This window comes from Leuconostoc carnosum (assembly GCF_007954525.1).
GTDB lineage: Bacteria > Bacillota > Bacilli > Lactobacillales > Lactobacillaceae > Leuconostoc > Leuconostoc carnosum.
In genome coordinates this window covers 230686-288356 of sequence record NZ_CP042374.1, presented here as the reverse complement: position 1 = coordinate 288356, position 57671 = coordinate 230686, and the positions used below count along the sequence as shown (strand labels likewise).

General features: G+C 37.8%; 58 protein-coding genes (2 of these 58 only partly in view). 54 read left to right on the top strand and 4 right to left on the bottom strand.

Annotated elements, in window-relative coordinates; translation table 11 throughout:
• The 18 genes from FGL89_RS01345 to pyrE all read left to right on the top strand — a co-directional run.
• Nucleotides 1-430, top strand: partial view of a non-canonical purine NTP pyrophosphatase gene (locus FGL89_RS01345; protein ID WP_147000280.1) — the 3' portion only. The gene continues 158 nt to the left of window position 1, outside the view; only the last 430 of its 588 coding nucleotides appear in the window; the start codon falls outside the window, past its left edge; it ends in the stop codon at nucleotides 428-430.
• A 44-nt stretch (nucleotides 431-474) separates the two neighbouring features.
• Nucleotides 475-1593: a tRNA dihydrouridine synthase gene (locus tag FGL89_RS01340; RefSeq protein WP_147000484.1), complete on the top strand. Its 1119-nt coding sequence runs from the start codon at nucleotides 475-477 to the stop codon at nucleotides 1591-1593.
• 72 nt (nucleotides 1594-1665) lie between these two features.
• Nucleotides 1666-3141, top strand: coding sequence for a UDP-N-acetylmuramyl-tripeptide synthetase (murE, locus tag FGL89_RS01335; RefSeq protein WP_147000279.1), 1476 nt, complete (start codon nucleotides 1666-1668; stop codon nucleotides 3139-3141).
• Nucleotides 3142-3240: 99 nt separating this feature from the next.
• Nucleotides 3241-3585, top strand: a complete 345-nt coding sequence (locus tag FGL89_RS01330; protein ID WP_014974206.1) for a toxin-antitoxin system HicB family antitoxin — start codon at nucleotides 3241-3243, stop codon at nucleotides 3583-3585.
• A gap of 14 nt (nucleotides 3586-3599) precedes the next feature.
• Nucleotides 3600-4412 (top strand): SPFH domain-containing protein, encoded by an 813-nt coding sequence (locus FGL89_RS01325; protein WP_014974207.1) that lies wholly within the window; start codon nucleotides 3600-3602, stop codon nucleotides 4410-4412.
• 71 nt (nucleotides 4413-4483) lie between these two features.
• Nucleotides 4484-5677, top strand: coding sequence for a bifunctional phosphopantothenoylcysteine decarboxylase/phosphopantothenate--cysteine ligase CoaBC (coaBC, locus tag FGL89_RS01320; RefSeq protein WP_147000278.1), 1194 nt, complete (start codon nucleotides 4484-4486; stop codon nucleotides 5675-5677).
• 124 nt (nucleotides 5678-5801) lie between these two features.
• Nucleotides 5802-6071, top strand: coding sequence for a hypothetical protein (locus FGL89_RS01315; RefSeq protein WP_041773198.1), 270 nt, complete (start codon nucleotides 5802-5804; stop codon nucleotides 6069-6071).
• Nucleotides 6072-6303: 232 nt separating this feature from the next.
• A complete protein-coding gene (gene argS, locus FGL89_RS01310; protein ID WP_014974210.1) occupies nucleotides 6304-7995 on the top strand; it encodes an arginine--tRNA ligase in 1692 nt (563 codons plus the stop codon).
• A gap of 49 nt (nucleotides 7996-8044) precedes the next feature.
• The gene (locus tag FGL89_RS01305; protein ID WP_014974211.1) at nucleotides 8045-8515 is read left to right on the top strand and encodes an arginine repressor; all 471 of its coding nucleotides are present in this window, start codon (nucleotides 8045-8047) and stop codon (nucleotides 8513-8515) included.
• 3 nt (nucleotides 8516-8518) lie between these two features.
• Entirely contained in the window at nucleotides 8519-10585 is a 2067-nt protein-coding gene (locus FGL89_RS01300) for a PBP1A family penicillin-binding protein (RefSeq protein WP_147000277.1), read from the top strand.
• A gap of 71 nt (nucleotides 10586-10656) precedes the next feature.
• A complete protein-coding gene (locus FGL89_RS01295; protein ID WP_135197362.1) occupies nucleotides 10657-11010 on the top strand; it encodes a YlbF family regulator in 354 nt (117 codons plus the stop codon).
• A gap of 54 nt (nucleotides 11011-11064) precedes the next feature.
• Nucleotides 11065-11697 (top strand): signal peptidase I, encoded by a 633-nt coding sequence (gene lepB / locus FGL89_RS01290; RefSeq protein WP_019040456.1) that lies wholly within the window; start codon nucleotides 11065-11067, stop codon nucleotides 11695-11697.
• Between the two features lie 178 nt (nucleotides 11698-11875).
• A complete protein-coding gene (locus tag FGL89_RS01285; RefSeq protein WP_147000276.1) occupies nucleotides 11876-12787 on the top strand; it encodes an aspartate carbamoyltransferase catalytic subunit in 912 nt (303 codons plus the stop codon).
• A complete protein-coding gene (locus FGL89_RS01280) occupies nucleotides 12774-14054 on the top strand; it encodes a dihydroorotase (protein WP_147000275.1) in 1281 nt (426 codons plus the stop codon). The genes FGL89_RS01285 and FGL89_RS01280 overlap by 14 nt, the downstream gene beginning before the upstream one ends.
• A gap of 48 nt (nucleotides 14055-14102) precedes the next feature.
• Complete coding sequence (locus FGL89_RS01275) at nucleotides 14103-15191, top strand: carbamoyl phosphate synthase small subunit (protein WP_147000274.1); 1089 nt, start codon at nucleotides 14103-14105, stop codon at nucleotides 15189-15191.
• Entirely contained in the window at nucleotides 15184-18363 is a 3180-nt protein-coding gene (gene carB / locus FGL89_RS01270) for a carbamoyl-phosphate synthase large subunit (protein ID WP_147000273.1), read from the top strand. The genes FGL89_RS01275 and carB overlap by 8 nt, the downstream gene beginning before the upstream one ends.
• A gap of 90 nt (nucleotides 18364-18453) precedes the next feature.
• A complete protein-coding gene (pyrF, locus tag FGL89_RS01265; RefSeq protein WP_147000272.1) occupies nucleotides 18454-19146 on the top strand; it encodes an orotidine-5'-phosphate decarboxylase in 693 nt (230 codons plus the stop codon).
• The gene (pyrE, locus tag FGL89_RS01260; protein ID WP_147000271.1) at nucleotides 19147-19782 is read left to right on the top strand and encodes an orotate phosphoribosyltransferase; all 636 of its coding nucleotides are present in this window, start codon (nucleotides 19147-19149) and stop codon (nucleotides 19780-19782) included. It begins immediately after the preceding gene.
• Nucleotides 19783-19830: 48 nt separating this feature from the next.
• Here the strand turns inward: pyrE and lexA are convergent, their stop codons facing one another.
• The gene (gene lexA / locus FGL89_RS01255; RefSeq protein WP_014974221.1) at nucleotides 19831-20472 is read right to left on the bottom strand and encodes a transcriptional repressor LexA; all 642 of its coding nucleotides are present in this window, start codon (nucleotides 20470-20472) and stop codon (nucleotides 19831-19833) included.
• Between the two features lie 298 nt (nucleotides 20473-20770).
• On the opposite strand from lexA, the gene FGL89_RS01250 reads away from it, so the two are divergent.
• Complete coding sequence (locus FGL89_RS01250; protein ID WP_172600968.1) at nucleotides 20771-21004, top strand: YneF family protein; 234 nt, start codon at nucleotides 20771-20773, stop codon at nucleotides 21002-21004.
• A gap of 10 nt (nucleotides 21005-21014) precedes the next feature.
• On the opposite strand, the gene FGL89_RS01245 is transcribed toward FGL89_RS01250, so the two are convergent.
• Nucleotides 21015-21662: a lysophospholipid acyltransferase family protein gene (locus FGL89_RS01245; protein WP_014974223.1), complete on the bottom strand. Its 648-nt coding sequence runs from the start codon at nucleotides 21660-21662 to the stop codon at nucleotides 21015-21017.
• Between the two features lie 62 nt (nucleotides 21663-21724).
• On the opposite strand from FGL89_RS01245, the gene FGL89_RS01240 reads away from it, so the two are divergent.
• From FGL89_RS01240 to FGL89_RS01150, 19 genes are all read left to right on the top strand, one after another.
• Complete coding sequence (locus FGL89_RS01240; RefSeq protein ID WP_014974224.1) at nucleotides 21725-22489, top strand: tRNA1(Val) (adenine(37)-N6)-methyltransferase; 765 nt, start codon at nucleotides 21725-21727, stop codon at nucleotides 22487-22489.
• On the top strand, nucleotides 22486-22770 hold the full coding sequence (locus FGL89_RS01235; protein WP_147000270.1) for a GIY-YIG nuclease family protein: 285 nt from the start codon (nucleotides 22486-22488) through the stop codon (nucleotides 22768-22770). The genes FGL89_RS01240 and FGL89_RS01235 overlap by 4 nt, the downstream gene beginning before the upstream one ends.
• Nucleotides 22771-22929: 159 nt before the next feature.
• Nucleotides 22930-23706, top strand: coding sequence for a 30S ribosomal protein S2 (rpsB, locus tag FGL89_RS01230; RefSeq protein ID WP_014974226.1), 777 nt, complete (start codon nucleotides 22930-22932; stop codon nucleotides 23704-23706).
• 113 nt (nucleotides 23707-23819) lie between these two features.
• Nucleotides 23820-24695 carry a translation elongation factor Ts gene (gene tsf / locus FGL89_RS01225; protein WP_147000269.1) on the top strand — a complete coding sequence of 292 codons (876 nt, stop codon included), beginning with the start codon at nucleotides 23820-23822 and terminating at the stop codon, nucleotides 24693-24695.
• A 155-nt stretch (nucleotides 24696-24850) separates the two neighbouring features.
• The gene (pyrH, locus tag FGL89_RS01220) at nucleotides 24851-25576 is read left to right on the top strand and encodes a UMP kinase (protein ID WP_014974228.1); all 726 of its coding nucleotides are present in this window, start codon (nucleotides 24851-24853) and stop codon (nucleotides 25574-25576) included.
• Nucleotides 25576-26121 carry a ribosome recycling factor gene (gene frr / locus FGL89_RS01215; RefSeq protein ID WP_014974229.1) on the top strand — a complete coding sequence of 182 codons (546 nt, stop codon included), beginning with the start codon at nucleotides 25576-25578 and terminating at the stop codon, nucleotides 26119-26121. The genes pyrH and frr overlap by 1 nt, the downstream gene beginning before the upstream one ends.
• 314 nt (nucleotides 26122-26435) lie before the next feature.
• Entirely contained in the window at nucleotides 26436-27380 is a 945-nt protein-coding gene (glyQ, locus tag FGL89_RS01210; RefSeq protein ID WP_041773199.1) for a glycine--tRNA ligase subunit alpha, read from the top strand.
• A gap of 1 nt (nucleotide 27381) precedes the next feature.
• On the top strand, nucleotides 27382-29439 hold the full coding sequence (glyS, locus tag FGL89_RS01205) for a glycine--tRNA ligase subunit beta (RefSeq protein WP_147000268.1): 2058 nt from the start codon (nucleotides 27382-27384) through the stop codon (nucleotides 29437-29439).
• A 60-nt stretch (nucleotides 29440-29499) separates the two neighbouring features.
• Nucleotides 29500-30552, top strand: a complete 1053-nt coding sequence (locus FGL89_RS01200) for a Gfo/Idh/MocA family oxidoreductase (protein ID WP_135197374.1) — start codon at nucleotides 29500-29502, stop codon at nucleotides 30550-30552.
• 142 nt (nucleotides 30553-30694) lie between these two features.
• A complete protein-coding gene (lepA, locus tag FGL89_RS01195; protein ID WP_014974233.1) occupies nucleotides 30695-32548 on the top strand; it encodes a translation elongation factor 4 in 1854 nt (617 codons plus the stop codon).
• Nucleotides 32532-33326: a hypothetical protein gene (locus FGL89_RS01190; RefSeq protein WP_014974234.1), complete on the top strand. Its 795-nt coding sequence runs from the start codon at nucleotides 32532-32534 to the stop codon at nucleotides 33324-33326. The genes lepA and FGL89_RS01190 overlap by 17 nt, the downstream gene beginning before the upstream one ends.
• A gap of 10 nt (nucleotides 33327-33336) precedes the next feature.
• The gene (locus tag FGL89_RS01185) at nucleotides 33337-34410 is read left to right on the top strand and encodes a zinc-binding alcohol dehydrogenase family protein (protein ID WP_014974235.1); all 1074 of its coding nucleotides are present in this window, start codon (nucleotides 33337-33339) and stop codon (nucleotides 34408-34410) included.
• Entirely contained in the window at nucleotides 34407-35282 is an 876-nt protein-coding gene (prmA, locus tag FGL89_RS01180) for a 50S ribosomal protein L11 methyltransferase (protein ID WP_014974236.1), read from the top strand. The genes FGL89_RS01185 and prmA overlap by 4 nt, the downstream gene beginning before the upstream one ends.
• A gap of 2 nt (nucleotides 35283-35284) precedes the next feature.
• Nucleotides 35285-36022: an RsmE family RNA methyltransferase gene (locus FGL89_RS01175; protein WP_014974237.1), complete on the top strand. Its 738-nt coding sequence runs from the start codon at nucleotides 35285-35287 to the stop codon at nucleotides 36020-36022.
• 91 nt (nucleotides 36023-36113) lie between these two features.
• Complete coding sequence (locus tag FGL89_RS01170; protein ID WP_014974238.1) at nucleotides 36114-36551, top strand: hypothetical protein; 438 nt, start codon at nucleotides 36114-36116, stop codon at nucleotides 36549-36551.
• A gap of 144 nt (nucleotides 36552-36695) precedes the next feature.
• Nucleotides 36696-38318: an ABC-F family ATP-binding cassette domain-containing protein gene (locus tag FGL89_RS01165; RefSeq protein ID WP_014974239.1), complete on the top strand. Its 1623-nt coding sequence runs from the start codon at nucleotides 36696-36698 to the stop codon at nucleotides 38316-38318.
• 76 nt (nucleotides 38319-38394) lie between these two features.
• Nucleotides 38395-39555: a hydroxymethylglutaryl-CoA synthase gene (locus FGL89_RS01160; RefSeq protein WP_014974240.1), complete on the top strand. Its 1161-nt coding sequence runs from the start codon at nucleotides 38395-38397 to the stop codon at nucleotides 39553-39555.
• 100 nt (nucleotides 39556-39655) lie between these two features.
• On the top strand, nucleotides 39656-39928 hold the full coding sequence (locus FGL89_RS01155; protein WP_014974241.1) for an ACT domain-containing protein: 273 nt from the start codon (nucleotides 39656-39658) through the stop codon (nucleotides 39926-39928).
• A 55-nt stretch (nucleotides 39929-39983) separates the two neighbouring features.
• Nucleotides 39984-41327, top strand: coding sequence for a PFL family protein (locus FGL89_RS01150; RefSeq protein WP_147000267.1), 1344 nt, complete (start codon nucleotides 39984-39986; stop codon nucleotides 41325-41327).
• A gap of 39 nt (nucleotides 41328-41366) precedes the next feature.
• Here the strand turns inward: FGL89_RS01150 and FGL89_RS01145 are convergent, their stop codons facing one another.
• Nucleotides 41367-41807: a hypothetical protein gene (locus FGL89_RS01145; RefSeq protein ID WP_014974243.1), complete on the bottom strand. Its 441-nt coding sequence runs from the start codon at nucleotides 41805-41807 to the stop codon at nucleotides 41367-41369.
• Nucleotides 41808-41971: 164 nt separating this feature from the next.
• Between FGL89_RS01145 and xerC the strand changes: the two genes are divergently transcribed.
• The 12 genes from xerC to FGL89_RS01085 all read left to right on the top strand — a co-directional run bounded on the left by xerC (nucleotide 41972) and on the right by FGL89_RS01085 (nucleotide 54576).
• The gene (gene xerC / locus FGL89_RS01140) at nucleotides 41972-42874 is read left to right on the top strand and encodes a tyrosine recombinase XerC (protein ID WP_014974244.1); all 903 of its coding nucleotides are present in this window, start codon (nucleotides 41972-41974) and stop codon (nucleotides 42872-42874) included.
• A gap of 58 nt (nucleotides 42875-42932) precedes the next feature.
• Complete coding sequence (locus FGL89_RS01135) at nucleotides 42933-43811, top strand: aldose 1-epimerase family protein (protein WP_014974245.1); 879 nt, start codon at nucleotides 42933-42935, stop codon at nucleotides 43809-43811.
• Nucleotides 43812-44258: 447 nt separating this feature from the next.
• The gene (gene trpB, locus FGL89_RS01130; RefSeq protein ID WP_014974246.1) at nucleotides 44259-45467 is read left to right on the top strand and encodes a tryptophan synthase subunit beta; all 1209 of its coding nucleotides are present in this window, start codon (nucleotides 44259-44261) and stop codon (nucleotides 45465-45467) included.
• Nucleotides 45460-46485 (top strand): anthranilate phosphoribosyltransferase, encoded by a 1026-nt coding sequence (gene trpD / locus FGL89_RS01125; RefSeq protein ID WP_014974247.1) that lies wholly within the window; start codon nucleotides 45460-45462, stop codon nucleotides 46483-46485. Before trpB ends, trpD begins: the two co-directional genes overlap by 8 nt.
• Entirely contained in the window at nucleotides 46482-47267 is a 786-nt protein-coding gene (trpC, locus tag FGL89_RS01120) for an indole-3-glycerol phosphate synthase TrpC (protein WP_014974248.1), read from the top strand. The genes trpD and trpC overlap by 4 nt, the downstream gene beginning before the upstream one ends.
• A gap of 14 nt (nucleotides 47268-47281) precedes the next feature.
• Nucleotides 47282-47875 (top strand): phosphoribosylanthranilate isomerase, encoded by a 594-nt coding sequence (locus tag FGL89_RS01115; RefSeq protein WP_014974249.1) that lies wholly within the window; start codon nucleotides 47282-47284, stop codon nucleotides 47873-47875.
• Nucleotides 47876-47937: 62 nt separating this feature from the next.
• The gene (gene trpA, locus FGL89_RS01110) at nucleotides 47938-48705 is read left to right on the top strand and encodes a tryptophan synthase subunit alpha (RefSeq protein WP_014974250.1); all 768 of its coding nucleotides are present in this window, start codon (nucleotides 47938-47940) and stop codon (nucleotides 48703-48705) included.
• 106 nt (nucleotides 48706-48811) lie between these two features.
• Nucleotides 48812-50179 (top strand): anthranilate synthase component I, encoded by a 1368-nt coding sequence (trpE, locus tag FGL89_RS01105; RefSeq protein ID WP_041773200.1) that lies wholly within the window; start codon nucleotides 48812-48814, stop codon nucleotides 50177-50179.
• Nucleotides 50179-50742: an anthranilate synthase component II gene (locus FGL89_RS01100; RefSeq protein ID WP_014974252.1), complete on the top strand. Its 564-nt coding sequence runs from the start codon at nucleotides 50179-50181 to the stop codon at nucleotides 50740-50742. The genes trpE and FGL89_RS01100 overlap by 1 nt, the downstream gene beginning before the upstream one ends.
• 174 nt (nucleotides 50743-50916) lie before the next feature.
• Nucleotides 50917-51627, top strand: coding sequence for a nicotinamide mononucleotide transporter family protein (locus tag FGL89_RS01095; protein WP_014974253.1), 711 nt, complete (start codon nucleotides 50917-50919; stop codon nucleotides 51625-51627).
• A 187-nt stretch (nucleotides 51628-51814) separates the two neighbouring features.
• On the top strand, nucleotides 51815-54007 hold the full coding sequence (locus FGL89_RS01090) for a Tex family protein (RefSeq protein WP_014974254.1): 2193 nt from the start codon (nucleotides 51815-51817) through the stop codon (nucleotides 54005-54007).
• Entirely contained in the window at nucleotides 54007-54576 is a 570-nt protein-coding gene (locus FGL89_RS01085; protein ID WP_014974255.1) for a GNAT family N-acetyltransferase, read from the top strand. The genes FGL89_RS01090 and FGL89_RS01085 overlap by 1 nt, the downstream gene beginning before the upstream one ends.
• A 30-nt stretch (nucleotides 54577-54606) precedes the next feature.
• On the opposite strand, the gene FGL89_RS01080 is transcribed toward FGL89_RS01085, so the two are convergent.
• The gene (locus tag FGL89_RS01080) at nucleotides 54607-55497 is read right to left on the bottom strand and encodes a YitT family protein (protein WP_014974256.1); all 891 of its coding nucleotides are present in this window, start codon (nucleotides 55495-55497) and stop codon (nucleotides 54607-54609) included.
• A gap of 101 nt (nucleotides 55498-55598) precedes the next feature.
• Between FGL89_RS01080 and FGL89_RS01075 the strand changes: the two genes are divergently transcribed.
• The 4 genes in view from FGL89_RS01075 to FGL89_RS01060 are tightly spaced (at most 57 nt apart) and all read left to right on the top strand, a layout consistent with a single transcriptional unit that may run on beyond the window.
• The gene (locus FGL89_RS01075; protein ID WP_014974257.1) at nucleotides 55599-56078 is read left to right on the top strand and encodes a hypothetical protein; all 480 of its coding nucleotides are present in this window, start codon (nucleotides 55599-55601) and stop codon (nucleotides 56076-56078) included.
• Between the two features lie 25 nt (nucleotides 56079-56103).
• Nucleotides 56104-56904: a bifunctional hydroxymethylpyrimidine kinase/phosphomethylpyrimidine kinase gene (locus FGL89_RS01070; protein ID WP_014974258.1), complete on the top strand. Its 801-nt coding sequence runs from the start codon at nucleotides 56104-56106 to the stop codon at nucleotides 56902-56904.
• Complete coding sequence (locus FGL89_RS01065; protein ID WP_014974259.1) at nucleotides 56904-57407, top strand: ECF transporter S component; 504 nt, start codon at nucleotides 56904-56906, stop codon at nucleotides 57405-57407. Before FGL89_RS01070 ends, FGL89_RS01065 begins: the two co-directional genes overlap by 1 nt.
• A 57-nt stretch (nucleotides 57408-57464) precedes the next feature.
• A protein-coding gene (locus tag FGL89_RS01060; RefSeq protein ID WP_014974260.1) for an isochorismate synthase crosses the window boundary here: on the top strand, nucleotides 57465-57671 show its start. Its footprint extends 981 nt past the window's final position; 207 of the gene's 1188 nt are visible here — the first part of the coding sequence; it begins with the start codon at nucleotides 57465-57467; the stop codon falls past the right edge of the window.

The window sequence follows — 57671 nt, the reverse complement described above, 5'->3', positions numbered from 1 at the left end:
AACAAAAGCAGCATTTATCCATGAATTTTTGCCTAATGAGCTGATTTTGGCTGATGATACAGCGCTCTATTTAAAAGCTTTTCCGCAAAGATTTGGTGTAGTAACCGCACGTGAATTTGTAGAGAAAGGTATTATTGGTACTGAAGCAGAGCAACAATATATTCTGAATCTTTATCAAAATAATGTGGATCGTGCAGGATATTTATTGGCAGTTATGGCACTTGTCACACCAGATGGGCAAACATTTTTAGCTAAAGGTCAAGGCGGCATACGTGTTGCTGATAATATTCGCCGTGGACAATGGTTAGATGGGTTAGATAATATTATGGAAGCTGAAAATGGTAAAACACTATCAGAAATGACTTTGGCTGAAGTCATCCAATATCATGACCGTTCACGTGCGCTACAAACATTAATTAACAAAATATGATATGATATACATTATTCACTTACATTAAATAAGGAGAAAATATGATGACTTTACAGTCTCCTCAACACAATTTTTGGTCTAAAGTAGTGGAAAAGGCACAACTCGGCAGTGACAGTGCTGAGAAAGTACCTTTTTTTAGTCTAGCACCAATGGAAGCAGTAACAGATACTATTTTTAGACGAGTAGTTGCTCAGGCTGGCGCACCCGATGTTTATTTTACCGAGTTCACTAATGCTAGTTCAATGGTTCATCCAAAAGCAAAGTTCTCTGTTCAAGGGCGTTTAGCTGTAGCTGAAGGTGAACAACAGCCAGTTGCTCAAATATGGGGATCGCGTCCTGAAACTATTGCTGGTGCAGCAAAGATTTTACCAACGATGGGATTTCAAGCAGTAGATATTAACATGGGATGTCCAGATAATACCGTGATAAAAAATAGTGCCGGGTCAGATTTAATTAGGCATCCAGAACTTGCAGTATCAGTCATAGCTGCTGCTAAGCAATCTGGCCTAGCTGTTTCCGTTAAAACCCGTTTGGGATTTTCACAGGCTGAGGAATTTCGTGAATGGTTACCTATTATTTTTAAACAAGATGTCGCTCTCCTGACAATTCATTTGCGCTCACGAAAAGAAATGTCAAAAGTACCTGCCCATCTGGAGTATATTGATGAAATTTTAGCAATGAGAGATAGTATTGCGCCAAAGACACTTATTCAGCTTAACGGTGATATTAAAACGCGTGCCGAAGGGTTAGCATTGGCACAGGCACATCCTGGAGTTGATGGTATTATGATTGGACGTGGCATTTTTGAAAATCCTTACGCTTTTGAAAAGACACCAACGCCACATACTTTAGAAGAATCGATTGCACTATTAAATTTACAACTTGATTTATTTGATGATGTCAACGAAAATGTCACGTCTAAGCATTTTGAAGCACTGAAACGTTATTTCAAAATTTATTTGCGTGGCTTTGCACATGCATCAGCTTTACGTCAAATGTTAATGGAGACACATGCAACAAATGAAGTTCGTGATATTTTAAAACGTGAACTAGATCGCGTCTATGCTGCAGTGGCTTCTGATCAACATATTTATCGTGATAATGCTGCAGCTAGTGCCGATATGACTGCCACCACATTAGAAAAAAATAGCCAATCGGTCTAGTTTTATAGTTTTTAATTGATTGATTCAAAGTTGTGTCTATATTTGACACAACTTTTTTTGTATAATAAGAATATGCAAATTACAAGTGAAACAATTGAGCAACTTTTAAACGAACATGATCTTTTAGTGTCAAAACCAAACAGTAGGATGACTTTTGATTTTTTACACTATGATACACGGCAGGTTAAAGACAATACACTTTTTGTCGTCAAAGGTGCATTTAAAATTGAGTATTTAAATGACGTCAACGGTGTCACAGGTCTGATTACAGAAAAAATCTTGAATTTACCACAACCACAATGGTTAGTGACAAATGTTCAAAAAGCGCTATCAATTTTATCCATGGCATTCTTTGATTATCCACAAAACCAGTTATGGATTGGTGCGTTTACTGGAACAAAAGGTAAGACAACGGCAGCCTATATGGCATATAACATCTTAAAGCATGCCACAAATAATCATACTGCGCTTTTTTCAACTGTTGATCGCATTACTGGGGTGACCAATGCCGATAAGAAAAAATCAGATTTGACGACCCCTGAATCATATGAGTTATTTAAAGATATGCGGCAAGCGGTAGATAATGGCATGACGCATTTAATTATGGAAGTCAGTTCACAGGCTTATCTAAAGCAACGGGTTTATGGCTTGCGATATCAGGTTGGTGCATTTTTAAATATATCTCCCGACCATATCGGTCCAAATGAGCATCCAACATTTGAAGATTATTTAGCGCACAAAATGATGTTATTTGATCATTCAGATGAGGTCATAATTAACGCGGAAAGTGATCATCTAAATGACATCTTAAAGCATGCCAAAAAAACACATGACAAAATATATACGTACAGTTTGTTTGAAAACGGTGGTGACTACACCTATACATCTCAAGAAAGTGCTATCCACGAAAGCCGTTTTACGGTTCAAGAAAGTGATATTATTGAGATTTCAGGTCGCTATCGATTAAATTTACCTGGAGATTTTAATGAATCAAATGCTATGGCGGCATTAATTATGACGTCACTAGCTGGGGTGAATCATCAAGATATGCTTTACGGCCTGGATGAAGTCTTTATTCCTGGGCGTATGCTGAGTCTTCCTATTGCAGGTCATGGTGTGGCTTTCGTAGATTATGCGCATAATTATGCGTCGATGCGTGCCTTGCTTAGTTTTGCACAAAACCAATATCCTGAAGGACAGGTTTTGGTGGTTGTTGGTTCACCTGGCAATAAAGGCGTATCTCGTCGAGCAGATTTTGGCCGTGTTGTTTCAGAGCTCGCTGATGTGGTTTATTTGACAGCTGATGACCCACAGTATGAAAATCCACTAGATATTGCGCATCAAATAGCCAATTATATTGAAAATGACAGTCTTGAAGTTCATTTTGAAATGGATCGCATTCAAGCTATTCATGACGCAATAGCACAAGCAGGTGATAAAGATATTGTTATTGTTGCTGGTAAAGGGGAAGACCCTTACCAAAAGATTAACGGCGTGGACGAACCATATATTGGTGATTATGCAGTAGTGCGCCAATATCACGATTAATAAAGTAAATAAAAAAGATTTGGGGTTTCCTAAGTCTTTTTTTGTGAAAAAAATAACGCAAAAGATGTTAATCTAGTCTGAATATGATATCATATAGATATGGTTGACAAAAACAATTCACAAAAATCAGGGAAAATTCCACTGCGAATTGATCCAAAATTGCATGAGGCTTTAGCTAAAAGAGCTAATCAAGAAGGGCGTTCGTTAAACAACTTTTTAACGAAACTATTAGAGGAGGGGTTACACCCAGAAACATTTGAAGATCGCCAATTTGTTGGGCAGGTAATTTCAGGTGAAAATTTTGATTTAGCAAGTCAATTAGTAAATGTTTCAGGTATTTATTATCGTTATTTGATTGATAATTCATCGCGTGTGCATCAAGATGCTGATTACGCTATTATTGAAGCTAATGGTAATATTTTGACGTTGAGAGAATTGAAGTAAAAAGAGGGAGAAATATGTTATTTTTTAAAATTGTGCCACAGAATAATGCTGGTTTAGTTGAAACATTAGGCAAATATAGTCGTCGTAAGGAAGCGGGGTTGCATTTTTATATCCCATTTCTTCAAGCAATACGTAAAGTAAGCTTGGCAATGCGCCCCTTACGTCTGCCTGACTATTCGGTGATTACGGCTGATAACGCTGATATAAAAGCAAGTGTTACCTTAAATTATCATGTGACTGATGCTGTTAAGTATCGCTATGAAAATACTGACTCAGTAGAATCGATGGCACAATTAGTTCGTGGTCATCTTCGTGATATCATCGGGCGTATGGAATTAAATGAAGCATTAGGGTCAACTACCAAGATTAATGTGCAATTAGCAACGGCAATTGGTGACTTGACAAATACATACGGGATTAATGTTGACCGGATTAATATTGATGAATTACGTCCTTCAGCTTCTATTCAAGAAGCCATGGACAAACAACTAACAGCCGATCGTGAACGTGTGGCTACAATCGCTAAAGCTGAAGGTGAAGCACGTTCAATTGAATTAACTACTAAAGCAAAAAATGATGCATTAATGGCGACAGCTATTGCTGAAGCTGACGCAACAAAGACACGAGCTAATGCTGAACGCTATCGTATTGATACAGTGCAAGCTGGTTTAGCTGGTGCTGATGATAAATATTTCCAGAATCAATCAATCAATGCTTTCACATCATTAGCCCAATCACCTGCTAATTTGGTAGTCGTCGATGGTCAAAAGGTAGATCAATTAGGCCAATTGCCAGTTGCTGGGAAACTGCTTGAAAAAGGTTTTTAAATGAAAGTGATATTTGACAAGAAAATGTCATGAAAAGCGATCTCTAACATGTATTAGTAGTTGAGGAAAGTATGTTCACTAATAAAAATGTATTAGTAATTGTAACAGGTAGCATTGCAGCCTATAAGGCAACAACTCTTGTACGTTTACTCGTTAAAAATGATGCTCAAGTACGCGTGGGAATGACAAAATCGGCACAAGAATTTATTACAAGCCGTACTTTAGCGATTTTATCAGGGCACGAAGTATTAACTGATTTATTTAATGCTCCAGAGTCAGCTGTTGTACACATTGATTGGGCAAAATGGGCAGATATTATTTTGGTGGTACCAGCTACTGCTAATATTATTGGTAAAATAGCAAATGGCATTGCTGATGATGCGGTAACTGCAACGATAATGGCATCGGCTGCAGATAAAGTTATCGCACCAGCTATGAATGATCACATGCTTAATAATTTAGCTGTTTCCCGCAATATTAAGCAATTACAGACAGATGGCTGGCTTGTGATTGAACCCGAAACTGGTTTTTTGGCAGAAGGTTATGATGCTAAAGGTAGACTACCTGAACCCGAAACTATTTTGAGTCAAATTGATGTTCGATTACGCAGCCGGTCTGGTAAGTTACAAGGCAAAAAAGTTGTGATTACAGCAGGCGGTACACGTGAAGCGATTGATCCAGTGCGATATTTAACTAACCGATCAAGCGGTAAAATGGGATATGCTTTGGCGCGTGCAGCAGCAGAACATGGCGCTCATGTGACCTTGATTACGACGATCAATCGCGAAACAATTTTCGGTGTCCGTCAAATTATGGTGAAATCTGCACAAGAAATGTACGATATGTCGATGAGCGAATTCGAAGATGCTGACTACTTTATTGCTGCTGCTGCGGTAGCTGATTTCAAACCAACGGCAGAATTAGTGCATAAAATTAAAAAGCAAGCCGATAGTACGTTGACATTGAATTTAGTACAAAATCCTGATATTTTAAAAGCGATTGGGCAAAGTAAAAAAGCGGGGCAACGTGTTGTCGGTTTTGCTGCTGAAACACAGCATATTATCCAGTCCGGACAAGAAAAGTTAGTATCCAAAAATGCTGATATGTTAGTTGCAAATGACGTTAGCCGGCAAGACGCAGGTTTTTCATCAGATAATAACGCAGTAACAATTTTGACTCGTGATGAGCGTGCGCAAACATTGGCAAAAGCGTCTAAAATTGCTATTGCACGTGAAATTATAGAACGAATGATTACGTTGAATTAATGCGGATTTTATGATAGAATATGGTGTTACACATCGATTATAGGAGGAATTGTGTACAAGGTAGCGGACAAAAATTGATATGAATCATGATTTTTTGTTACGCGATTGTGCACTAACAAATAATATGGTAGACGAAGAAGAAACTAAAGCCTCAAAATATAATGTTGGCGATGTTTTACTTGCACCAGCATACGGTAATTTAGAAAAGCCATTCACGGGCCAAGTTGAAAAAATATATGAAAATGCATTATTAGTCGAAATTACAGAAAATGATCCTTCAGACCAGCCAGCAGTGAATGAAATGAATCATCGTGCTGTGGTTCGTATGGATGAAATAGAAGTGATTAAACACGCGCCAGCACCTCAGCAAGCTGATGCAGACGAAGAAGAGTAAATATGTTTCAAATATTCGAGTTTAGCGAACCTGTGGCGATGAAAGTCAGGTCTTGAATAGAAACGGTCGCATACTCAGAGTCTTTAATAGAATAATGAGTGGTGAATATTGAAGCTATTAGAGTGGTACCGCGGGTTAAAACTCGTCTCTTGTTAATGTTAAACAGGGGATGAGTTTTTTTATATCGTAATTAAAAAATACGGTATAATAACAAATAAAGGAATAAGAGCAAATGACAGGAAATAAAAAGGTTGTTGCGGCACTTTTGGATGTGTTGACTGACCTAACAGCAGAACAAATTTCAGAAAAATTAGAATCGCCAAAGTCTTCGGATCTCGGTGATGTAGCATTTCCAACTTTTACGTTGGCTAAAGTACTTCATAAAGCACCACAGCAAATTGCAACTGATATTGTGGCACAAATTAATCAGGATGAGTTTGAAAAAGTTGTAGCAACTGGGCCATATGTTAACTTTTTTTTGGATAAAGTGGCAACGTCAGCTAAAACCTTGCAGACAATTATTGATTTAAAGTCTCATTTTGGTCATAATGATGATGGTGAAGGCAATAATGTGACTATTGACATGTCTTCGCCAAACATCGCTAAGCCTATGTCTATGGGGCATTTGCGATCAACAGTGATTGGTAATGCATTGGCAAATATTACTGCTAAAAACGGTTACGTGCCAGTTAAGATTAATCATTTAGGTGATTGGGGCACGCAGTTTGGTAAATTAATTTATGCTTATAAGACATGGGGATCTGCTGAAGAAGTGAAAGCCGATCCAATTGCGACATTATTGCGCTACTATGTTGAGTTTCATGCAAAAGCTAAGGTCGATGATACGCTAAATGATGAAGGCCGTGCGTGGTTTAAAAAGCTAGAGGATGGCGATCAAGAAGCACATAACTTATGGCAATGGTTCCGTGAGGAATCATTGAAGGAATTTACTGAAATTTACGATCGCTTAGGGATTAGTTTTGATTCATTCAATGGTGAAGCATTTTACAATGATAAAATGGACAAAGTGATTGATTTATTGGAAGATAAAGCGCTTCTTGTTCGCTCACAGGGTGCACAAATTGTCGATTTATCAGGAATTAATCCTAACCTAACACCAGCTATGATTAAACGGTCAGATGGTGCAACGTTGTATATGACACGTGATTTGGCAGCAGCTATCTATCGTAAAGATACTTATCATTTTACTAAGTCACTTTACGTTGTTGGTGGCGAACAACGTGAACATTTTACGCAAATGAAGGCCGTTCTATCCCTGATGGGATTTGATTGGGCTGATGATATTGAACATATTTCTTTTGGATTGATTACTTTTAATGGCAAAAAAATGTCAACACGTAAGGGTGATGTGGTCCTATTGAAAGATGTTTTGGATGATGCACATGACTTGGCATTGAAGCAAATTGAAGAAAAGAACCCAACACTAAATAATAAAGACATGGTTGCTGAGCAAGTTGGCGCTGGCGCGGTTGTTTTTCATGATTTAATGAATGATCGTACAAATAACTTTGACTTTAATTTGGATGAAGTTGTACGTTTCGAAGGCGATACCGGTCCATATGTACAGTATACAAATGCGCGTGCCAAATCTATTTTGCGTAAGGCAGGTCAGATGATAACAACTGGCGACCTGAGTTTGACAGATTCATCAACTTGGGATATCATTACCATACTAAATAATTTTCCAGCTACTGTTAGACGTGCATGGGATCAACGTGAAGCAAGCATTATCGCAAAATATGCTTTGACACTATCTCGTGCATTTAACAAATATTATGCTAATTCCAAAATTTTAACGGATGATTCGCAATTAAATGCACGTTTGGCATTGGTACAATCGGTGACGATTGTTTTGTCAGAAAGTTTGCGTCTGTTAGGTGTTCAGGCACCAGAAGAGATGTAACTCGAATTGTGTCAACATAATTTGGGGTATGTCTAATTAGGAGACAGTAATGATTTCAAAGCAACAACGTCAAGAACTAATTCTTGAAATTATTAGAAATAAGCCAATTGCTAGTCAGGATGTATTGTTAGGTCAATTACTAGAACAAGGTGTCGAAACGACACAGACAACTATTTCTCGTGATATCCGTTCACTTGGTATTGTACGTATTAAAGATGAGAATGGTGAATTAAGATACCAACAGTTATCTGATTCTGATCCAATTGTGGATCCAGTAGTGACACAAAATGCGGTTGATAGCGCGTTATCTGAGTATGCTATTTTTGTTCAACAAGTTCAATTTATGACAATTGTTAAAACAACGGATTCTAGCGGTAATACTGTTGCTGGTATTATTGATGATGCCAATTTACCCGAAGTTGTTGCCACTTTAGCTGGTTTTGATACAATATACGTGACTAGCCCAGATGAAGAAAGTGCCTCAAAATTAACTGCACATTGGTCAACATTAATAGGCTAATCTATGGTTTGGTTTAAAAATACAATGAAGTCTATATATGCAAAATTTAAACCCATTTCAAAAAGATGGCAGTTTGGTCGTTTATTAATTGTGCTCTTTTTGACATCCTTTTTAGCGATGAGTGTTTATTTAGTTGTTGTCGCTAAAACAGCACAGGTGAAAAATTTACAAGCAACGTTATCAAACACTGCAGTAGTTATTGATGATTCTGGTGCTAAGGCAGGTGAGTTATATTCACAAAAAGGGTCATATGTTCAATATGATCATATTTCACAAAATATGCGTGATGCGGTTATATCGAGTGAGGATCGTAATTTTTATCGAGAGTATGGTTTCTCTTTCAAAGGTATTGTGCGTGCAGCTTTATTGAATTTGAGAAATAAGTTAACTGGATCGCGTGTGATTGCAGGTGGCGGTTCAACATTAACTCAGCAACTGGTTAAAAATGCTTACTTGACGCAAGAACAAACGATTAGTCGTAAAGCAAAAGAAATATTTCTGTCTATGCAGGTTGAACAGGATTATACAAAAAAACAAATTATTACAATGTATTTGAATAATGCTTGGTTTGGTCATGGTGTTTGGGGTGTTGAAGATGCCTCTCAAAAATATTTTGGGGTCCATGCCAGTGAGTTAACAACATCTCAAGCTGCTACTTTAACGGCAATGTTGCCGAGCCCAGCACTCTATAATCCAATTGAACATCCAGAAAATGCTAAAAATCGTCGTAATGTTGTGTTGAATACGATGGTTGAAAACAAAAAATTAACAGCGTCACAAGCGCGTGAAGCCAAAGCAACAGATATTATATTGAATGATACCTACGATGATTCAGGTAATTACAAATATCCATGGTTCTTTGATTCAGTTATTCATGAAGCGATTAATACGTATGGTCTAACTGAAAGTGATGTTATGAATCGTGGATATAAGATATATACAACACTGAATCAGCAAGATCAAACAAATTTGCAGGAAGATTTTAAGAATAACGCATTATTTAATTATGATACGGATGCGCAAGCTGCCAGTGTTGTGCTTAATGCAAAAACTGGTGGTGTACGTGCGGTAGTTGGTGGTCGTGAAGCAACCCATACTTTCCGTGGTTTCAACTACGCCACGCAATCAAAACTATCTCCAGGTTCTGCAATTAAACCGATTGTTGTATATGCGCCAGCTTTGGAACGAGGGTATAGTATTGATACTTCGTTACCAAATACCACGCGTACGTTTGGAACAGATAACTGGGAAGTGCATAACGCCTTAAATGTAGAGACAGGTAATGTACCGATGTATTCGGCACTGGCACACTCTTATAATGTACCAACAGTTTACTTACTCAATAAAATTGGTGTTAATGCTGGTTTTGCTAGCGCCAAAAAATTTGGTTTGACTTTATCTGAAAAAGATAAGAGTTTGGCTTTGTCATTGGGTGGGTTAACGACAGGTGTTTCGCCAATGCAAATGGCTCAAGCATACACAGCATTTGCTAATGATGGTGTTATGAGTCAAACACACTTTATTACCAAAATTGTTGATGCAACAGGGAAGGTAATTGTTAAGGAACCAAAGGCTAAGCAAAAGCGGGTAATTAGTTCACGCGTAGCTGATAACATGACACGAATGATGCTTGGTACTTATACAAACGGTACAGGTGCAGGAACTTCGCCAGCTGGATTCACTATTGCTGGTAAGACAGGGACGACTGAAAATCCTAATGATACAGATAATTCACAATCGTCTAAAGATTCGTGGGCGCTTGCGTACACGAAAGATGTTGTCACGTCAACGTGGATGGGACTAGATTCGAAGAGTGAGAATAAAAGCTTACCGTTAGGTTTAACAGCGACCATGGGACCACTTGTGAAAACTTCTTTAGAGCAAATCTTACCTAATACACCAGGTACAAACTTTACCGTTACTAATCCAAATAATACAAGTGATGGTTCATCGTCAACAGGCGGAATGGATTGGTCAAAGATTGGTTCAGACTTTTCAAATGGTGTTGGTAAAGCTGTTGATGGTGCCGGCAAAGTATGGGATACTGTAAAGGGATTATTTGGACAGTAAACGTCGTCTGTTTAATTCTCTAGATAACGCGATGAATGGTTATCAACTATAAAACAAAGGAACTGATATACATGACAGTTAATATTTATGACAACGCTAATGAAATGGCGATAGTTTTGAAAGAAACACAGCAGTATGTGGCTTGGCAATCAGCTTTTGATGCCATTCAAAACGATAATGAAGCAAAAACATTATTTACTGAGTTTCAAAGTATTCAAATGGCTGTACAACAAATGATGCAGTCTCAGCAACAACCTAATCCAGAACAAGAAAAAGCATGGGATGAAGTGGCTGCCAGAGTTCAAAAAAATGATTTAATTACAGTATTACTATCTGCCGAACAGGCATTAAATACATTGCTCACAGAATTAAATGATATTGTTACAAAACCAGTTGCTGATGCCTATGCAACTTTACGTCCTTAATTTTAAGCGATCAGTTAATGATCGCTTTTTGTACATATAAGAGAAAGAAGTATTATGACAAAGCAAATCGTGCAATTTCTAAAAGAGTGGGTTTTGCCCATTGTCACTGCTATTATTATAGTCAGTTTGATTAGATCATTTGTTTTTACATTTGTTCGTGTTAGTGGTGATTCTATGCAACCTAATTTACAAGATAGAGAATTCGTTGGCGTGAGTAAAGTTTCAAAATATAAACGTGGGGATGTAGTCGTTTTTGATGCGCGCCATGAAGATCCAAGGATTAGAACTGGTGAGAAAGATTATGTGAAACGTATTATTGGTGTCGGGGGTGATACTGTATCATATAAAAATTCTGATTTATATGTTAATGGTAAAGTTATTAATCAAAATTTTATTGGTATTAACGAACGTACCCAGGGAACAGAAATGTCTTTTGGTAGTGAGTGGTCATTGAAGACGCTATCTGCAAATCGTGCATGGCAAGCAAAGGATCGTAATCATACTACGGTGCCAAAGGGCACATATTTTGTGATGGGAGATCATCGGTCAGTATCAAATGATGGTCGCTACTTTGGTTTTATTGATAAATCGAGTATTTCCGGTAAGGTAGTCGTACCGTTTTGGAATACAAATAAAACAGCAAAAGCGAACATTAATCAGCACAACAAACATTTTTTTGACAAATGATTTGCACATGTGTTAAAAAAATGATAATATATTTGAAACGATAGTACCTTTAATTTAAGTCCAGAGAGGCTTGCAAGGCAACTAGATATTCAGGGTAGGAGTGTATACTTTTACTGTAATTTTCTAGAACCGTGTGAGTCTCCTGACTTACACGGTTTTTTGTATAAAAAGGAGATTTATGCGTAGTTTTCTGAATATAAATGCACTTCAAAAATCAGATGTGTTAAACTTAGTGCAACGTGCATTAGCTTTGAAGTCAGGTGTACGACCAATCAAGAAAGATTTAACCGTTGCTAATTTGTTTTTTGAAAATTCGACTCGGACAAACAGCAGTTTCCAAATGGCTGAAAACCACTTAGGCTTACAAAGGATAATCATTGATCCGCAAAATAGTTCAATGTCCAAAGGTGAGAGTTTAACTGATACATTGAAAACTTTGAAAGCAATTGGTGTGGACCTGGTTGTGGTTCGTCATTCAATGACAAATTGGTACGATCAAATCTTAACCGATAGTCGTCATGATATGCCTCAACTTGTCAATGCCGGTGATGGGAGTGGACAACATCCATCACAGAGTCTACTAGATCTGGTAACAATTTATGAGCAGTTTGGACATTTAGAAAACTTAAAAATTCGCATTATTGGTGATTTGGCACATTCGCGGGTCGCGCGTTCTAATGCAGAAATTTTAAAAAAATTTGGTGCTCAGGTATCATTTTCTGGACCAGCCCAGTGGCAAACAACAGGATTCGAACAGTTCGGAGATTTTGTGGCAATGGATTCTGATTGGGACAAGTTGGATGTTGTTATGTTTTTACGGGTACAACATGAACGGATTACAAAAACGGAAAATCAAAATTTTTCTGCTAAAAAATATCATGAACAATTTGGCTTAAACCAATCACGTTATGATCACTTAAAATCTGACGCAATTATTATGCATCCAGCGCCAGTTAATCGGGATGTAGAAATTGCTGATGATTTAGTTGAAGCACCCAAGTCTCGTATATTTGAACAAATGACTAACGGTGTGTTTGCGCGGATGGCAATTTTGGAGTATACAATGGAGGATCACAATGCAACTGATTAAAAATGCAAAAATATTAGTTCATGGCAAACTTGTTAAACGCGATGTTTTAATTGATGGCAAAAGAATTGTTCAAGTAGAAGAAAGCATCACATCAGAGGTGCCGACTTATGATGCACAGGGTGCTTTCTTATCAAATGGGTTAGTTGATGTGCATGTTCATTTTAGAGAACCTGGATTTGAATATAAGGAAACAATTGCGACAGGATCTCAAGCAGCAGCACGTGGTGGTTTTACAACAGTACTAGCGATGCCTAATTTAAATCCAGTACCAGACACCCCAGAACGTGTTGCCAAACAAATGACTTTGAATGATCATAATGGTGTTGTTCATATTGCACAATATGGTGCAATATCAGGTGATTTGGTCTCTGATACTGTGTCCAATATTGAAGAGATGGCACATCAAGGCGCAATAGCATTTAGTAATGATGGAAAAGGCGTTCAAACAGCTGATACGATGTTACAAGCGATGATTGCAGTGGCTAAAGTCAATAAACCACTTGTAGCTCATCTCGAAGATGATTCCTTAATACATAGCGGTGTGATGAATGCTGGGAAGCAGGCGGAAAGTTTGAATTTGCCTGGAATTACTGGCTTGGCTGAAAGTACACAACTTGCACGAGATTTAGTTTTAGCGCATGCAACGGGTGTTCATTACCATGTTGCACACGTGTCAACGAAAACTTCAGTGGAGTTAATCCGATTAGCTAAGTTAAAGGGCGTTCATGTAACGGCTGAAGTTTCACCGCATCACTTATTATTGTCAGATAGTGATATTCTAACCGACGATGCATTATTTAAGATGAACCCACCGTTACGTACATCGGAAGACCGGGAAGCAGTTGTTGCTGGTTTGTTGGATGGCACGATTGATATGGTTGCCACAGACCATGCACCACACGGTGCTGAAGAAAAAGCAAAGTCCTTTCTTGAAGCACCTTTTGGTATTACTGGTATTGAAACGAGTTTCCAATTACTTTACACAAAACTGGTTAAGTCTGGGATTATGACGTTAGAAACATTGATTAATCGTATGGTTAAAGCGCCTATTCAGGCGTTTAATCTTGAGGCAACAGCGTCTGTAGCAGTTGGTCAATCAGCAGATCTTGCGTTATTTGATTTAGAGCATAGTACAGTCATTTCGGCTGATCAAATGGCATCAAAAGGTAAGAATACACCATTTATTGGTTGGAAAGTTTTTGGTACGACACTGGTAACTTGGGTTGATGGTCAAATTGTGTACGACCATGCAACAAAAAATAATTAAACACTGTCTTGATGACTTGAAAAACATGTTAATGGGGATAATGGAAAAATGAAAAAACGTTATTTAGTGCTTGAAAATGGTTCAGTTTATGAAGGCGAAGCTTTTGGTGCTGACATTGAGGTTATGGCAGAGTTGGTATTCAACACTGGTATGTCAGGTTATCAAGAGTCGATTACTGATTTATCCTATCGTGGTGAAATGATTGTCTTTACATATCCTTTGATTGGTAATTATGGTGTTAATCGCGATGATTTTGAAAGTTTCCGACCTGCCGCTGCAGCGATTGTTGTTCATGAAATTGCTCGACGTCCAAGTAATTGGCGACAAATGATGAGTTTACCTGAATGGGCAGAGAGCACAGGTATGCCTGGAATTACAGGCGTTGATACGCGCGCTTTAACCAAAGAATTACGTGATAAAGGTGCAATGAAGGCTGCTCTAGTTGATGCGTATTCTGATGATGTTTTGAAAAAATTAGCATTATTTGAGACAGATAAAACGTTAGTTCATGATGCAACCACCAAAACGCAATATCAAAATCCAACAGATGGTGTATCAATTGCATTGATTGACTTTGGTTTAAAAAATTCGATTCTACGTTCTTTGTCGAAGCGTGGTGTGAATGTCATTGTCTTCCCAGCAAACACCGATGCCAAAACAGTTTTAGCTGCACATCCAGATGGCATTCTGCTCTCTAATGGCCCAGGAAATCCACAAGATGTTGCTTATGCCCTACCGATGATACAGACGCTGCAAGAGCAGTTGCCGTTGATGGGTATTTGTTTAGGACATCAATTATTTGCGCTTGCTAATGGTGCTAAAACATATAAAATGAAATTTGGACATCGTGGCTTTAACCACGCAGTCCGTACGCTTTCAAAAGATCGTTTAGATTTTACTTCACAAAATCATGGCTACGCAGTAGATCGTGATGGATTAGATCAGACTGACTTGATTGTGACACATGAAGAAATTAATGATCAAACAATTGAAGGGCTACGATTAAAAAATCATTCAGCTTTTTCAGTTCAATTTCATCCCGATGCAGCACCAGGACCACATGATGCTGAATATTTGTTTGATGACTTTTTGAAAATGATTGCGGAAACGAGCAAGGAGACCACACAACATGCCTAAACGCGAGGATATTAAAAGAGTATTAGTTATTGGCTCTGGCCCAATTATTATCGGGCAAGCAGCTGAGTTTGATTATTCTGGGACGCAAGCTGCACTGAGCCTTAAAGAAGAAGGCTACGAAGTCATCTTGGTTAACTCGAATCCAGCTACAATTATGACTGATGCAGAAATTGCGGATAAAGTCTATATTGAACCCTTGTCCATTGATTTTATTGAACGCATTTTGCGCAAAGAACGACCAGAAGCTATTTTACCAACTTTGGGTGGCCAAACCGGCTTAAACATGGCAAAAGATTTGTCTGAAGCTGGCATACTTGATGAACTCAATATCGAGTTATTAGGTACAAAATTATCCGCCATTGAAGAAGCAGAAGATCGTGAAGAATTCAAACAATTAATGGAACGACTAAATGAGCCGATTCCTGAATCAACGATTGCTACAACCTTGGACGAAGCAATGGATTTTGCCGATACGCAAGGCTATCCTGTCATCGTTCGACCAGCTTATACCTTAGGTGGGACAGGTGGAGGAATTGCTGATACACATGAGCAATTGCTTGATATTGCAGCAAATGGTTTAGATTTATCGCCAGTCACGCAAGTTTTGATAGAACGCTCTATTGCCGGATTTAAAGAGATTGAATTTGAAGTCATGCGTGATTCTCATGACAATGCCTTAGTTGTCGCTTCGATGGAAAACTTTGATCCAGTTGGTATTCACACTGGTGACTCAATTGTTACTGCTCCGGTACAAACATTGTCAGATCGTGAAGTGCAAATGATGCGTGATGCTGCATTAAAAATTATTCGCGCTTTGAAGATTGAAGGTGGTGTTAATATTCAGATGGCACTTGATCCAGAATCGTATAAATATTACATTATTGAAGTAAATCCGCGTGTCTCGCGTTCATCAGCATTGGCATCAAAAGCAACGGGTTATCCAATTGCAAAAATGGCAGCTAAGATTGCGATTGGCTTGACATTAGATGAAATTACAAATCCAGTTACTGGTACAACTAAAGCGGAATTTGAACCAGCATTAGATTATGTCGTTGTCAAAATTCCGCGTTGGCCATTTGATAAATTTGCTACTGCTGATCGTCGTTTGGGTACACAAATGAAAGCAACAGGCGAAGTTATGGCTATCGGACGTAATATGGAAGAGGCCATCTTAAAAGCTGTTCGTTCACTAGAAATTGGTGCTATTGGTCTTAATGATATTACTTTTAGTGATATGACTGATCAACAATTACTTGAAGCTTTAATGCCAGCACGAGATGACCGTCTGTTTATGATTGCTGACTTATTACGGCGTGGAATTTCGGATGAAGTTATTCATGAAAAAACACGCATTGACGAATTTTTCTTGGATAAACTTGTTCATATTATTGAAATTGAAGAAGATTTAAAACAACATATTGGTGATCTAGATTATTTAAAGTACGCTAAGAAAAATGGCTTTGCTGATCAAACAATCGCTGGCTTTTGGGAAATGACTGCTAAAGATATTCGTGATTTGCGCCAAGAAAATAATGTGTTGCCAGTTTATAAAATGGTTGACACGGTGGCAGCTGAGTTTGAATCGCAAACACCTTATTATTACGCCACTTACGAACATGAAAATGAATCGATTGTATCAGATAAAAAGTCGGTTTTGGTTCTAGGCTCAGGTCCAATTCGAATTGGACAAGGTGTTGAATTTGATTATGCAACTGTTCATGCAGTGAAAGCAATTCAGCGTGCTGGTTATGAAGCTATTATTATGAATTCAAATCCTGAAACGGTGTCAACAGATTTCTCAATATCAGATAAATTATATTTTGAACCGCTAACTTTAGAAGATGTTTTGAATGTTATTGATGTTGAACAGCCAATGGGCGTTGTTGTTCAATTTGGTGGCCAAACAGCTATTAATTTAGCCCAACCTTTAGTAGATAACGGGGTACACATATTAGGAACAACTGTAGAAGACTTGAATCGTGCTGAAGATCGTGAAGCTTTTGATCAAGTCATCAAGTCACTACAATTACCACAGCCACTTGGGAAAACTGCAACAACAGTAGCAGGTGCTTTAGCCGCTGCTCAAATGATTGGGTATCCTGTATTAATTAGACCTTCTTATGTACTTGGTGGTCGAGCTATGGAAATTATTGCTTCTGATGACGAATTGCAAGATTATATGCAGCGTGCAGTCAAAGTATCAAATGATCATCCTGTGTTGATTGATTCTTATTTGGTTGGTCAAGAAGCAGAAGTCGATGTTTTGTCAGATGGTCAAACGGCTGTGATTCCTGGTATTATGGAACATATTGAACGGGCAGGTGTGCATTCTGGTGATTCAATGTCGGTGTATCCACCACAATATTTATCACAACGTGTGCAAGACCAGATTGTTCAAGCTGCAATTGCTTTATCAAAAGCCATGAATACAATTGGACTGATGAATGTGCAATTTGTTATTCATGAAAACAAAGCCTATGTCATTGAAGTCAACCCGCGTGCATCACGTACGGTGCCCTTTATTTCAAAAGTGACACATTTACCATTAGCACAATTAGCTACACGTGTGATGTTAGGTGAAAAACTTGCAGATATGGGATTTGAAACAGGGTTAGTACCAGCAGATGATATGGTTCATGTTAAAGCGCCTATTTTTTCCTTTACAAAGTTGCCGGAAGTTGATTCGTTACTTGGACCAGAAATGAAGTCTACAGGTGAAGTTATGGGATCAGATACGACCTTACCCAAGGCGCTATATAAAGCATTTGTAGCTTCTAATATTAAGGTACCAAAGTACGGAAATGTGTTATTTACAGTTGCCGATGCTGATAAGAATGAAACAATTGCTTTGGCTAAACGCTTTGTTGATTTAGGTTTCTCATTATATGCTACCTCTGGAACTGGTGCTACCTTATTGGCAGAAAATTTGCCAGTTGCTATCCTAGATAAAATATCAGAATCTGAAAATAATTCACTTCATGCTTTACGCAGCCAGACGCTTCAAGTTGTAGTTAATACGACTCAAGCCGATGATCATGCAGAATCAGATGGTTTGTTAATTCGCCAAGTTGCAATCGAAAATGCTGTACCATTATTTACAGCTTTAGATACGGTCAGTGCTTTTCTAGATGTTCTGGAAAGTAGAAGTTTTACGGTAAGTGAAATGAAGTAATTTATTAATATGAGTTCAATATTCAGAAGCGACATCACATAAGTCCTGTTCAAAACAGGACTAATAATCAATTGGATGGTGGGAGAAATTATGGTATATCCTGTATTTATTGCATTAGATTTTCCTAATGCAATCACGGCACGACAATTTTTAGCGCAATTTAAAGATATTTCTCCTAAGCCAGCTCTAAAGGTTGGTATGGCGTTATTTTATGCTGAAGGTCCGGATTTTGTTAAAGAGTTACGTCAACAAGGATACACAATCTTTTTAGATTTGAAACTCTATGATATACCAAATACGGTTGGGCAAGCTGTAGCTAGTATTGCTAAGCTGGATGTCCAATATTTAACTTTACATGCAGCTGGCGGTGAAAAAATGTTGCATCGAGCCGTTGAAAATAAAGGGGTAGATTTAAAATTATTGGCTGTGACACAGCTAACATCATTTTCTGAAGAAGACATGCAGCAAACACAATTGACAACAGCTTCATTAAATGAAAGTGTCTTACATTTAGCAAAATTGGCGCAAAAAGCAGGTGTTGATGGTACGATTAGTTCACCTTTTGAAGCACAGATTATAAAGCAGCAAACACATGATAATTTTTTAAGAATTACCCCAGGTATTCGTTTAGCTGGAGATGATGGAAATGATCAAGCACGCATCACAACACCAACGCAAGCACGCCAATTTGGGGCCACTGGTTTAGTAGTTGGCAGATCAATAACCAAGGCTGAAACACCAGTTGCAGCCTATCAACGTGTATTAGCAGAATGGAGTATCTAGATGACCGAATATGCAAAACAAGTTGCACGAGATCTATTAAAAATTGGGGCGGTTAAATTTGCGCCAACAACACCATTCACATGGGCTTCAGGTATTAAAAGTCCGATTTACACTGATAATCGTATGACCATTGGTTTCCCGGAAGTTAGGGAAAACATTTATAACGGATTAGCTACATTAATTAAGGAACACTATGATGATGTTGAGGTAATCGGTGGTGTTGCTACTGCAGGAATACCTCATGCTGCTTGGGTAGCGGATATTTTGAAAAAACCAATGATTTATGTTCGTTCTAAGCCTAAGGATCACGGGGCTGGTCGACAAACAGAAGGTGCAGCGGTTTCAGGAAAAAAAGTTGTTTTGATTGATGACTTAATTTCTACCGGTGGTTCGGTTTTGCAAGCAGCTGAGGCTGTTCGAGCAGAAGGTGGTAAAGTTATAGGTGTTATTGCAATCTTTTCTTATGAATTAGATGCCGCGGATGTTAATTTCGCGGCTGCGAAATTAACATATCAATCACTAACAACATATTCACAAATGGTGACAGAAGCTATTAATAGTGGACATCTTGATGCCTCACAATATACTAGTTTACAAGTGTGGCGAGAAAATCCCACTGATTGGTACAATTATTAAATCAAAAGAGGCTCGTTCAATTTTGAACGAGCCTCTTTTTATAATATATTAATAAATAGCGTCACGGTAAAGGCCAATGACCTTACCAAGAATTGAGACATTGTTTAAAATAATAGGTGCCATGGCGTCATTTTCTGGTTGTAAACGGAAATGATCTGCTTCTCTGAAAAAGCGTTTGACAGTGGCTTCGTCATCTTCATTCATAGCAACGACAACATCGCCGTTGTCGGCATTGTCTTGCTTACGAACAATTACCTTGTCACCATCTAGAATCCCGATATTGACCATCGAGTTTCCCTTAACATTTAACATGAACATGTCGCCATCAAATTGCATTAAATTATCGGGAATTGGGAAGAACTCCGTCGCTTCTTCTTCAACTGCTAAAACAGGTGTACCTGCTGTAACAAGCCCAAGAACAGGAATACGACCAGGAGTTGTTGATAATCCTAGTGCTTCCAATCCGGCATCACTTACTTCAATTGCACGTGCACGTGGTTTTGCAGCATCCTTGAGTAAGTAGCCCTTTTTAACCAAACGTTCGATGTGCCCATGAATTGTAGATGATGAGGATAAACCAACTGCTTCACCAACTTCACGCACTGTTGGTGGATAACCATTTGATAATTGTGCTTCATGGATGAAGCGCAATACTTGTAGTTGTTTACTTTCTTTAATATTGTTTGCCATGATGGGTTAAATTACCTACTTGATTTATTTATATTCTTATTGTATTGTACCGAACTTTATCATATAAATCAAACGTTTGTTCGCTAATTTTATATTTTAATAAATATTTCACTTTAAATCTTTACATTTTCTTTATAAAACATATGATTTGAACGATTTTGTCGTTCATAAGTAGTGAAAATATCTCAACTTTTCCTTCATAAAATATTAAAAATTAAGATGATAATTAGCGGTGTATCTACAACTTGAATTATGTTATAATACTTTTTAGACAATAATTAAGGGGAAAACTATGACTATAGGTATCGGATTTGTGATCTTGATTGCTGTCTTGGCTTTGGCTCTTGGGTTAGTGGCTGGTTTCTTTCTGGCACGTAATTCAATGAAGAATTATTTGGCAAAAAATCCGCCCATCTCTGAAGAAATGATGAAGTCAATGATGATGTCAATGGGACAGAAACCATCACAAAAGAAGTTAAATCAAATGATGGCTCAAATGAAGCAACAAAGTGCTCAATCACAAAAAAAATAAGCCTAGTGGCTTATTTTTTTTCAGATGATGATTGTTCTTTTGGATCGACATATTGCCAATCGGGATCAATTTCACGGTCTAATTGATCAAAAGCATCTTGCATCTTTTTTGTGTATTTGGCAATGCTCTCAGCATTAAACTTTTCACTTTTATCAAATACAATTGGTTCACCAAAATTAATTGTTGTGTTATTACGTTTGAATAATTGACGGAATAACACAGGACCCTGATAAACAGCGGGAACTATAGCTTTACCAGACATACGTGCAATAAGTAGTGAACCAGACTTTAAGTCTTTGTCATGACGGGAACCTGACGGGAACATGATCAATGATCGTTGCCCAGTTTTAAGTTCACGAACAGGAATTTTAATGACACTGGGGCTAACGTTTTTGCGGTCAACTGGAAATGCACCAGCAGACGTAATCAACCAAGCTAATGGTCGGAATTTGAATAATTCAATTTTTGCCATGAAAATAAAATGTTTAGGATATGCCGCAATAGCATACCATATGGGATCCCACCAACTACGGTGTGGACCGACTAAGACATAATTGTCATTTACTGGTATACGGTCTCGATTCATATATTTGATGCGTCCGTTAATTGACCAAATCAGACCAACTGCAATACCACGTAGAAAATCATAAAACTTCATTATTTATTCACCTCATATCAACTATCTCTATGTATTTTACACGATAAAGCGAGAAATTCACAATGATTGAACCAATTCTTAACAAAGGCGAGCGAATTGATGGACTGCCTGCACAAAATATTCATATTATTCAAAATCCAGATATGTTTTCGTATTCTTTAGATGCCATTTTACTAGCGCATTTTGCGGGAATTAAAGGAAAAGGTGCTGGATTAACAGTAGATCTCGGTGCTGGAACTGGCGCAGTTGGTCTGTTTTACGCACCAAAAGTCACTGGGAAGATTAAGCTAGTAGAAATCCAACCAGAATTAGCTGATATGGCAGCACGTAGTATCGTCATGAACGGTTTAGAAGAACGTGTCAGTGTTTTAAAGTCAGATATGAAAGCTATTTTCGATGATATTGCACCCGGATCTGCGGAAACTGTACTTTCGAATCCGCCCTATTTTCCGCTAAATGAAACCACAAAAACAAATAAGGATGAACACTATGAATTAGCAAGACATGAATTGACGATTGATTTACCTGGATTAGCACAAGTTGCAAATAAGTTATTGAAAAACAATGGTAAATTTTACATGGTACACCGACCAGAACGATTAAGTGATATATTTGCTGCCTTGTCGGCACGCAAATTGATGATTAAGCGCATAAGGTTTGTCTATGGTAAAGTTGATCGCGAAGCTAATATGGTATTAGTCGAAGCTATTAAATCTGGACGCCCTGGTGGCGTTCGCATTTTACCACCGATTATAGCTTATACGATGGCCAACGATTACACTGCAGAAGTAAAAGAAATTTTGTATGGAGCGTCATGGACTAAATGAAACCTTACTTTTTTTATGTTTTATATACTGCTGACGGCTATTTTTATGGTGGTTTTACCGATGATGTGTCTCGTCGTTTTAAAGTTCACGAAGCAAGAAAAGGAGCCAAGTTTACGCGTGTAAAATCAAGGCATCCACTACGATTAATTTATTCAGAACAATTTGAGACAAAGAGTGAGGCGCTACATGCTGAAGCCAATTTTAAAAAATTGACACGACCGAAAAAGGAAGTATTTTTAATCATGCATGATATTAGTCCAAGTATTTGGCGCCATGACTGAATTTATTTAACAAAAATACTTGCGTTTAATTTGAAAATCACGTATAATTTTAGCTGTTGCAAATTGCAATAAATACACACGACAGACGAGTTCATATAGGTGCAGAAATGTCAATATGAATGTCGAATTTGTCGGCGGAAAAACCTAGGAGGCCATAACATGGCAGTTATTTCAATGAAAGAACTCCTCGAAGCAGGAGTTCACTTCGGTCACCAAACACGTCGTTGGGACCCAAAGATGGATGAATACATCTTTACAGAACGTAATGGTATTCATATTATCGATTTACAAAAAACAGTTAAGCTTGTTGATGAAGCTTATAACTTTATTCGTAACGCATCAGCTGATGGCGCCAACGTTTTGTTTGTTGGTACAAAGAAGCAAGCTTCAGACGCTATTGCTGAAGAAGCAACACGTGCTGGTCAATACTTCATCAACCACCGTTGGTTGGGTGGCACTTTGACTAACTGGAATACAATCAAGTCACGTATCCAACGTCTTAAGGACTTGGAAGCAATGGCTGAAGATGGTACTTTCGAACAACTTCCTAAGAAAGAAGTTGTGTTGCTAAATAAGCAACGTGAAAAGTTGAATAAGTTCTTGGGTGGTATCAAGGATATGCCTGGTTTGCCAGATGTATTGTTTGTTGTTGACCCTAAGAAGGAAGAAATTGCCGTTAAGGAAGCCAACATGTTGAATATTCCTGTTGTGGCTATGATTGACACGAATGCTAACCCAGACGTTGTTGATGTTAAGATTCCTGCAAATGATGATGCTATCCGTGCTGTACGTTTGATCACTGCAAAGATGGCTGACGCTATCGTTGAAGGTCGTCAAGGTGAAGATTCAGCCCCTGAAGATGCTTTTGTTGAAGGTGACGAAAACACAGAATCTATCGAAGAAATTGCTAACATTGTTGAAGAAGGCAATAACTAATTATTTTAATGACACTTGCCGTTCCTGCGGACCTGTTTGGGACGCGGAGCGGCATTTTTGTTTGATCAGAACATGTTATAATAAAAATATCAATATTTTAGAGGAGCAATACAATGGCAATTACTGCTGCACAAGTAAAAGAATTACGTGATAAAACATCTGTTGGTATGATGGATGCTAAGAAGGCCTTGGTTGAGGCCGAAGGTGATTTGGATAAGGCAATTGACCTTCTCCGCGAAAAAGGTATGGCTAAAGCCGCTAAGAAGGGTGACCGTGTTGCTGCTGAAGGTATGACGCATGTTGCTGTACAAGGTAACAAAGCTGCAATTATTGAATTGAATTCTGAAACTGATTTCGTTGCGGGTAATGCTGAATTTAATGATTTGTTGAAGTGTGTAGCTGATACAATTGTTGAATTTGCACCTGCTGATGTTGAAGCTGCTTTAGCATTAGAAGTTGAACCAGGTCAAACTTTGAATGATAAAATCATTGGTACAACACAAATCACTGGTGAAAAAATTACGTTGCGTCGTTTTGAACTCGTTACAAAGTCAGATTCAGAAAACTTTGGTGCCTATTCTCACTTGGCCGGTTCAATATCAGCTTTGGTTGTAGTTGATGGTGCTTCAGAAGAAGCTGCTAAAGATATTGCAATGCATGTTGCCGCTATTGCACCACAATATGTATCAGATTCAGAAGTGCCAGCAGAAGTAGTTAATAAGGAAAGGGAAGTGCAACTCGCTTCTGAAGACTTAGCTGGTAAACCTGATAATATCAAAGAAAAGATGGTTGAAGGACGTATTAAGAAGTTCTTGGCCGAGATTTCATTATTAGATCAAGCATTCGTTAAGAATGGTGATCAAACTGTTGCACAGTTTATCGAATCAAAAAATGGTTCAGTAAAGTCATTTGTTCGTTATCAAGTTGGTGATGGTATTGAAAAAACAGTGACTGATTTGGCTGAAGAAGTTGCTAAGCAATTAGGTTAAGACGTAAGTGACCAATTTTCTGGTAATATGCGTCGTTAACGTAAAAAAGCGCAGCGACTCGGAAATGGTATTTCCTGAAAAGTGCGTTATAAAATAACGCACTTTTTTTGTGGCAATTTTTGGTATAATTGATTAGATAGAAAATGAGGTAAATCATGACTGATATTAAGTACAAACGCGTTTTGATTAAACTTTCCGGCGAAGCATTAGCTGGCGAGAAAGGTCAAGGGATTGATCTGGAAACGGTTTCTGAAATTGCGAAGGCTTTAAAAGAGGTGCACGACCTTGGTACACAAATTGCTATCGTAGTTGGTGGTGGTAATTTATGGCGTGGGGAGCCTGCTTCAAAAATTGGTATGGAACGCTCACGTGCTGATTATACTGGGATGTTAGGTACAACCATGAATGCGCTAGTATTGCAGGATGCATTGGAACGTACTGGTGTAGATACGCGCGTACAAACAGCAATTACAATGCAACAAATTGCTGAACCATATATCCGTGGTCGTGCTATTCGTCACTTGGAAAAAGGACGTATTGTTATCTTTGCAGCAGGTACGGGTTCACCTTATTTCTCAACAGATACAACAGCCGCATTACGAGCAAACGAAATTAATGCGGATGCTATCTTAATGGGTAAGAATGGTGTTGATGGCATTTATGATTCTGATCCTAACAAAAATACTAATGCTGTTAAGTTTACTGAATTGACACATTTAGATATTTTGAAAAAAGGCTTGAAAGTTATGGATTCAACGGCAAGTTCATTGTCAATGGATAATGATATGCCACTTGTGGTCTTTAATTTAAACAAAACTGGCAACCTAAAACGAGTAGTTTTGGGTGAAAATATTGGTACAACAGTTACAGGAGGAAAGTAATGGCTTTTGATTTAACAGATGCTAAAACACGTATGCAAGGTGCACAAGATGCATTGCAACGGGAATTAGGCAGTATTCGTACGGGACGCGCAAATCCGCACATCTTGGATCGTATTGAAGTAGAATACTATGGTGCAATGACACCATTAAACCAGGTTGCTTCAATTTCAGTACCTGAAGCACGTATTTTGCTAATCACACCTTTTGATAAAACAGTTTTAGATGAAATTATTCGAGCAATAAATGTTTCTGATTTGGGGTTGAATCCAGCATCAGATGGTAACGTTGTGCGATTAGCAATTCCACAAATGACTGAAGAAGGTCGTAAAGACTTGGCAAAACAAGTAAAAGCTGAAGGAGAGAAGGCAAAAGTCTCTGTCCGTAATGTACGTCGTGATGCAATGGATAGTGTTAAAAAGGATAAAGAAATTCCTGAAGACGATGCTCGCAATGCAGAAGATGATATTCAGAAGTTGACAGATGATAATATCAAAGCAATTGATATGATTGCTACTGAGAAAGAAAAAGAATTATTAACAATTTGATTTCTAGATTGTAATGAGTATTACTGTTATTTATCAGTGCTTGACGTACTGATGGTTACAGTGCATAATAATAGATATTAAAGTTTGTAAACGTTGAAGTCATGTGGCGATGATGGAGTTAGCAGACAATTCGAGTGTCTGCAGTGTATGCAGGAAATCAGGTGGAACCGCGCGTAAGCGTCCTGATGTCAATCATTTTGACATCGGATAGTTTACAGCGGTTTTTTTGATGCTGTAAAAAGCTGATGGATGGCTTTGCTGGAAAGATGAGAATGGTGCTACAATGGCACAATTATTTAGAAAAGGAAAATAAAATGACAAATAATAAACTATCACTTCAAGATATTATTTTAAATTTGCAACAGTACTGGGCAAATCAAGGTGCAAATTTGATGCAGGCTTATGATAATGAGGTTGGGGCTGGAACGCAGTCACCGTATACATTTTTACGTGCTAATGGTCCTGAGCCATGGCATGCAGCCTATGTACAACCTTCACGTCGTCCAGCTGATGGTCGGTACGGAGATAACCCAAATCGTTTGTTCCAACACCACCAATTTCAAGTTGTCATGAAGCCATCACCATCAAATATTCAAGAATTATATCTAGGATCTTTAGAAGCGTTAGGTATTAAGCCACTTGAGCATGATATTCGTTTTGTTGAGGATAATTGGGAAAACCCCTCAATGGGTGCTGCTGGTATCGGGTGGGAAGTTTGGCTCGATGGTATGGAAGTGACCCAATTCACGTATTTTCAACAAGTTGGTGGTATTGAAGTTGACTCGGTAACTGCTGAAGTAACTTATGGATTAGAACGCTTGGCATCCTACATTCAAGATGTACCTACTGTGTACGATCTTGAATGGGGAAACGGTGTCCTCTATGGTGATATTTTCAAAGAACCTGAATTTGAGCATTCAAAATATGCGTTTGAAGAATCTAATCAAGAAATGTTATTAAAACATTTTGATGAGTTTGAAGCAGAAGCAACCCATTTGCTCTCTCTGGGTCTTGTTCACCCAGCTTATGATTATATTTTAAAATCATCTCATACGTTCAATCTGTTGGATGCACGTGGTACAGTTTCAGTGACCGAACGTGCAGGATATTTACACCGTATTCGAACAATGGCACGTAAAGTATCAAAGGTATTTATCGAAGAACGTGCAAAACTAGGATTCCCGTTATTAAAAGACACTGACTTACGTGATAAATATATTGGCGAAAATGGTAAATACGCAGTGAAGGAGACAAAGTAATATGTCAACATTTTTATTAGAAATTGGCTTGGAAGAAATGCCCGCACATTTGGTTAGTAGTTCAGAAGCACAATTAATTGCGCGCGTTCAAACTTTTTTGGCAGATCACCGCTTATCTGTTGGTGAAATCAAGCCGTATTCTACGCCACGTCGGTTAGCTGTACAGTTAATTCAGGTTGCTTCTCAATCGGAATCGCTATCAGAAGAGAAGCGTGGGCCTTCAATTGATCGTGCAAAAGATGACAATGGTGATTGGACAAAGGCAGCACAAGGATTTGCAAGAGGACAAGGTGGCACACCAGAAGATTTTGAAGAACGTGATGGTTACATATGGTTAACTAAGCAAACTGCAGGGGAAGATGCTGCAGTAATTCTGAAAAAAATTGGTGATGAAGTTGTATCACAAATGAAATTTTCAACTTATATGAAGTGGGCTGATAATAATTTCCTGTATGTTCGACCAATTCGCTGGCTTGTAGCATTACTTGATTCAGAAGTGATTGATTTCAATATTTTAGATGTGTCTACAGGTCGTATCACGCGAGGACATCGTTTCTTATCTAACGAAAATGTTGAACTTGCTAATGCAGATGTATATGAAAAAACATTACAAACCGCTTCAGTGATGGTCAATGCTGATGAACGAAAAGCACAAATTCGTCAGCAATTAGAGACAATTGCTTCTGAACATGATTGGGTACTGCAGCTTGATACATCAGCAGCACAAGATTTACTAGAAGAAGTTAATAATATTGTTGAATGGCCAACGGCATTTTCAGGTAGTTTTGATGATAAATATTTGCAGATACCTGATGCAGTACTGATTACCTCAATGCGTGAACATCAACGTTTCTTTTTTGTGACAGATCATAAAGGGAAACTTCTACCTCATTTTTTGTCGGTACGTAATGGAAATGATCAGCACTTAGATAATGTTATTGCTGGAAATGAAAAAGTTTTGGTTGCACGTCTAGAAGACGCTGAATTCTTTTACCATGAAGATCAAAATAAGACAATTGCTGATTATATGGGCAAAGTGAAAAAATTAGTTTTTCATGAAAAAATAGGGACAGTGTATGAACATATGCAACGTGTTAGCCAGCTTTCAGAATATTTGGCAGAACATTTAGCATTTACTTCAGAACAAAAACTTGATTTAGCTCGTGCGGCAGATATTTATAAATTTGATTTAATGACAGGTATGGTCGGTGAATTTGATGAGTTGCAGGGAGTTATGGGTGAACATTACGCCAAGTTATTCGGTGAAAAAGATGATGTTGCTAAAGCAATGAGTGAACATTATATGCCTACTTCGGCTAATGGGGAAGTTGCACAATCCGACATTGGCGCTGTACTAGCAATTGCCGATAAGCTTGACTCAATTGTGACATTTTTCTCAGCTGGTTTGATTCCATCAGGTTCAAATGATCCTTATGGCTTACGTCGTGCAGCCACTGGTATTGTGCGCACATTACAAGATAAAAAATGGCATGTTACGCTAACACCTCTATTGGAAAATTTCGTATCGCATACTTCTGATGTGACAAATCAAGCTGATTTGTCAGCTATTCATATGTTTATTTTAGACCGTGTGCGTAAAATAGCTATTGATAGTGGTATCCGCCAAGATCTTGTAGCTGCTGGCACTCATACCACGACAAGTGATGTTGTTGCTGTAGCAGATCGTATTCAAGTTTTATCACAGCATGCCGAAGACGATAATTTCCGTGATGTGATTGAGGCATTAACTCGTGTATCACGTTTAGCTGTTAAGCAAGTGATGAATGATGCTGTTGATGAGACACTTTTTGAAAATACTGCTGAAAAAATATTGTATGAAGCAACGCAAAATATTGATGTATCTGCACTGGTATTACAAGGTGCAGAAGCAATTTACGAGGTGTTAGCTAAGTTACAAAAACCAATTGCAAATTATTTTGATGTTACAATGGTTAATACAGAGCAAGTTGTTGTAAAAAATAACCGCTATGCGCAGTTGAATATGATTAATCGAGTGATTAATGAGTTGGGTGACTTATCGTTGATTGTTATTAAATAGGGGGTAACATTGTAAACTGAAACACCACACGGTTGAATAGAAATCTAGTGAGGATCTGTCATGATAAATATTGCTTACGTTGGTTTTGGTAAAAGTACAAATCGTTATCATTTACCTTATTTAAAGTTGCGTTTAGATCATTTTAATGTACGTCGTATTATTACACCTACATTAGGTAAAAGAGCAGTTGAACAGGCTGCTTGGGAAGCGACAGGCACAATTTTCTCCACAGATATTGAAGACATTGTTAATGATGATAAAGTTGATTTAGTTGTTGTTGTCACACCCTCAGCCAGCCATTATCAAATAGCAAAGACATTATTAGCTGCTGGGAAAAACGTGATAGTTGATAAGCCGATGGCGACTAATTATGACGAAGCCAAGACATTGGTTAATCTTGCTAATAAAAATAATGTTTTGTTAATGCCTTATCAGAGTCGTCGATTTGATAGTGATTTCTTAACTGTGAAAAAAGTACTAGCTGATGGCTATTTGGGTCGTCTTGTGGATCTTGAAGTACACATGGATCATTATCGTCCCAATGATGGGCTACAAAACGGTTCGTCAATTGATGGGGCATTGTACGATCATGGTGTACATTTAATCGATCAAGTGGTTAGTTTATTTGGTAAACCAAAAGCTGCCACTTATGATTTGCGCTCAGCACGTATCTTGGATAGTCAAGTCACTGACCAAATTGAAGTCAATTTGTTTTATGACAAAGCTTTCAAAGCAACCGTTCAAACAACGGAAGTAGCGGCAATACAGTATCCAAAATGGCAGTTGCGTGGTACCAAAGGGACATTTATTAAATATCAAGTTGATGAACAAGAGAATGATTTGAAAACTGGTATACTACCCGGAGAACCTGGCTTTGGTTTGGATGTACCGCAAAATTATGGTAAACTCGTTTACTTCAATCAAAGTGGTGATCGCATCGAAAAATATATACCAAGCGTATCAGGTGATTATGGTCGCATTTATGACAATATCTTTGACACTTTGACCACGGGAAGCAAAAAGCTCGTCAGTGATGAGCAGATGTTAACAGTTATGCAGTTATTAGATGTGGGTCAGCAACATATAAGTCCACATACTGAATTTTTTTCATGATAAAAGGTTAAAATAAAAAAGCTTTGTATTTTAGAAAGCTTTTTTATTTTTGGTATAAGGCACGCTTTTTTAATACGCTTTCATGATAAAATAGATTATAGAAATACTAATTGAAAGTGCGCGCTGATTAGCGCTAAAAAATATGACAGACCTAAATTTAAAACAACTTAATGATCGCCAAAAACATATCCGTAATTTTTCCATTGTAGCTCACATTGATCATGGGAAATCAACAATAGCGGACCGTATTTTGGAACAAACACATACCGTAGCAGAACGTGATATGCAGAACCAATTGCTTGATACGATGGATCTGGAACGTGAGCGTGGTATTACTATCAAATTAAATGCTGTTGAAGTACATTATGATGCTAAAGATGGTGAAACGTACATTTTTCATTTAATTGATACACCAGGGCATGTTGATTTTTCTTATGAAGTTTCTCGCTCTTTAGCTGCTGCTGAAGGTGCTATTTTGGTTGTTGATGCTGCGCAAGGTGTCGAGGCCCAAACTTTAGCCAATGTGTATCTGGCTTTGGATAATAACTTGGAAATACTACCAGTAATTAATAAAATAGATTTACCAGCAGCTGATCCTGAAAAAGTTCGTGCAGAAATTGAGGATGTGATAGGTATTGATGCCTCAGAAGCCATATTGGCTTCTGCTAAAAAAAATATTGGAATTCCAGAATTATTAGAAAGAATCGTGACAGATTTACCAGCGCCAACTGGTGATATTGAAGCACCGCTACGTGCATTGATTTTTGATTCCGCCTATGATGCCTATCGAGGCGTGGTTGTTAACTTGCGTGTACGGGAAGGAATTGTTAAACCCGGTGACAAGATTCGCATGATGAATACTGGTGCAGAATACGAAGTGAATGAAGTTGGTGTGATGTCGCCAATAGCTCAAAAGCGTGATTATTTAATGGCGGGGGATGTTGGCTATTTGACAGCTGCAATCAAAGATATTCATACAACGCATTCCGGTGATACGATTACTTTGGTTAACAATCCTGCTAGCGAGCCATTATCAGGATATAAACAAATGACACCAATGGTTTATTCTGGTTTATATCCATCTGATAATGCGAAATACACAGATTTAAGAGATGCTTTAGAGAAGTTACAACTAAATGATGCCGCACTGGCATTTGAACCTGAAACCTCACAAGCATTGGGATTTGGTTATCGCGTTGGCTTCTTAGGTTTGCTACATATGGATGTTATCCAAGAGCGTTTAGAACGTGAATTTGATTTGGATTTGGTAACGACTGCACCTTCTGTTACTTATCGCGTGACCACCAATGATGATGAAATTATAGCTATTGAAAATCCATCTGAGTTACCAGAATCTTCAAAAATAAAGTCAATTGAAGAACCATATGTAGATGCACAAATCATGGTGCCTAATGACTATGTTGGTGCGGTTATGGAGTTGGCACAACGTAAGCGTGGTGAATTTGATACTATGGAGTACTTAGACGATACACGTGTGAATGTGAAATACAAAATACCTTTGTCAGAAATTATTTTTAATTTCTTCGATAAATTAAAGTCTAGTACCCGTGGTTATGCTTCATTAGATTATGACATTTCAGGTTATCGTCAATCAGATTTGGTTAAAATTGATATTTTACTTAATTCAGAAAAAGTGGATGCCTTAAGTTTTATTGTGCATCGTGACTTTGCCGCTGAACGTGGCCGCATTATTACATCGAAGTTAAAAGAAATCATTCCACGTCAAAACTTTGAAATTCCAGTACAAGCGGCAATTGGTGCTAAAATTTTGGCACGTACTAATATCAAGGCATATCGTAAAGATGTTACTTCTAAAATTCACACAGGTGATCCAGATCGACGTGCTAAATTACTGGATAAACAAAAGCGTGGTAAAGCGCGTATGAAGTCAGTGGGTACTGTAGATGTGCCGCAAGAAGCCTTTATGGCAGTGTTGAAAACGGAGGATGATGCACAATATGCCAAAGGAAATTAGTGAAAAACCACATTCTCGTATGGAACGTAATTGGTCCACCAGTAAACATAAAATGAGCAGATATACTAAAATATTGGCTATAGTTTCAGTGCTTATTATGTTAACTGTGATTGGTTTTGCCGTGGCAATTATTGGTTTTAATTATGATGGTGTGAGTCAAAATACACGTGAGAAGTTGGTTGAAAAAGACGCTCGAACTGTATTGGATTTTGGTTTGACTGGAGAGACAAGTGCTAAAAATGCTCAGTCAATTGTGTTGCTATCTAACGCGGCTTGGAAGAGCGAAATATCTGCTAGTATTCAGCATACGCTAAGCACGACACGAACGGTTGCTAATCAGGTCAATTTTGCTGGTAAAACTTATGATAAAAAGACGGTAATGTCTGATTTAGCTAATCATTATATGCAAACATTGCAAACCGATCGTGACTATAGTATCCAAAAAGTGTCATTTGATAAGTACCATAATGCTAAGGTTAATTATATTGTGACGCCAATTGATTTGCCAGCTGCACAAAAAAAGGTACAAAATGACGTTGACAAGATTTTAAAGCATGATGTTGGATCACTCAAAAAATTAAAATCTTCACAAATTAAATTAGTCGAATATGGCATGATATCTGATAATTGGGATCGTGTTTTACAAGGCAAAGTACCAACAGCTGATAAAAAGTCAGGTCAGTTTAACTTACTTTATTCTAGTCAGTGGCGGTCGCCAAGTTATCAAGCAACTAAAGCAAACTTAAATCAAATTTTGAATACAGGATTATCAGAATAAAGGAGTAGTTATGGCTTTTTTAGATAAATTAAAAAAAATATGGTCGCTTCGCCCAAGCCGCAAAATGCGTGCCATCGGTATTGAACATGCGTTATTAATTGATGCTCCGAATGTTTTTATTGAAAAAAGTGTTGCTCGTCCAAAGCCAAAAGCTCACGAATTGTTAGTTAAGGTTTCAGCAAGCGCAATTAATCCGGTTGATACTAAAATGCGCGCAGCGTATCAAAATGATGGTGAATTTCGTATTTTAGGTTTTGATGCAACTGGTGAAGTAATAGCAACCGGTGAAGAAGTAACTCAATTTGCGATTGGAGATTGTGTTTATTACGCTGGTGTGCAAATCAAACCCGGTTCTAACGCTGAATATCAAGTAGTCAATGAAGCATTAGTTGGGCAAGCACCAAAATCATTGACGACTGCGGAAATTGCGGCGCTGCCATTAACTTCAATTACGGCATCAGAAATTTTGACCGATGCTTTTGGATACGACATCACTGAAAATGCGGCACAAGGTAAAAGTATTTTAATTTTAAATGGCGCAGGTGGTGTTGGCTCAATATTAATTCAATTAGCAAAATATTTAGGTATGGTTGTCATTACGACAGCATCGCGTCCAGAGTCAGTGGCTTGGGTGAAAAATTTAGGGGCTGATTATATTTTAGATTATCATCAAAACTTACATGAACAATTACTTCAAATACAGCATGATAAAGTTGATCATATTGCCATATTACAAAATACAGATGCTTATTGGCCACTTGTTTTACAAACAATCAAGCCATTTGGTCGTATCGCATCAATTGTTGATACAACGGAGGCGGTTGATATTGCACCTCTGAAAAATATTGGCGCGCAATTTAGTTGGGTATTTATGTTTGCTAAGGGAAATTATGGTGTCTCGATGCAGACACAAGGTGATGCTTTAAATAGGATGAGTGAATTAGCTGACAGAGGAGTCATCCAATCAACATTAAATAAAACATATAATGGTTTAACAGTTGAGAATATCCAACAGGCAACTCGAGATGTTGAAGCGAATCATATGACTGGGAAAGTAGTTGTGACATATGAGGCAATCCAATGAACTGGCAATCTATAGCAATCACAACACAAAATGATGCCATTGAAGCTGTCTCAAATATTTTAATGTCAGCTGGTGCTGAAGGCGTTCAAATTGATGATAGTGATCAAATAAAAGTTATCGCATATTATGAGGATGACGCTAATTTACCGAAAACGATCAAACGAATCAAAACTGATTTATTCAATTTAAAATCATTTGACGTAGATCCTTCACCAGCAGAAATATTGATTAGTGGTGTGGCGCAGGCAGATTGGGAAAATAATTGGAAACAATATTATCATGCGCAACGTATAACGCGACATTTGACTGTAGTACCATCATGGGAAAGCTTTAAACCACAGCAAGATGATGAAATGCCCATTATCATGGATCCTAAACTTGCTTTTGGTACGGGAACACATGAAACGACAAAATTGATGATGCAAGCATTAGAAACTGTTGTTCGCGGCGGAGAATCAATGATTGATGTGGGTACTGGTTCTGGGGTTTTAGCTGTTGCGGCTAAACAACTAGGCGTGACTCAAGTTTTGGCAACAGATATTGATGACATGTCTGTATCAGTCGCCAGAGAAAATTTGGCTTTGAATCCGGTTGCTAGTGATATAACTGTTTTAACAAGTGATTTATTAGCAGATATTGAGACAACACCGGTCGATATTATCGTTGCTAATATTTTAGCAGATGTCATTGAACGCTTAATACCGCAAACGATACCACTATTGAAAAAAGGTGGTTATTTTCTAGTATCTGGTATCTACGATGCTATTGCACCACATATAGAAGATGAGTTACTCAAAAATGGCTATCAAATTGTTCAATCCTCACAAATGGGCGAATGGCATAGCTATATCACACAATTCGGGGAAGATTAGTTATGCAACGTTATTTTTTACAACAAACAATTGGGCACAAGATTGTTTTAACATCAGAACAAGATGCTTTTAAACATTTTGGTAAAGTTTTAAGGGCACGCATTGGATCTCAGGCGGAATTTGTCAGTCAGAATCAAAAAGTTGTCATTGGGGAAGTTACGGCAATTGATTCAGAAAAAATAACGCTTAAAGTAGTTTCTGAGTTGAATAATCAAGTTGAGTTACCAATTCAAGTGACATTAATCGTGTCCCCCTTAAAAAATGATCGTTCTGATTGGTTCGTCCAAAAGGCAACTGAGCTCGGCGTCCACAAGATTGTGTTTACTGATATGGAACGTACAGTATCTAATTGGCATAAACAGCAAGAAAAGAAACAAAATCGTTTACAAAAAATTGCTCAAGCTGCTGCTGAACAGTCACATAGGTTATTAATTCCTGAAATTACATTCTTATCTTGGCGAGAAATATTGTCACTACCTAAAATAAAGGGGCTTGTAGCTTGGGAAGAATCAGCACGAGATGGTGAAGTGGCGACACTAGTTCAGGCCGTTAACCAAGTGCCAAATGGCGAAGTTATGACGGTTCTTTTTGGACCAGAAGGTGGTTTGTCAATGACTGAAATTGACACACTTAAAAAATATGACTATCAGCCAGCCGGGTTAGGTCCGCGTATATTACGTGCTGAGACTGCGCCACTGTATGTATTGAGTGCTATGAGTGTCTTGCGAGAATTAAATTAATAGTTTATAATAATTAAAATAAATACTTTGTCACTAGGATAACTTTTTATGATTATAGTATTCTCATAAATTGTGCAAAGGGCGGTCGCGCATGCAAAAAAAGTTTAAAAAATACTATGGTAATCAATGGCTCGTAGCAATAGTGTTGGGGGTTTTGGTACCATTTGGTGCTCAATTACTCAATGTTAGTGGTTTAAATAAAGTTATCTGGCTTTATTTAGTTGTCAATAGTTCATACATGTTGTATCTTGGCTATATTACGCGTAAAAATGGTTTATTTCCGCTAGTCTTGCTAATAATGCCAGTGTTTTTTACTTTGATTTCAACTTTTTGGTTACGGTTAGTATCCCACCAATATGGTTTTTATTTTGGTCTACTGTATATTGTTCTTAGTTTATTCACATTTTTAGGAGATACACGTGATGATCCAGATGAAAATATGATTCCAGTTGAAGGCGGTTTTCATGGGTTGACAGAAGCAGGTGATGAAAAATATGCAGTCCCTGTTGATGGTGGCTTTCAATCTTAACAGGCTTAATTTATATTACTCGTTTGATTAGTAGTAGTTAAAAAGCGCGACGTTTCGCGCTTTTTCTGGTATAGTTATAGAAGGTATTTTTACATAAATCATGTTTATTAATATTGAATATGTTTTAAATTGGAGGAGAAAATAGTGATTACAGTATCAGATATGAGTTTTAGTTTTGCTGGTCCTAAATTATATCAAGACGTGAACTTAAAGCTCACGCCTGGTAATACATATGGTATTATCGGAGCTAATGGCGCCGGGAAATCAACATTTTTAAAGTTATTACAAGGTGAATTACAAGCTACAGAAGGCGTTATCGCGATTGGTGACGGTGAGAGAATGTCATCTTTGCAGCAGGATCATTTTGCTTTTGATGGATTTACAGTTCTTGATACGGTTATCCAAGGTCATAAGCGTTTATATGAAGTGAAAACAGAAATGGACGCTATTTATGCTAAACTTGATTTTAACGATGAAGATGGTGTGCGCGTAGCAGATTTAGGTGCAGAATTTGAAGAACTAGATGGGTGGAATGCCGAAGTTGAAGCAGGTCAACTCTTAAATAAACTAGGTATTTCTGATGATATGCAGTATACCATGATGAGTGAGCTGACAGAAAATGATAAAGTTAAGGTTTTGTTAGCCCAAGCATTATTTGGAAATCCTGATATTTTAATTTTAGATGAACCAACAAACGGACTTGATGTGCAAACAATTAATTGGTTAGAAGACTTTTTAGCTGACTTTCCTAATTTAGTGATTGTTGTATCCCACGATCGTCATTTTCTGAATGCAGTGTCAACGAATATTTTGGATGTGGACTTTGGTAAAATCACACCATTTGTGGGAAATTATGATTTTTGGCGTGAATCATCTGAATTAGCACAACGTTTGGCGTCACAACAAAACGCTAAAAAAGAAGAGCAAATTAAACAATTGCAAGAATTCGTGGCACGCTTTTCTGCTAATGCTTCAAAATCTAAGCAAGCAACTGCGCGTAAAAAGCAATTAGATAAGATCACATTGGATGATATTAAACCTTCGTCACGTAAATATCCATTTATTAGTTTCCCAATCAATCGAGAAATGGGAAATGATATGATACGTGTTGAAAATATTTCCAAGACAATTGACGGTGAGCAAGTATTAAGTAATATTTCGTTTATTGGACGTCCGGGCGACAAAATTGCTATTTTATCACAATCTGATTTAGCGACGACGACATTAATGCAAATTATTGCTGGTACTCTAACGCCAGATACAGGTACTGTAACTTGGGGAGTGACAACGTCACAATCTTATATTGCCAAAGATTTGAATGATAATTTTGATAATCAGGATTTGACTATTTTAGATTGGCTTAGAGATTTTGCCGAAGAAGAACAAAAGGACAACACAAGTCTTCGTGGCATGCTCGGACAAATGTTATTCCGCGGTGATGATTCACTCAAGGAAATAAAAGTACTCTCAGGTGGTGAAAAAGTCCGTATTACATTAGCTAAAATGATGTTGTTGAAGGCTAATGTTTTATTGATGGATGATCCAACCAATCATTTAGATTTAGAATCAATTCAATCATTAAATGACGCGGTGGTTAACTTTAAGGGTGGTATTATCATAACATCACACGATCATGAATTCTTAGCAACGACAGCTAATCATGTCATTGAGGTGTCTGGTAAAGGCGCAGTTGATCGTGTAGATACGACTTATGACGAATTTATTTCAACTGAAAGTATTCAAGAAAAAGTCAAAGAATTATACTAACCATCTGTAACCGGTTTATGAGGGCGTCTAATGGCGCTTTTTTTCATGATATAATATCAACTAGAGGATTTAAAATATGACAATTGGTATTGATAAAATAGCGTTTTATACACCAAAATATGTATTGGATTTAATCGAATTGGCAAAAGTACGTGGCGATGAACCTGAGAAATATACTATTGGCATTGGTCAAGATAAACAATCAGTTGTTCCAAATTATGAAGATATTGTTACTATGGGGGCAAATGCAGCATCCAAAATTATTGACGATACTGATCGACAATTAATTGATAGTGTTATTTTAGCCACAGAATCAGGTATTGATAATTCCAAATCTGGTGCCATTTATATTCAGAGGCTTTTAAATTTATCAGAATTTACACGGACAATTGAACTCAAGCAAGCCTGCTATGCGGGGACTTATGGCTTAATGCAGGCGCGTGACTATGTGGCGGCACATCCAGGACGACGAGTTTTAGTTATTGCTTCAGATATTGCGCGTTACGGTTTAGCGACACCAGGTGAGGTCACACAAGGTGCTGGGGCTATCGCAATGATTATCTCAGATAATCCAAAAATTGCATCTATAAACACAGATTCAGTTTATATGAGTGCTGAACGTGCTGATTTTTGGCGACCTTTAGATCGGACGCAGGCGCTAGTTGATGGACATTTATCAACAGATATTTACAAAGAAATGTTTCTAACATTATGGCAACGCTATTGCACCAAAACGCAACAAACAATCAGTGATTTTTCTGGTTTTGCTTTTCATTTACCCTATACAAAGATGGGGAAGAAGGCGCTGGATGAGGTGCTAGATCAAGCAACTGCAGAACAACAAGTTAACTTAATGGAAAAGTTAAAAGCGAGTCAACAATTGAGCCGTCAAGTAGGCAATATATATACAGGATCAGTATATCTCAGTTTATTATCACTGCTGAGTTATTCAGATAAGTTGCAATCTGGTGAAAAAATAGCAATTTTTAGTTATGGATCAGGTGCAGAGGCTGAACTGTATTCTATCACTTTACAAGAAAATTTTACTGAATATGTGCCAAGAAAGTCTGTCAAACAATTACTTGAAGGTCGCCAAAAACTATCTGTTAGTGAGTATGAAGCAGTGTTTAATTCACAATTGTTTGATTCACATGTTAATGTTAAATCAGAAGCTGTATCTGGTGTGACACAATTTCAATTTTTGGGATGGCAGAATGGTGAGCGTGTTTATGCATAAAATGTCATATTTATGACATGTAGACAGTATATGTATGATAAAATAATGTTACTGTAAAAATATTGCATATTTTCAAATAACTTATAAAGAGGAAGAAATCTTGGCAAAAGCTGTTGTAACCGTAGTAGGAAAAGACCAACCAGGTATCATCGCTGGTGTAGCGCAAACTTTAGCAACTCATAACATTAATATTTTAGATGTTTCCCAGACAATTATGTCGGATATTTTTACTATGAGTATGCTAGTGAATTTGGAAAAACTAGATGAAGAGTTCAATGCTTTGCAGGATGATTTGAATGCAGTTGGTGACAAGCTTGGTGTAACAATTCACACACAACGTGAGGAAATTTTTGATGCGATGAGTCGTGTCTAAAGTCCTTTTTATATTTCCTTATTAGTGTTTTAATAAATAAACATCAGGAGTAAACATGGAAACAAATCAAATAACAGAAACTATTAATATGGTTGCTGAAGAACATTTAGATATTCGTACGGTAACAATGGGTATTTCATTATTAGATACTATTGCCGGCACACCACAAGAGACTGCTAAAAATATTTATACTAAAATTACGACTTATGCAGAAAAATTAGTATCAGTTGCACAGCAAATTGAACGAGAATTTGGTATTCCAGTCACAAATAAACGGATTAGTGTAACGCCTATTGCGCTCATTGCTGGAAAGGCATCTCCAGACGACATGCTTTACTATGCTCACGCGCTCGATGATGCAGCTAAGGCGGTTGGTGTTGACTTTATCGGTGGTTATTCTGCTCTTGTTCAAAAAGGATTTGCGAACGGTGATTTAGCGTTAATTAAATCGATTCCTCGTGCCTTAACTGAAACAGATCTTGTGATGTCAAGTATCAATATTGGGTCAACCAAAGCAGGCATTAATCTAGATGCTATCAAACTTATGGGAGAAACAATTAAAGCTATTACGGATAAATCTGATACGGCTAATGCTAAAATGGTTGTTTTTGCTAATGCTGTTGAGGACAATCCTTTTATGGCAGGTGCTTTTCATGGTGTGAGTGAACCAGACGTTGTGATAAATGTTGGTGTTTCAGGCCCTGGGGTAGTTAAACGCGCACTTGAAAAGGTTCAAGGAGAACCCATTCAGGTTGTTGCAGAAACAGTTAAGAAAACAGCCTTTAAAATTACTAGAGTCGGTCAGGTAGTCGGCACATTAGCTGCTGAGCGATTAGGTGTTGAGTTTGGCATTGTTGATCTCAGTTTGGCACCAACACCAGCACGTGGAGATTCTGTTGCGGAAGTTCTAGAAGAAATTGGCTTAGAGATGGTCGGAACTCATGGTACAACGGCCGCCCTCATGTTGTTGAATGATGCTGTTAAAAAGGGTGGCGTGATGGCCTCACAGCGTGTTGGTGGCTTATCTGGTGCTTTTATTCCAGTTTCAGAAGATGCTGGTATGATTGATGCTGTAAAGGCTGGGGTTCTGTCACTGGCTAAACTAGAGGCAATGACTTCTGTGTGTTCGGTTGGCTTAGATATGATAGCCATTCCAGGAGATACAGCAGCCACAACCATTTCTGCTATGATTGCTGATGAAGCAGCTATTGGTGTTCAAAATAATAAAACAACTGCTGTTCGTATTTTGCCAACTAATGGTACAAAAGTTGGTGATATGGTCGATTATGGCGGGTTGCTAGGAACAGCACCTGTGATGCAAGTTGTCGAAAAATCAAGTGCTAACTTTATCAATCGTGGCGGTCATATTCCAGCACCAATTCATTCATTTAAAAATTAATCAATAAAAAAGCAAATTCATTATGAATTTGCTTTTTTATTATTGTAACTTTTGCTGTTTCACTGCTGTAATAGGTTGATTGTTATTTGAGTTAGCTTGTATTGTCATAATGATAATATAACCTAACAAAATAATGATAATGGTGGCTGCTAATACACGTGCAGGATGATGAAAAAAAGATTGTGTTATTGACTTTAACCGACTGGAAACTGTATGGCTATCATCATTTCCTTCAGAAATCGATGCGTTGACAGCATACGCAAAACTTTCAGAATCAACTGATTTAGCGGATGATTCATAGGGTACAAGTGCGATATCACGTGTTTTTACTTGTTGTGTTGGTGCGGCTGACTCGTGATATTGATCGCGGTTAGATAAGATGTTTTGTCGAAAGTCAGCAATATTAACCAACACGGCATGTTGTAATGATAAAAAGCTATCGTAAAGTCGTTCGATTGGTGTCTGTACAGGTATCTTCATAAGAGGTCTCCTATGTGCTATTTATTTTGAAATATTGTAATATAGTTACTCCTAATATAATAATATAAAAAAAACTTGTGTTAATGTGGATGTTTGCGGGATTATAAGGAAATTAAAGTGTTCTTAATATTTATATTTCGAGTGGTCGCGCGTATAATAAAGTTATGTTAACAAGAGAACAACAACTATATCATGATTATCTGGTTTCGGAAAGACAGTACTCACCACAAACTGTAAAGGCATACTTAACAGACATTGAAGAGTTTCTAGTTTTTTTAGAGAACAATGGTGGATTTACAACCTTTAATGATGTTCAGTCTTTAGATGTTCGCGTTTACTTAAATGATCTGTATAATCGCGTGTTAGCACGCACAACCATTTCTCGAAAAATTAGCAGTCTGCGGATGTTTTATCAATTTATGGTGACAAATCAATTTGTAGGTGATAATCCATTTGAAAATGTTGCGCTGCGCAAGCATCAAAATCATTTACCAGAATTCTTTTATGAGACAGAAATGACGGCACTTTTTGATGTGGCATATCAACCTGATGATGCGCTGTGGCAACGAAATGCGGCTTTATTAGAATTCTTATATGCCACAGGTGCCCGTGTGACTGAGATTGCCACCTTAAAGATATCTCAATTAGACTTCGATCAACGACTTGTTTTGATTCATGGTAAAGGTAATAAGGACAGATACGTACCTTTTGGTCACTTTGCTGCACAGTCTATGCGTGAGTATTTAACCACATTACGACCAGAATTAACAGCTAAGAAAGTGCATGATGTCGTTTTTGTGAATCATAGAGGAGAGCCGATAACAGCTGCGGGGATTACATACATTTTAAATGAGTTAATGAAACGGTCAACATTAACTGGAAAAATTCATCCTCACATGTTACGACATACTTTTGCTACGCATTTACTCAACCACGGCGCTGATATGCGTACAGTTCAAGAGCTTCTAGGACATGTTAATTTATCAACAACACAGATGTATACACATGTTACGCGAGAAAGTTTACAGAAAAATTACCGTTCTTTTTTTCCACGTGCAAAAAAATAGTAATAAAGGTTTAACAGTAGTAACATTTTAGTTAAAAATTTGGTAGAATATAGATATTATGATTATACTTGAAAATGATGATTTAAAAATTCAGATCAACGAAGAAGGTGCTGAACTGACTAGTGTTTGGCACAAAAAAGCAGAACTAGAATATATTTGGGTTGGCGATCCCAAATATTGGGGGCGTCATGCCTCTAATTTGTTCCCAATTGTCGGCCGTTTACGTGGTGATCAATTTAAGGTTGATGGAGAAACATACTTCATGAACCAACATGGATTTGCTCGGAATACACTTTTTGATGTGATTGAACACAGTGACAATCACGCTCTTTTTCGTATTCACGATACTGACTCGACAAAGCGTATCTATCCATTTAGTTTCCGATTTGATATTCAATATGATTTAACAGATGATAACGAACTTAAAATTGCTTACATCGTTACAAATACAGATACAGAAGAGTCACTATTCTTTAGTGTAGGTGGACATCCGGCATTTAACTTGCCACTAGATGGTGGAAAATTCTCGGATTACTATGTATCAATTGAACCGGAAAAATTGTATGAGCGAGTACGGTTAACAGGACCGTATTCTAATCCGAATACACCAACTGACTTTAATGCCAGTATTCCGCTACGTCTCAAGCAAGAAGATTACCATGATGATGCGATTATTTTAAGATTACAACGACAAAAAACATCATTCTTGTTAGCTCGGTTAGCAAATCAACATGGTTTACGTTTGACGGTCGATAATGCACAATTCTTAGGCATTTGGACACCAGCTGGAAAAGAAGCGCCTTTTATTGCACTTGAGCCTTGGTGGGGAATTGCTGATACTGTTGATTCAACTGGTAATTTTAAAGAGAAGTTTGGTGTCAATGTTTTGGCTGCAGGCGATACTTTTAATGGTACTTATAGTATGCAATTCTTCTAAATCTACTTATGTGAGAATAATATTAGATTTTATTTATCTAAATAAAGGTATTTTAAGATAAAGTATTGACATAATGCTAATTTAGTTTTAATATAATTAATAACAATTTAATCGTCCAAATAAACCGATGAGATGGAGATCAAACCAATTGTGCGCGTACAGGGAACCTAGGGTACTGAGAGCTAGGTCGAACGCAGGTTGGCAAATGGACCATCGAGGGTCCGTTGAAAGCATTTATTGCGAGTAGGCGAGAACGTGAGGCATACGTGAGTTGTCAGATTTGTGTTAGCAAGTTGTGGAGGGCGATATACCAAGTCTTTTTGTGTACTTAGTATATCGAAATCAGGTGGCACCGCGGGAAACCGTCCTGAAAATATTGTGATGAGCAAATATTTTCAGGACGGTTTTTTATTTGCTTTGATTACGTGTTCTTAAAAGGAGAATCTGATGGCGAACAACTTATCGATACACAACAAACGCGGTTATTACGGGCAATATGGTGGTCAATTCATTCCTGAATTGTTAATGCCTGCAGTGGAAGCTGTTGCTGATGCATTTAATCATTATAAAAATGATCCGCAATTTAAAGCAGAATTACAAGATCTTTTTGATAATTACGCCAACCGCCCATCATTACTTTATCATGCTAAGTGTATGTCCGATGATCTTGGTGGTGCACAAATCTATTTTAAACGTGAAGATTTGAATCACACGGGCGCTCATAAAATTAACAATGTTTTGGGTCAAGCTTTGATTGCTAAAAAAATGGGAAAAACGCGTTTAATAGCTGAAACTGGTGCTGGGCAACATGGTGTTGCGACAGCTACTGCTGCTGCATTGTTTGGCATGGATGCTGAAATATTTATGGGTAAAGAAGATACGGATAGACAAGCTTTAAATGTTTATCGTATGAAGTTACTTGGTGCTAAAGTACATGCCGTAGAAACTGGAACACAGGTATTAAAAGATGCTGTTAACGCAACATTTCAAGACTGGACGAAGCGAATTGATGATACATTTTATGTACTTGGGTCAGCAGTTGGACCATATCCTTTTCCTGAAATGGTTAAGTATTTCCAATCAGTGATTAGTGAAGAAGCGCGTCAACAATTTTTAGATCAGACTGGCAAATTGCCGGATGCTGTGATTGCTGCAGTCGGTGGTGGTTCTAATGCCATTGGTGCTTTCGCAAAATTTATTGATGATCCAGATGTCACACTAATTGGTGTTGAAGCAGCTGGGAAAGGAATTCATACTAGGGAAACAGCGGCTACAATCGCTAATGGTTCTGACGGTATTTTTCACGGTATGAAATCAAAATTTTTACAATCAAATGATGGGCAAATTGATGCTGTGTATAGCATCTCAGCTGGTTTAGATTACCCTGGTATCGGTCCAGAACATGCCTATTTGGCAGACAGTCAACGTGCACAATATGTGCCAATTACAGATGATGAAGCAGTAACTGCATTTGAATATATTGCACGCACCGAAGGGATCATAGCAGCAATTGAAAGTACACATGCTGTTGCTTATGCTATGAAACTTGCCCCAACAATGAGACCAGATCAACAAATTATGGTTAATCTCAGCGGTCGCGGTGACAAAGATGTAGCTGCTATTGCTCGATATAAAGGAGTTAATATTGATGAGTAATATAAGTGAAGCACTCAAATTATTATCATTGCGTCGAGATTTATCCGCAGAAACGGCGGAAAGCGTAATGAATGACGTGATGGATGGTCATGTTTCTAATTATGAAATTGCTGCGTATTTGATGGGATTGTCGGTAAAAAATGAGTCAATTCCTGAAATTGTTGGTTCAGCTAAAGCGATGATAAGTCACGCGGTTAAAATTGCGCCAGAGTTTGATGCAATGGACATTGTAGGCACTGGCGGTGATTTTGCTCATACATTTAACATTTCAACCACATCAAGTTTTATTGTGGCAGCTGCAGGTGTTCCGGTAGCTAAGCATGGTAATCGTGCAGCCAGTTCAAAATCTGGTACGGCAGATGTATTGGAGAACTTGGATATTAAAATCAGTTTAACGCCAAAACAAGCAACAGCTGTTTTAAATCAAGTGGGGCAAACTTTTCTGTTTGCGCAATCTTTTCACCCATCGATGAAAATTGTTGGTCCGATTCGAAAGGCTCTGGGTGTGCGTACGGTGTTTAATATTCTTGGTCCTCTGACGAACCCTACAAGACCACGTAAAATGTTACTAGGTGTTTATTCAAAACATTTACTAGTACCACTGGCTCATGTTTTATCTGAATTAGGTGTGAGTGAAGCTATTCTGATTCACGGTCAAGATGGTTTAGATGAAGTCACTATGACAACCAAAACTGATATGGTTAGACTTCATAATGGTAATATCACAGAGACAATATTTGATCCGTATGATTATGGATTTCAGTATGTGACTGCTAGTGAATTGCAAGGCGGTAGTCCAGCTGAGAACGCAATTATTACGCAGCGTATTCTACGCAGGGAAATACAAGGAGCTAAGAAAGATATTGTTATTGTAAATGCTGGAGTGGCCTTATATACTGCTGGCATACGAGAAACATTATCAGAGAACATTGCGTTAGCACGTGAGGTATTGGAAAGTGGTTTAGCCTACCAACAACTCATTAAAATGCAAAAAGTGACGCAGGCGGTATTTATATGATTTTGGACGAATTAGTAGCAACAACAAGACGCAACATGCGAAAACGACAGCAATTAATACCATTAGAAGCCTTAAAATTACAAGTTGATAAACTCAACATTATTCGCGTATTTCCTTTTGAGCAAGCGCTTAGAGCACCACATATGTCTGTTATTGCTGAAATTAAACAAGCATCCCCATCAAAAGGGCAAATCATTCCAGCATCGAACTTTGATTACATATCGATTGCTAAAGATTATGAAGCAGCTCAAGTGGACCTGATTAGTGTATTAACAGAAGAAGCATATTTCAAAGGATCTCTTGCTATCTTAACATCTGTCTCTCAGTCTGTCGCAACACCTGTTCTCCGCAAAGATTTCACTATTGACGAATATATGATTTATGAAGCAAAGATGGCAGGTGCATCAGTTATATTATTGATTGTAGCTATTCTAGATGATGATCAATTAAGAGCGTATTTAGATCTGGCTGATAAATTAGGATTATCGGTTATTGTGGAAACCCATAATGAAAACGAAATTGCACGAGCAATTGCCGCACATGCCAAAATCATTGGTGTTAATAATCGTAATTTGAAAGATTTCACAGTTGATTTTAACCATACACAACGTTTGCGAGCATTGGTACCAAAAGATGTTTTATTTATAGCTGAATCAGGTATTAAAACACGTCATGATGTTGAGCAATTAGAATTAGTACATGTGAATGGTATTTTAGTCGGCGAAACCTTTATGAGAGCCAACGACAAAATTGCAAAAATTAGGTCATTATTTCAAGGATAAAGGAGAGAATGAGTATGACGAAAATCAAACTTTGTGGTAACTTTCGAGCAGAAGATGCTGATTTATTAAATCTTGTTCAACCAGATATGGCTGGCATGATTTTTGTTCCAAACCAGCGACGAACTGTCAATATTCAGGCAGCTCTAGCGATACGTGCAAGATTGGATAGCAATATCCCATTGTTTGGGGTATTTAAGAATCAGAATATTGATGATATATTAAGCATTTTTGAAACAGATATGATTCAAGGTGTCCAGCTCCACGGCGATGAGTCAGAATTGGATGTTGAGTTGCTTCAGAAAAAAGATATTCCTGTTATCAAAGTTAGAACACCAGAGCAAGTGTTATTACCAACATCTGCTAATTATTTATTGTTAGATGAGAGTGCCGGATCAGGAAAAGTATTTGATTGGCGAATGGTACCACCAAAGTCTTTTCGTCAACAACCATTAATCCTAGCTGGTGGCTTAACACCAGCTAATTTACAGGCAATCATTGATCAAACTCATCCTGATGTCGTTGATATATCAAGTGGTGATGAAACCAATGGCATTAAAAATTTAGATAAGATGCGTACGCTGGTACAGATTGCACATAAGAATGTGTGAATATGGCGTTGTGAGCTAGAGAGGCTTTGTTAGAAATATATTTAGACATTGTTGGAGAAAAAATGACAGTAAAAAGAATAGAAGATGTTTTAAAATCAGGGAAGGGATTCATAGGATTTACTGTAGCTGGTGATCCTGATTTTAATAAAAGTGTGGATTATATTGTGACTTTAGCAGAAGCTGGGGCTGATGTTGTAGAAATAGGAATTGCTTTTTCTGATCCATCAGCTGATGGACCAACTATTATGCAGGCTGATCTGCGGGCTGCTCAATCTGGCTCAACTACTGAAAAAATATTTTCATTAGTTGAAGCGGTTCGTCAACGGACACAAGTCCCACTTGCTTTTCTGACCTACACTAATCCTGTGTATAAATATGGCTACGAGGCTTTCTTAACGAAAATGCAGGCATTGGATGTTCAAGGTATTATTATGCCAGACATGCCACTTGAAGAACAGTCAGAATTTGTGACGCTAGCGGAAAAATATGACCGTTCATTTATTCAATTAGTGACACTCAAATCTGGTGAACGTATCCCCGATATTGTGAAACGGGCGTCAGGATTTATTTATGTAGTGAGTTCTCTTGGTATTACAGGGGCGCGTCATAAAATTACGACAGCAGCTAGTGAGGTAATTAGACAAATTAGGCGTTACACTGATATCCCAACAGCGGTGGGCTTTGGCATTAGTCAGCCAGAGCAAGTTGCACAATTTCATGACAGCGAAGCGGTAATTGTTGGTTCAGCAATCGTTAAAATCATTGAACAACATCCTTATGATGCTGAGCAGCCATTATTTGATTTTGTGAAAAGAATGAAAAATACTTGATATCCACCAATGAACTGAAGGTGACAATATTTGTCAATTTAGGCGAGTAACTATAAGAGTGGAGGAAAAATGTATGTTGAAATCAACATACATTTTGAATAAAAGCATGCAATATACTAAAATAATTAATTCAGATACGATTAGTGTGATCAGCGCCTACTTACGTCTGAGAGGGAAGCATACCTTTCTACTAGAGTCAGTGCCTGACATGAATGAGAAAGCGCGTTATTCAATTATTGCCTTGAATCCTGAACATGAGTTTCAAGCAACCGGGACAAAAATCGTTATTGATGGCCAAGTGCAAGCTAACCAAGATCCTTTGCAGGCACTGAACGATTTAGTAGTTAATGAAGCATCAATTGGTGATGACCTGCCATTTCATGGGGGGGCAATTGGGTATGTTGGTTTTGATACCATAGCCACCTATGAAATGTTAGGTAAAATACCAAAAGATAATTTAGATATGCCAGATATTCATATGTTTTTGTACGAAACATTTATTGTATTTGACCATCAAAAAGAAATAATAACCATGGTGGCAAACAATGTCTATTCTCAATGTGATGAAGTACAGTTACATCGCAGATTAGCAGAAATAGAAGGACGATTACACCAGCAAGTCGATGCTGAATTAGCACATGTAAAATTGCAGCATATTGAACCTAAATCTAATTTAACGCAAGCACAGTTTACAGCGATTGTTGATCGTACGAAGCAATTGATTACAGACGGTGATATGTTTCAAATGGTGCCATCACAACGTTTTAATTTTGATTTTAACGATGATCCCTTTGATTTTTATCGTCAACTACGTCGTACCAATCCGTCACCTTACATGTATTACATGGATTTTGGCGAGGCACAGGTAGTCGGCTCATCCCCAGAGAGTCTAGTAACTGTCCGCGGTGACATCGTGACAACAAACCCAATTGCTGGGACTCGAAAACGTGGCACCAATTCAGCATTAGATTTAAAAAATGAAAATGATCTTGCACATGACGAAAAAGAATTAGCCGAACACAAAATGTTAGTGGACCTTGGACGTAATGATATCGGAAAAGTATCTGAATATGGTAGCGTTAAAGTCACTAAATTGCTAGCGGTTGAAAGATATCGCTATGTTATGCACTTAGTATCAGAAGTACAAGGAAAATTACGACCAAATACACCGGCTATTGCAGCATTAAAAGCGACACTACCTGCAGGAACAGTGAGTGGTGCACCGAAAGTGCGTGCTTTACAGCGTATTTATGAGATGGAACCAGTTAAACGTGGTGTCTATGCAGGAGCGATTGGGTACTTATCGCGAGATAATCAAATGGATTTTGCGATTGCTATCCGTACGATGATCGTCAAAAATAAGCAGGGCTATGTTCAAGCAGGTGCAGGAATAGTTTATGATTCGATACCAGAAAATGAATATCAAGAAACATTTAATAAAGCGGCTGCTTTATTAAACATGGGGGATGTATGATGATTTTATTAGTTGATAACTACGATTCATTCACTTACAATTTAGCGCAAATCATCGGGCAAATCACCGATTTAGTTGTTTTAAGACATGATGATAAGCGATTATATGAAGTTGCTGATCAAGCTGCTGGTATTATTTTTTCGCCAGGTCCCGGAACACCTGATAAAGCAGGTGAAATGGAAAATATGGTGAGACATTATGCAAAAAGTAAACCGATGTTAGGTATCTGTTTGGGACATCAAGCAATAGGCGAGGTCTTTGGCGGGAAAATAATTCATGCATCAGAAGTTAAACATGGTAAAGTATCACAGATGTTAACGGCTAAAGCTTCTCAATTATGGACAGCAGCAAGCATTGATGTCATGCGTTATCATTCATTAATTATTGACAAAAACAATGTTCCTAAACATTTTAAAATCACCGGTATTGCAGCAGATGACCATCAAATCATGGCGATGCAACATGACACGTTACCAATTTTTGGATTACAGTTTCACCCAGAATCCATTGGTACGCCTGAGGGGGCGGCTATAATTAAACAGTTTGTAGCTATAACTCGCTAATTGTTTAAAGATTAAAAAGATATTGGATAACTTAAAATTCAATATCTTTTTTATATTAAATCAAAATGAGGTAAGTTTATTTGATAGAATATAAATTGTAGTGTTGATAAGCGCATTGCATGCGAGCGTTCCCGGAAGACCGGCTCATAAAAAACAAACGGAGGGCATGAGATCATGCTGATGATTTTAAAAAAATTGAACCAATCTTGGGTGTTCGATTTAGTTGGGGTTTTGTTGGTGATGATAGCCGCCTATACATCAGGTTATTTGTTTGATAGTTTAGGTAGCACAATACGATTTTCAGGTGTGTCTTGGGCAAAATATATACCATTTGGCATAATTTCAGTCGTATCATCTAGTTTATCGATTTTATCAACGCGATTAACTGCACGTCTGAATAAATTTGGTAATATTATCGGGACTATCAATACTGTCATATCAGGTGCTATTGATTTTATACTTGGTAACAGTGGTGCTGTGTTGACTTACCCTGTTTCTTTTCTGATTAACGCAGCTTCTGTTAAAGGATGGCAACATTACGGTGAAGGGCGTGTTAATCGTGCGTTAGATTTTAAAAAATGGCTACCAGTGATGATTGGTGGCGCGGTTATACTGAGTCTAGGACTCAATTACCTTGCATTTAGGAATACGAGTCCGTTATTTTGGTTAGCGAGTGCAGTGTTTACGCTATCACTCATACCAAATATGCTTAATATTTTTAAAATTGAAGATCAATGGTTCTTTTGGATATTTTATAATATTGTTCAACTAGCAAAAGCAATAACTCAGGGTAATTTTGCAAATATTGGTAAATATATTTATTATATTGTCAATAGTGGGGTCGCATATCCAATTTGGCGACTGGCGCGAGAACAGGCCAAGTAATAATTTGATACATTTGTCCAGAGCTTTATAAAAAAGAGTTGCTTTGTATAATTTTTTCAGGTATACTAATGAGGACCAACTGGGTAGAATCTATCTACCTACCCGCCACCTATTCTTCGGAGTAGGTGGCGTTTTTAGTTTAGGTGGTATAATAGGTTTAAATACATTGGAGAAATATTGATTACACATGACAAATTTAGTTTTAAATGAGCCAACACAAATTGAAATTGCTAAGCAGGTATCGCAAGCGCTTAATATTGGTTTGAAACAAGTAGATGCAACGCTAACCTTGATCAATGATGGGTCTACAGTACCCTTTATTTCACGTTACCGTAAAGAGATGACTGGCGAACTTGACGAAGTACAGATTCGTGATATTCAACTGACGGCTAAAAAATCTCAAGAACTAGCTGATCGTAAAAATACGGTCATAAAGGCAATTCATGATCAGGATAAATTAACACCAGAAATACAACAGCACATCATGTCAGCAGCTAGTTTGCCAGTTGTAGAAGATCTTTACTTACCGTACAAGCAAAAGCGTCGTACGAAAGCCATGATTGCTCGCGAACAAGGGCTACAACCATTAGCTGATTTTGTTATGGCAAATCTCAATGCTAAAATACCAATAGCTGACTATGTGAATGAAGCACTACCCACAAAAGAGGATGTTTTGGCTGGATTGCACGAAATTCTTGCAGAGCAAATTGGTGAAAATGCTGCATATCGTCAATGGTTACGTACACGAATGGCGTTAGATGGCGTACTTGTGTCCAGCCTGAAACGTGGTGGTAAAGACAAGGATGAGCAAGAAGTTTACGCTGGATACTACGATTATAGCGAATCAATCAAGTCTTTGTTAAATAATAAATTCCGTATTTTAGCTGTTAATCGTGGTGAAAAAGATGGTGGATTATCAGTTAGAATCGACTTTGCTTCCGCACGAATGATTCATTTTATTCAAACAAAAGCGTCTAAAGGACAATTAACTACCGGTGACGGATACCAAGTGTTGCGTAGCGCTATCGAAGACGCATACAAGCGTTTTATACAACCAGCGGTTGAACGTGAACTCAGACAAGATTTAACAACACAAGCACAAGAACAAGCTATTCGAGTGTTTGGTGATAATTTATACCATTTGTTGATGCAAGCACCACTCAAAGGTAAAATTGTGATGGGATTTGATCCAGGATTTCGTACGGGATCAAAGTTAGCAATTATTGATGCACAGGGTAAATTTTTAAAGAAACAAGTGATTTACCCACATAAGCCTGCTAATGCGCAACAACGTGCAGAAGCAGCTGATATTTTTAAAGCGTTGGTTGCAGAGTATCATGTACAACTGGTTGCTATAGGTAATGGTACAGCTTCACGTGAATCAGAAGAATTTGTGGCAAAAAACCTATCACAAGGTGTGTCATACAGTATTGTGAACGAAGCCGGGGCATCGGTATATTCTGCATCAGATGAAGCACGCGAAGAATTTCCAAATTTACATGTTGAGGAGCGCTCTGCAATTTCAATTGGGCGACGTATTCAAGATCCTTTGGCGGAGTTGATTAAAATTGATCCTAAGTCAGTTGGTGTAGGTCAATACCAACATGATTTGAATGCTAAAGCATTAGATCAACAGGTTGATCATGTTGTTGAAACAGCAGTTAACCAAGTAGGTGTTAATTTAAATACAGCCAGTCCGGCTTTGTTAACGCACATTGCTGGGTTGAATAAAACCTTAGCACAAAATATTGTTGACTATCGAAACACAGTAGGTGAATTTAGTTCACGTGCACAACTGAAAAAAGTACCCCGCTTAGGGCCTAAAGCCTATGAACAAGCTGCAGGTTTTCTACGTATTTTGGATGGTAAAAATATTTTAGATAATACAGACATTCATCCTGAAAGTTACTCAGCTGCTAAAAAGTTGTTAGCAATAGCTGATATTGTAGCCAGCAAACTTGCAACAGAAACTGCTAACCAAGCATTGCGTGCCTTAGATAATCAAGTAATCGCTGATAAGATAGGTACTGGTAGACAAACATTACATGATATGATTACTAGTTTACAAAAACCTGGCCGTGATGGACGCTCAGATATGGTAGGCGCTTTGTTGAAATCAGATGTATTGCATATTGAAGATTTAAAAGCAGGTATGAAATTACAGGGAACAGTTCGAAACGTTGTTGACTTTGGTGCATTTGTTGATTTGGGCGTCAAACATGATGGACTAGTGCACATTTCACGTTTAGCAAGACGTCGAATTAAGTCACCTTCTGAAATAGTTGCAGTAGGTGATATCGTGAATGTGTGGGTAGTTGACATTGATGAAAAGAGACAACGTATTGGCTTGACAATGCTTGAGCCACAGGAGGAAAAATAATGAGAATCGAATCAGCAGTTCAGGCTGATCAATCGGCCATCCTACAGTTAGAACAAACAATTTTTGATGATATGGCGTTACCGATTTATGATGAGTTATCTGTTGAAGATGTACAGCAAGCTATGGCTTTAGCAGTAGCTAAATCTGAAAAAAGTCGTTACCATTTTAGTCGTGCTGTAGTTGCAAAATCAGATGATAACGAAGTTTTAGGTGTATTGTTTGGCTTCCCAGACAGTGAAGAAGAACAGGTAGATCATGCTTTTCAATCAATTTTAGCCGATAAGTTTAGCTACCATCGCTGGATGTTTGAAGATGCTGAAGCTTTTTCTAATGAATGGTATATTGATTCTATCGTTGTGACTAGCGCAGCCCGTGGACAGGGTATTGGCACACAGTTGTTAAAATATGTTGAAGCCAAAGCTAAGCGGGATGGGCAAAAAGTTTTAGGACTCAATGTTGATAATGTTAATCCGAGAGCACGTAAACTATATGAATCTTTAGGTTTTAGTGCTGTTGGCGCCTTAACACTTGAAAATCATCATTATACACACCTGCAAAAAAATATATAAAAATAACGGACAAACAATATTGTTTGTCCGTTATTTTTTATCGAAAGAAAACATTTTTTTAGGTCTTAAGTAAGAGAAACCTTCACCTAGTTGTTCTTGTGCGGTGAAAATTGACACAAAAGCTTTGGCATCAATTTCTTCAATAATGTGTTGCACTGTATTAACTTCCGAAGGGTCAACAACAGCATAAACAATGCGTTGCTCACGGTGTGAATAGCCACCCTCAGATTTGATTAAACTTGTCCCACGTTCCAGCTGATCCATAATAGCATGGGAAATTTCTTCAGGATAATCAGTAAATATCATAAATGAACGGGCTGTATAACTACCTTGCTGCACAACACCAACGACTTGGGCGAAAACAAATGAAGCGATTAATGTATACATCATATTCACTAAATCAACATAGACCAGTGACAATAACAAAACCATGGCATCTAAGATAAACATCGAGCGGCCGATTTGAATACCAAATTTTTGCTCTAAAATACGCGCTACGACATCTGTACCACCTGATGTACCACCAAAACGAAAGACTAAACCAAGTCCAAAACCAGCAAGTAAACCAGCAAGTAAACCAGAAATTAACATATCGTGGTGTAAAGCCGGTGGTGTTGGGAAAGCTTGCCACACATATAACCAGAAGGAGAGTGTAGCGATACCCCACAAGGTATAAATAAGCGACCTTCGTCCAAGAATACGATAGCCGATAATAATTAATGGAATATTTAAAATTAAGTTTGTGTAAGCAGGGTTCCAATTAAATAGTGCACGTAAGATTAAAGTAATACCAGAAATACCACCTTCAGCAAGTTCATTTGGAATATTGATGTTGATTAATCCCCAAGCATAAATACCTGTACCAAGGGCAATCATAATAATATCTTTTATGGTAATGCGCTCCAAATTAGTTTTCATCATAGGCATTTTCTCCAAGAGTTCATTCTTTCTATCTTACCATAAAATCAATTGGCGGAAGTCGGTATATATTTGATATAATGATATGTATTGAGAGGTATATTATGACATCCCCTAATGAAAATCAACGTCCCAGATTTTATCAGAAGAAGCACCCGATACGCAACTTCTTCATAGCACTCACTGTAATCATTATTATCGCACTAGGTGTGTTTATTTATGTTGGTTACTCATCATCAGCGAAACCAAGTGAACCAATATCAGAAAAGAAAGTAACCAATCGAACGGTTGATGAAACTGTTGAATCCAATGGTGCAAGCTCAAATAGTGAGTCATCTAGTGATGCGTCAACGTCGTCATCTAAATCTTCCTCATCATCTTCAAGTAGTGTTGACTCGAAGAAAAAAGATAGCATTCAAGAATCAGCGCAATTAAAAGGTAAAAAAATTTCAGAAGCAATTGCTTGGGCCAAAGCACATGGACGCTACTATTCATGGTCAATTACCTCTGGTGGTAATGATGCTGTGGTAACTTCTGTTACTGATGATGGTAGTCATATTAACTTCATCGCATCTGCTCAGTAATTAGTAAAGGAGTGATAACCCAAATATGCCACATAAAATTTTAACGATTGCTGGTTCAGATTCATTAGCCGGCGGCGGGATTCAAGCTGATTTGGCAACTTTCACTGAATATGGTTACTTCGGGTTAAGTGTTATCACATCTATTGTGACAGTCACAGCGGATGATTTTAAAATTTTCCCTATATCTCATGATGTTATTGAATCACAATTAAAGTCTATATTGGCATTAGATGATATTGTTGCGATTAAGGTTGGTTTATTACCGAATGTCCATGTGATTGAGCTAGTAGCCAAATATTTAAAAGCAGTTGATATACCAGTTATTGTGGATCCTGTGATGGTGTTTAAGGAAACAACTAGTGTTGATACTCAGCAAATCGCTGACGCATTAAAGAAATATCTGATACCATTAGCAACTGTGGTTACCCCGAATATTAATGAGGCACAAATTTTAACGCATCAAGTCATCCAAAATATCGATGATATGAAGCTTGCTGCTCAAAAAATTGTCGATTTAGGTGCTAGTCATGTTGTTGTTAAAGGTGGTATAGCTATCATTGGGAACCAAGCCATCGATGTGCTATATGATGGTCAAAAGTTTGACATTTTCCAACAAGACAAAATTGTATCTGATCGTTTATATAACAATGGGGCAGGATGCACCTTCGCAGCGAGCATTGCAGCGAATTTAGGACAAGCACAAGTAATTGAAGAAGCCGTCGCTGATGCAAAAGATTTTGTTTGGCATGGGATTAAACATGGTATTATTTTAAATAAAGCATTTCATGTCGGTAATGTTTGGCAAGGCGCGCGAAGGAGTGTATGATGGAACAAAAATTTCATACAAAGCAAGTAACAGTATTAGCGCTAATTGTGGCTTTTAATGTTGCTTTGTCTTACATTGTAAAAATACCTGTCCCAGCTACAAATGGTTTCGTAAACTTGGTTGAAGCTGGTATATTTATCGCTGCCATACTTGGAGGCGCTCGCAGTGGGCTTATTGTCGGAGGGTTAAGTGGTCTATTACTTGATTTACTTGCCGGTTATCCGCAATGGATGATTTTCTCGCTCATTATACATGGCTTGGAAGGTCTTATTGTTGGATATTTTGGTTACAAAAAACATATTGTGAGTCAAACTGTTGGTTTAATTTTAGGCTCAGTTATTATGATAGTTGGCTATGTTTTAGCAGGTGCTCTATTATACAATTGGCCAGCAGGATTTGCTTCTATTATTGGTAACCTTGCACAAGTACTAATGGGGTTGATTGTGGCAATGGTTTTGGTGCCAGTATTTAAACGGATACCCCAAGTAGATTTAAAAATTTAACATGAAAAAGCGACAGGTATCTGCCTGTTGCTTTTTCATGTTATGAGGTTGAATTTTATGCAATATAATTATACACGTCTTGTAAATGATAAAGACGAGCAGAAACTTTATGAAGCACTGGACAGTTTTGAGACAAGTGCTTATTTTAGGACACGTGATGCGACCAAGGCACGATTTGGTTTTGGTGCAACAGTAACAACTGATACTGCGGAGTTGCTGCAAGATGATATTGCATTCGGTGGTCGTTCTTTTGATGAACAGAAA

What these genes read in the sequence shown, in the direction of transcription:
- FGL89_RS01340 (WP_147000484.1), top strand. Translation starts at nt 475, where the DNA reads ATGACTTTACAGTCTCCTCAACACAATTTTTGGTCTAAAGTAGTGGAA.
- murE (WP_147000279.1), top strand. Translation starts at nt 1,666, where the DNA reads ATGCAAATTACAAGTGAAACAATTGAGCAACTTTTAAACGAACATGAT.
- FGL89_RS01330 (WP_014974206.1), top strand. Translation starts at nt 3,241, where the DNA reads ATGGTTGACAAAAACAATTCACAAAAATCAGGGAAAATTCCACTGCGA.
- FGL89_RS01325 (WP_014974207.1), top strand. Translation starts at nt 3,600, where the DNA reads ATGTTATTTTTTAAAATTGTGCCACAGAATAATGCTGGTTTAGTTGAA.
- coaBC (WP_147000278.1), top strand. Translation starts at nt 4,484, where the DNA reads ATGTTCACTAATAAAAATGTATTAGTAATTGTAACAGGTAGCATTGCA.
- FGL89_RS01315 (WP_041773198.1), top strand. Translation starts at nt 5,802, where the DNA reads ATGGTAGACGAAGAAGAAACTAAAGCCTCAAAATATAATGTTGGCGAT.
- argS (WP_014974210.1), top strand. Translation starts at nt 6,304, where the DNA reads ATGACAGGAAATAAAAAGGTTGTTGCGGCACTTTTGGATGTGTTGACT.
- FGL89_RS01305 (WP_014974211.1), top strand. Translation starts at nt 8,045, where the DNA reads ATGATTTCAAAGCAACAACGTCAAGAACTAATTCTTGAAATTATTAGA.
- FGL89_RS01300 (WP_147000277.1), top strand. Translation starts at nt 8,519, where the DNA reads ATGGTTTGGTTTAAAAATACAATGAAGTCTATATATGCAAAATTTAAA.
- FGL89_RS01295 (WP_135197362.1), top strand. Translation starts at nt 10,657, where the DNA reads ATGACAGTTAATATTTATGACAACGCTAATGAAATGGCGATAGTTTTG.
- lepB (WP_019040456.1), top strand. Translation starts at nt 11,065, where the DNA reads ATGACAAAGCAAATCGTGCAATTTCTAAAAGAGTGGGTTTTGCCCATT.
- FGL89_RS01285 (WP_147000276.1), top strand. Translation starts at nt 11,876, where the DNA reads ATGCGTAGTTTTCTGAATATAAATGCACTTCAAAAATCAGATGTGTTA.
- FGL89_RS01280 (WP_147000275.1), top strand. Translation starts at nt 12,774, where the DNA reads ATGCAACTGATTAAAAATGCAAAAATATTAGTTCATGGCAAACTTGTT.
- FGL89_RS01275 (WP_147000274.1), top strand. Translation starts at nt 14,103, where the DNA reads ATGAAAAAACGTTATTTAGTGCTTGAAAATGGTTCAGTTTATGAAGGC.
- carB (WP_147000273.1), top strand. Translation starts at nt 15,184, where the DNA reads ATGCCTAAACGCGAGGATATTAAAAGAGTATTAGTTATTGGCTCTGGC.
- pyrF (WP_147000272.1), top strand. Translation starts at nt 18,454, where the DNA reads ATGGTATATCCTGTATTTATTGCATTAGATTTTCCTAATGCAATCACG.
- pyrE (WP_147000271.1), top strand. Translation starts at nt 19,147, where the DNA reads ATGACCGAATATGCAAAACAAGTTGCACGAGATCTATTAAAAATTGGG.
- lexA (WP_014974221.1), bottom strand. Translation starts at nt 20,472, where the DNA reads ATGGCAAACAATATTAAAGAAAGTAAACAACTACAAGTATTGCGCTTC.
- FGL89_RS01245 (WP_014974223.1), bottom strand. Translation starts at nt 21,662, where the DNA reads ATGAAGTTTTATGATTTTCTACGTGGTATTGCAGTTGGTCTGATTTGG.
- FGL89_RS01240 (WP_014974224.1), top strand. Translation starts at nt 21,725, where the DNA reads ATGATTGAACCAATTCTTAACAAAGGCGAGCGAATTGATGGACTGCCT.
- FGL89_RS01235 (WP_147000270.1), top strand. Translation starts at nt 22,486, where the DNA reads ATGAAACCTTACTTTTTTTATGTTTTATATACTGCTGACGGCTATTTT.
- rpsB (WP_014974226.1), top strand. Translation starts at nt 22,930, where the DNA reads ATGGCAGTTATTTCAATGAAAGAACTCCTCGAAGCAGGAGTTCACTTC.
- tsf (WP_147000269.1), top strand. Translation starts at nt 23,820, where the DNA reads ATGGCAATTACTGCTGCACAAGTAAAAGAATTACGTGATAAAACATCT.
- pyrH (WP_014974228.1), top strand. Translation starts at nt 24,851, where the DNA reads ATGACTGATATTAAGTACAAACGCGTTTTGATTAAACTTTCCGGCGAA.
- frr (WP_014974229.1), top strand. Translation starts at nt 25,576, where the DNA reads ATGGCTTTTGATTTAACAGATGCTAAAACACGTATGCAAGGTGCACAA.
- glyQ (WP_041773199.1), top strand. Translation starts at nt 26,436, where the DNA reads ATGACAAATAATAAACTATCACTTCAAGATATTATTTTAAATTTGCAA.
- glyS (WP_147000268.1), top strand. Translation starts at nt 27,382, where the DNA reads ATGTCAACATTTTTATTAGAAATTGGCTTGGAAGAAATGCCCGCACAT.
- FGL89_RS01200 (WP_135197374.1), top strand. Translation starts at nt 29,500, where the DNA reads ATGATAAATATTGCTTACGTTGGTTTTGGTAAAAGTACAAATCGTTAT.
- lepA (WP_014974233.1), top strand. Translation starts at nt 30,695, where the DNA reads ATGACAGACCTAAATTTAAAACAACTTAATGATCGCCAAAAACATATC.
- FGL89_RS01190 (WP_014974234.1), top strand. Translation starts at nt 32,532, where the DNA reads ATGCCAAAGGAAATTAGTGAAAAACCACATTCTCGTATGGAACGTAAT.
- FGL89_RS01185 (WP_014974235.1), top strand. Translation starts at nt 33,337, where the DNA reads ATGGCTTTTTTAGATAAATTAAAAAAAATATGGTCGCTTCGCCCAAGC.
- prmA (WP_014974236.1), top strand. Translation starts at nt 34,407, where the DNA reads ATGAACTGGCAATCTATAGCAATCACAACACAAAATGATGCCATTGAA.
- FGL89_RS01175 (WP_014974237.1), top strand. Translation starts at nt 35,285, where the DNA reads ATGCAACGTTATTTTTTACAACAAACAATTGGGCACAAGATTGTTTTA.
- FGL89_RS01170 (WP_014974238.1), top strand. Translation starts at nt 36,114, where the DNA reads ATGCAAAAAAAGTTTAAAAAATACTATGGTAATCAATGGCTCGTAGCA.
- FGL89_RS01160 (WP_014974240.1), top strand. Translation starts at nt 38,395, where the DNA reads ATGACAATTGGTATTGATAAAATAGCGTTTTATACACCAAAATATGTA.
- FGL89_RS01150 (WP_147000267.1), top strand. Translation starts at nt 39,984, where the DNA reads ATGGAAACAAATCAAATAACAGAAACTATTAATATGGTTGCTGAAGAA.
- FGL89_RS01145 (WP_014974243.1), bottom strand. Translation starts at nt 41,807, where the DNA reads ATGAAGATACCTGTACAGACACCAATCGAACGACTTTACGATAGCTTT.
- xerC (WP_014974244.1), top strand. Translation starts at nt 41,972, where the DNA reads ATGTTAACAAGAGAACAACAACTATATCATGATTATCTGGTTTCGGAA.
- FGL89_RS01135 (WP_014974245.1), top strand. Translation starts at nt 42,933, where the DNA reads ATGATTATACTTGAAAATGATGATTTAAAAATTCAGATCAACGAAGAA.
- trpB (WP_014974246.1), top strand. Translation starts at nt 44,259, where the DNA reads ATGGCGAACAACTTATCGATACACAACAAACGCGGTTATTACGGGCAA.
- trpD (WP_014974247.1), top strand. Translation starts at nt 45,460, where the DNA reads ATGAGTAATATAAGTGAAGCACTCAAATTATTATCATTGCGTCGAGAT.
- trpC (WP_014974248.1), top strand. Translation starts at nt 46,482, where the DNA reads ATGATTTTGGACGAATTAGTAGCAACAACAAGACGCAACATGCGAAAA.
- FGL89_RS01115 (WP_014974249.1), top strand. Translation starts at nt 47,282, where the DNA reads ATGACGAAAATCAAACTTTGTGGTAACTTTCGAGCAGAAGATGCTGAT.
- trpA (WP_014974250.1), top strand. Translation starts at nt 47,938, where the DNA reads ATGACAGTAAAAAGAATAGAAGATGTTTTAAAATCAGGGAAGGGATTC.
- trpE (WP_041773200.1), top strand. Translation starts at nt 48,812, where the DNA reads ATGCAATATACTAAAATAATTAATTCAGATACGATTAGTGTGATCAGC.
- FGL89_RS01100 (WP_014974252.1), top strand. Translation starts at nt 50,179, where the DNA reads ATGATTTTATTAGTTGATAACTACGATTCATTCACTTACAATTTAGCG.
- FGL89_RS01095 (WP_014974253.1), top strand. Translation starts at nt 50,917, where the DNA reads ATGCTGATGATTTTAAAAAAATTGAACCAATCTTGGGTGTTCGATTTA.
- FGL89_RS01090 (WP_014974254.1), top strand. Translation starts at nt 51,815, where the DNA reads ATGACAAATTTAGTTTTAAATGAGCCAACACAAATTGAAATTGCTAAG.
- FGL89_RS01085 (WP_014974255.1), top strand. Translation starts at nt 54,007, where the DNA reads ATGAGAATCGAATCAGCAGTTCAGGCTGATCAATCGGCCATCCTACAG.
- FGL89_RS01080 (WP_014974256.1), bottom strand. Translation starts at nt 55,497, where the DNA reads ATGATGAAAACTAATTTGGAGCGCATTACCATAAAAGATATTATTATG.
- FGL89_RS01075 (WP_014974257.1), top strand. Translation starts at nt 55,599, where the DNA reads ATGACATCCCCTAATGAAAATCAACGTCCCAGATTTTATCAGAAGAAG.
- FGL89_RS01070 (WP_014974258.1), top strand. Translation starts at nt 56,104, where the DNA reads ATGCCACATAAAATTTTAACGATTGCTGGTTCAGATTCATTAGCCGGC.
- FGL89_RS01065 (WP_014974259.1), top strand. Translation starts at nt 56,904, where the DNA reads ATGGAACAAAAATTTCATACAAAGCAAGTAACAGTATTAGCGCTAATT.